At 74.9% G+C, this 56,773-nt stretch carries 47 protein-coding genes (2 of these 47 only partly in view); 19 read left to right on the top strand and 28 right to left on the bottom strand.

Annotated elements, in window-relative coordinates:
- The 5 genes in view from QBL21_RS14275 to QBL21_RS14255 are tightly spaced (at most 42 nt apart) and all read right to left on the bottom strand, a layout consistent with a single transcriptional unit that may run on beyond the window.
- Positions 1 to 302: the 5' portion of a GNAT family N-acetyltransferase gene (locus QBL21_RS14275; RefSeq protein ID WP_407562548.1), read on the bottom strand. Its footprint begins 241 nt before the window's first position; 302 of the gene's 543 nt are visible here — the first part of the coding sequence; it begins with the start codon at positions 300 to 302; its stop codon lies off the left edge, out of view.
- The gene (locus QBL21_RS14270) at positions 265 to 1,548 is read right to left on the bottom strand and encodes a type III PLP-dependent enzyme (RefSeq protein ID WP_407562547.1); all 1,284 of its coding nucleotides are present in this window, start codon (positions 1,546 to 1,548) and stop codon (positions 265 to 267) included. Before QBL21_RS14270 ends, QBL21_RS14275 begins: the two co-directional genes overlap by 38 nt.
- Positions 1,491 to 2,804 carry a DUF6271 family protein gene (locus tag QBL21_RS14265; RefSeq protein ID WP_407562546.1) on the bottom strand — a complete coding sequence of 438 codons (1,314 nt, stop codon included), beginning with the start codon at positions 2,802 to 2,804 and terminating at the stop codon, positions 1,491 to 1,493. Before QBL21_RS14265 ends, QBL21_RS14270 begins: the two co-directional genes overlap by 58 nt.
- On the bottom strand, positions 2,786 to 3,928 hold the full coding sequence (locus QBL21_RS14260; RefSeq protein ID WP_407562545.1) for a phytanoyl-CoA dioxygenase family protein: 1,143 nt from the start codon (positions 3,926 to 3,928) through the stop codon (positions 2,786 to 2,788). The genes QBL21_RS14265 and QBL21_RS14260 overlap by 19 nt, the downstream gene beginning before the upstream one ends.
- A gap of 42 nt (positions 3,929 to 3,970) precedes the next feature.
- A complete protein-coding gene (locus QBL21_RS14255) occupies positions 3,971 to 5,512 on the bottom strand; it encodes a glycoside hydrolase family 3 protein (RefSeq protein ID WP_407562544.1) in 1,542 nt (513 codons plus the stop codon).
- 391 nt (positions 5,513 to 5,903) lie between these two features.
- On the opposite strand from QBL21_RS14255, the gene QBL21_RS14250 reads away from it, so the two are divergent.
- The 3 genes from QBL21_RS14250 (at position 5,904) to QBL21_RS14240 (ending at position 7,856) form a co-directional block, all read left to right on the top strand.
- Positions 5,904 to 6,554 (top strand): DUF427 domain-containing protein, encoded by a 651-nt coding sequence (locus QBL21_RS14250; RefSeq protein WP_407562543.1) that lies wholly within the window; start codon positions 5,904 to 5,906, stop codon positions 6,552 to 6,554.
- Between the two features lie 178 nt (positions 6,555 to 6,732).
- Positions 6,733 to 7,047, top strand: coding sequence for a nuclear transport factor 2 family protein (locus QBL21_RS14245; RefSeq protein ID WP_407562542.1), 315 nt, complete (start codon positions 6,733 to 6,735; stop codon positions 7,045 to 7,047).
- An 86-nt stretch (positions 7,048 to 7,133) separates the two neighbouring features.
- Positions 7,134 to 7,856 (top strand): TetR/AcrR family transcriptional regulator, encoded by a 723-nt coding sequence (locus QBL21_RS14240; protein ID WP_407562541.1) that lies wholly within the window; start codon positions 7,134 to 7,136, stop codon positions 7,854 to 7,856.
- Here QBL21_RS14240 and QBL21_RS14235 read toward each other — a convergent pair.
- A complete protein-coding gene (locus tag QBL21_RS14235) occupies positions 7,853 to 8,977 on the bottom strand; it encodes a M24 family metallopeptidase (RefSeq protein WP_407562540.1) in 1,125 nt (374 codons plus the stop codon). The two genes, QBL21_RS14240 and QBL21_RS14235, sit on opposite strands and share 4 nt — an antisense overlap.
- Positions 8,978 to 9,140: 163 nt before the next feature.
- On the opposite strand from QBL21_RS14235, the gene QBL21_RS14230 reads away from it, so the two are divergent.
- Complete coding sequence (locus QBL21_RS14230) at positions 9,141 to 9,272, top strand: hypothetical protein (protein ID WP_407562539.1); 132 nt, start codon at positions 9,141 to 9,143, stop codon at positions 9,270 to 9,272.
- 19 nt (positions 9,273 to 9,291) lie between these two features.
- Positions 9,292 to 9,882: a TetR/AcrR family transcriptional regulator gene (locus QBL21_RS14225; protein ID WP_407562538.1), complete on the top strand. Its 591-nt coding sequence runs from the start codon at positions 9,292 to 9,294 to the stop codon at positions 9,880 to 9,882.
- 383 nt (positions 9,883 to 10,265) lie between these two features.
- Here the strand turns inward: QBL21_RS14225 and QBL21_RS14220 are convergent, their stop codons facing one another.
- Complete coding sequence (locus QBL21_RS14220; RefSeq protein ID WP_407562537.1) at positions 10,266 to 10,691, bottom strand: hypothetical protein; 426 nt, start codon at positions 10,689 to 10,691, stop codon at positions 10,266 to 10,268.
- A gap of 155 nt (positions 10,692 to 10,846) precedes the next feature.
- A complete protein-coding gene (locus QBL21_RS14215) occupies positions 10,847 to 12,112 on the bottom strand; it encodes a hypothetical protein (protein ID WP_407562536.1) in 1,266 nt (421 codons plus the stop codon).
- 307 nt (positions 12,113 to 12,419) lie between these two features.
- On the opposite strand from QBL21_RS14215, the gene QBL21_RS14210 reads away from it, so the two are divergent.
- Positions 12,420 to 15,596, top strand: coding sequence for a BTAD domain-containing putative transcriptional regulator (locus tag QBL21_RS14210; RefSeq protein ID WP_407562535.1), 3,177 nt, complete (start codon positions 12,420 to 12,422; stop codon positions 15,594 to 15,596).
- Positions 15,597 to 15,899: 303 nt separating this feature from the next.
- Here the strand turns inward: QBL21_RS14210 and QBL21_RS14205 are convergent, their stop codons facing one another.
- The 8 genes from QBL21_RS14205 to QBL21_RS14170 form a co-directional block, all read right to left on the bottom strand.
- A complete protein-coding gene (locus QBL21_RS14205; RefSeq protein ID WP_407562534.1) occupies positions 15,900 to 16,796 on the bottom strand; it encodes a universal stress protein in 897 nt (298 codons plus the stop codon).
- A 166-nt stretch (positions 16,797 to 16,962) separates the two neighbouring features.
- Positions 16,963 to 17,676, bottom strand: a complete 714-nt coding sequence (locus QBL21_RS14200; RefSeq protein WP_407562533.1) for an ABC transporter ATP-binding protein — start codon at positions 17,674 to 17,676, stop codon at positions 16,963 to 16,965.
- Positions 17,677 to 17,684: 8 nt separating this feature from the next.
- The gene (locus QBL21_RS14195) at positions 17,685 to 18,560 is read right to left on the bottom strand and encodes an ABC transporter ATP-binding protein (RefSeq protein ID WP_407562532.1); all 876 of its coding nucleotides are present in this window, start codon (positions 18,558 to 18,560) and stop codon (positions 17,685 to 17,687) included.
- A gap of 130 nt (positions 18,561 to 18,690) precedes the next feature.
- Positions 18,691 to 20,820 (bottom strand): ABC transporter permease, encoded by a 2,130-nt coding sequence (locus tag QBL21_RS14190; RefSeq protein ID WP_407562531.1) that lies wholly within the window; start codon positions 20,818 to 20,820, stop codon positions 18,691 to 18,693.
- Between the two features lies 1 nt (position 20,821).
- Entirely contained in the window at positions 20,822 to 22,033 is a 1,212-nt protein-coding gene (locus QBL21_RS14185; RefSeq protein WP_407562530.1) for an ABC transporter substrate-binding protein, read from the bottom strand.
- 205 nt (positions 22,034 to 22,238) lie between these two features.
- On the bottom strand, positions 22,239 to 22,643 hold the full coding sequence (locus QBL21_RS14180) for a roadblock/LC7 domain-containing protein (RefSeq protein WP_407562529.1): 405 nt from the start codon (positions 22,641 to 22,643) through the stop codon (positions 22,239 to 22,241).
- Positions 22,643 to 25,150 carry a nitrate- and nitrite sensing domain-containing protein gene (locus QBL21_RS14175; RefSeq protein WP_407562528.1) on the bottom strand — a complete coding sequence of 836 codons (2,508 nt, stop codon included), beginning with the start codon at positions 25,148 to 25,150 and terminating at the stop codon, positions 22,643 to 22,645. The genes QBL21_RS14180 and QBL21_RS14175 overlap by 1 nt, the downstream gene beginning before the upstream one ends.
- A 304-nt stretch (positions 25,151 to 25,454) precedes the next feature.
- Entirely contained in the window at positions 25,455 to 26,675 is a 1,221-nt protein-coding gene (locus QBL21_RS14170) for an FAD-dependent monooxygenase (RefSeq protein ID WP_407562527.1), read from the bottom strand.
- Between the two features lie 256 nt (positions 26,676 to 26,931).
- Here QBL21_RS14170 and QBL21_RS14165 point away from each other — a divergent pair, with 256 nt between their 5' ends.
- A complete protein-coding gene (locus QBL21_RS14165; protein ID WP_407562526.1) occupies positions 26,932 to 28,743 on the top strand; it encodes an ABC transporter ATP-binding protein in 1,812 nt (603 codons plus the stop codon).
- Positions 28,740 to 30,665, top strand: coding sequence for an ABC transporter ATP-binding protein (locus QBL21_RS14160; RefSeq protein WP_407562525.1), 1,926 nt, complete (start codon positions 28,740 to 28,742; stop codon positions 30,663 to 30,665). Before QBL21_RS14165 ends, QBL21_RS14160 begins: the two co-directional genes overlap by 4 nt.
- Positions 30,666 to 30,727: 62 nt before the next feature.
- Here QBL21_RS14160 and QBL21_RS14155 read toward each other — a convergent pair whose 3' ends face one another.
- Positions 30,728 to 31,351: a flavodoxin family protein gene (locus QBL21_RS14155; protein ID WP_407566419.1), complete on the bottom strand. Its 624-nt coding sequence runs from the start codon at positions 31,349 to 31,351 to the stop codon at positions 30,728 to 30,730.
- A gap of 190 nt (positions 31,352 to 31,541) precedes the next feature.
- On the opposite strand from QBL21_RS14155, the gene sigJ reads away from it, so the two are divergent.
- Positions 31,542 to 32,483, top strand: a complete 942-nt coding sequence (sigJ, locus tag QBL21_RS14150) for an RNA polymerase sigma factor SigJ (RefSeq protein WP_407562524.1) — start codon at positions 31,542 to 31,544, stop codon at positions 32,481 to 32,483.
- A gap of 32 nt (positions 32,484 to 32,515) precedes the next feature.
- Here sigJ and QBL21_RS14145 read toward each other — a convergent pair whose 3' ends face one another.
- The 6 genes from QBL21_RS14145 to QBL21_RS14120 all read right to left on the bottom strand — a co-directional run bounded on the left by QBL21_RS14145 (position 32,516) and on the right by QBL21_RS14120 (position 36,907).
- Entirely contained in the window at positions 32,516 to 33,355 is an 840-nt protein-coding gene (locus tag QBL21_RS14145) for an ABC transporter permease (RefSeq protein WP_407562523.1), read from the bottom strand.
- Positions 33,352 to 34,326, bottom strand: coding sequence for an ABC transporter ATP-binding protein (locus tag QBL21_RS14140; RefSeq protein WP_407562522.1), 975 nt, complete (start codon positions 34,324 to 34,326; stop codon positions 33,352 to 33,354). Before QBL21_RS14140 ends, QBL21_RS14145 begins: the two co-directional genes overlap by 4 nt.
- Positions 34,323 to 34,781, bottom strand: coding sequence for a Clp protease N-terminal domain-containing protein (locus QBL21_RS14135; RefSeq protein WP_407562521.1), 459 nt, complete (start codon positions 34,779 to 34,781; stop codon positions 34,323 to 34,325). Before QBL21_RS14135 ends, QBL21_RS14140 begins: the two co-directional genes overlap by 4 nt.
- Positions 34,778 to 34,993, bottom strand: a complete 216-nt coding sequence (locus tag QBL21_RS14130; protein ID WP_347577372.1) for a hypothetical protein — start codon at positions 34,991 to 34,993, stop codon at positions 34,778 to 34,780. The genes QBL21_RS14135 and QBL21_RS14130 overlap by 4 nt, the downstream gene beginning before the upstream one ends.
- Positions 34,994 to 35,042: 49 nt before the next feature.
- Positions 35,043 to 35,669 carry a DUF305 domain-containing protein gene (locus QBL21_RS14125; protein WP_407562520.1) on the bottom strand — a complete coding sequence of 209 codons (627 nt, stop codon included), beginning with the start codon at positions 35,667 to 35,669 and terminating at the stop codon, positions 35,043 to 35,045.
- A gap of 77 nt (positions 35,670 to 35,746) precedes the next feature.
- The gene (locus QBL21_RS14120) at positions 35,747 to 36,907 is read right to left on the bottom strand and encodes a DUF1996 domain-containing protein (RefSeq protein WP_407562519.1); all 1,161 of its coding nucleotides are present in this window, start codon (positions 36,905 to 36,907) and stop codon (positions 35,747 to 35,749) included.
- Between the two features lie 464 nt (positions 36,908 to 37,371).
- Between QBL21_RS14120 and QBL21_RS14115 the strand changes: the two genes are divergently transcribed.
- Entirely contained in the window at positions 37,372 to 39,177 is a 1,806-nt protein-coding gene (locus QBL21_RS14115) for a coagulation factor 5/8 type domain-containing protein (RefSeq protein ID WP_407562518.1), read from the top strand.
- Between the two features lie 81 nt (positions 39,178 to 39,258).
- Here the strand turns inward: QBL21_RS14115 and QBL21_RS14110 are convergent, their stop codons facing one another.
- On the bottom strand, positions 39,259 to 40,311 hold the full coding sequence (locus tag QBL21_RS14110; RefSeq protein ID WP_407562517.1) for a LacI family DNA-binding transcriptional regulator: 1,053 nt from the start codon (positions 40,309 to 40,311) through the stop codon (positions 39,259 to 39,261).
- Positions 40,312 to 40,499: 188 nt separating this feature from the next.
- Between QBL21_RS14110 and QBL21_RS14105 the strand changes: the two genes are divergently transcribed.
- A complete protein-coding gene (locus QBL21_RS14105) occupies positions 40,500 to 42,404 on the top strand; it encodes a discoidin domain-containing protein (RefSeq protein WP_407562516.1) in 1,905 nt (634 codons plus the stop codon).
- A gap of 209 nt (positions 42,405 to 42,613) precedes the next feature.
- The gene (locus tag QBL21_RS14100) at positions 42,614 to 43,639 is read left to right on the top strand and encodes a hypothetical protein (RefSeq protein ID WP_407562515.1); all 1,026 of its coding nucleotides are present in this window, start codon (positions 42,614 to 42,616) and stop codon (positions 43,637 to 43,639) included.
- Positions 43,640 to 43,729: 90 nt separating this feature from the next.
- Here the strand turns inward: QBL21_RS14100 and QBL21_RS14095 are convergent, their stop codons facing one another.
- Positions 43,730 to 44,167, bottom strand: a complete 438-nt coding sequence (locus QBL21_RS14095) for a cupin domain-containing protein (RefSeq protein ID WP_407562514.1) — start codon at positions 44,165 to 44,167, stop codon at positions 43,730 to 43,732.
- 61 nt (positions 44,168 to 44,228) lie between these two features.
- On the bottom strand, positions 44,229 to 45,890 hold the full coding sequence (locus QBL21_RS14090; RefSeq protein WP_407562513.1) for an FAD-binding oxidoreductase: 1,662 nt from the start codon (positions 45,888 to 45,890) through the stop codon (positions 44,229 to 44,231).
- A 233-nt stretch (positions 45,891 to 46,123) separates the two neighbouring features.
- On the opposite strand from QBL21_RS14090, the gene QBL21_RS14085 reads away from it, so the two are divergent.
- From QBL21_RS14085 to QBL21_RS14055, 7 genes are all read left to right on the top strand, one after another.
- Entirely contained in the window at positions 46,124 to 47,368 is a 1,245-nt protein-coding gene (locus QBL21_RS14085; protein ID WP_407562512.1) for a hypothetical protein, read from the top strand.
- A 241-nt stretch (positions 47,369 to 47,609) separates the two neighbouring features.
- On the top strand, positions 47,610 to 48,632 hold the full coding sequence (locus QBL21_RS14080) for a LacI family DNA-binding transcriptional regulator (RefSeq protein WP_407562511.1): 1,023 nt from the start codon (positions 47,610 to 47,612) through the stop codon (positions 48,630 to 48,632).
- Between the two features lie 67 nt (positions 48,633 to 48,699).
- Positions 48,700 to 50,298 (top strand): FAD-dependent oxidoreductase, encoded by a 1,599-nt coding sequence (locus QBL21_RS14075; RefSeq protein WP_407562510.1) that lies wholly within the window; start codon positions 48,700 to 48,702, stop codon positions 50,296 to 50,298.
- Between the two features lie 43 nt (positions 50,299 to 50,341).
- Positions 50,342 to 51,637 (top strand): ABC transporter substrate-binding protein, encoded by a 1,296-nt coding sequence (locus QBL21_RS14070; protein ID WP_407562509.1) that lies wholly within the window; start codon positions 50,342 to 50,344, stop codon positions 51,635 to 51,637.
- A 10-nt stretch (positions 51,638 to 51,647) separates the two neighbouring features.
- Positions 51,648 to 52,601, top strand: coding sequence for a carbohydrate ABC transporter permease (locus tag QBL21_RS14065; protein WP_407562508.1), 954 nt, complete (start codon positions 51,648 to 51,650; stop codon positions 52,599 to 52,601).
- Positions 52,591 to 53,430 carry a carbohydrate ABC transporter permease gene (locus QBL21_RS14060; protein WP_407562507.1) on the top strand — a complete coding sequence of 280 codons (840 nt, stop codon included), beginning with the start codon at positions 52,591 to 52,593 and terminating at the stop codon, positions 53,428 to 53,430. Before QBL21_RS14065 ends, QBL21_RS14060 begins: the two co-directional genes overlap by 11 nt.
- Positions 53,431 to 53,558: 128 nt before the next feature.
- Positions 53,559 to 55,994 carry a hypothetical protein gene (locus tag QBL21_RS14055; protein ID WP_407562506.1) on the top strand — a complete coding sequence of 812 codons (2,436 nt, stop codon included), beginning with the start codon at positions 53,559 to 53,561 and terminating at the stop codon, positions 55,992 to 55,994.
- Here QBL21_RS14055 and QBL21_RS14050 read toward each other — a convergent pair.
- On the bottom strand, positions 55,960 to 56,733 hold the full coding sequence (locus QBL21_RS14050; protein WP_407562505.1) for a hypothetical protein: 774 nt from the start codon (positions 56,731 to 56,733) through the stop codon (positions 55,960 to 55,962). The two genes, QBL21_RS14055 and QBL21_RS14050, sit on opposite strands and share 35 nt — an antisense overlap.
- A protein-coding gene (locus tag QBL21_RS14045; RefSeq protein WP_407562504.1) for a carbohydrate ABC transporter permease crosses the window boundary here: on the bottom strand, positions 56,730 to 56,773 show its end. The gene runs 802 nt beyond the window's last position; the window shows 44 of its 846 coding nt (coding positions 803-846); its start codon lies off the right edge, out of view — the gene reads right to left on this strand; its stop codon occupies positions 56,730 to 56,732. Before QBL21_RS14045 ends, QBL21_RS14050 begins: the two co-directional genes overlap by 4 nt.

Below are 56,773 nucleotides of genomic sequence, written 5' to 3'. Positions count from 1 at the left end.
TCGTGCAGGTGCAGGTTGTCCGACGAGTGGCCGGCCTCCTCCGCCCCGCGCAGCTCCGGGCAGCGGAACCGCGGGTACGGCAGCGCGAGCAGGTAGCCCTCCGGCCCGCCGCCGGCGTCCAGGACGAAGCAGGTGCCGGGCGAGGCCCGGCCGCGGGCCTGGAGCGCCGCCCGCCCCTCGGCGAGCGCCCGGTCGGCGTACGCGCGGTCCTCCAGCGCGGCGATGGCGCCCCAGTCGTGTGCGGCGATGTGCCGGATGCGCACGTCAGCCGGCGCGCAGGCAGGTGTGCGGTAGCGGGCCATAACCGTTGAACCCCCGGGTCATGTAACTGACGGCGTACGCGCCGCTGGACAGGATCCACACCGGATCCCCCGACGCGGCCGCCCTGGGCACCTGCACCGGTACGCGGCCCTCGGCCACCACGTCGTCGCTGTCGCAGGTGGGGCCGGCGACGATTGCGGGCACCAGTTCCGCGGCGGCGCCGTGGGAGGGGAACACCAGCGGGTACTGCAACTGGTCCACCTCGTACAGGCCGTTGAACTTGCCGCAGCTCAGGTAGAGCCAGTAGCCCCGCCCGCCGTCCCGCTGCCGCCGCGAGGACAGCCGCGCGACGTGCGCCCGGATGGCGCCGTGGTCGGCGACCAGGTGCCGCCCCGGCTCGACGACGAAGCGCAGCGGGCCGCGGGCCGCGGCGCGCAGCCGCGCCATGCCCGCGCGGATGGCCGCGAACGTCTCGTCCAGCTCGGGCACCAGCGGCCGGCCGCGCAGGTCGCGGTAGCCGAGCGCGGGCAGGCCGCCGCCGAGGTTGACGTGGTCCAGGTGGATGCCGCGCCGGGCGAGGGCCGCCATCACCTCCGCGAACGCGTCGAAGGCGCGGCGCCACGCCGCGGCCGTCATCTGCTGCGACCCGACGTGCACGGAGAGCCCGGCAGGGGTGAGCCCCGCGGCCCGCGCCCCGGCGAGCACCCGCACCGCCTCCTCGGGCGTGCAGCCGAACTTCCGGCTGAGCCCCCACAGCGCGCCCTCGCCGGTGGTGGCCAGCCGGCAGAACACCCGCGCGCCGGGGGCGAGGGCCGCGACGGCCAGCACGTCCTCGGGGCTGTCGGTGGCGAAGTCCCGGACGCCGAGGCGGTGCGCGGCGAGGATGCTGCGGTCGGACTTGACGGTGTTGCCGTAGTGGATACGGGCCGGGGGCGCGCCGGCGCGGAGCGCCTGCCCGACCTCGCCGGGGCTGGCGGCGTCGAACCCGGCGCCCTTCTGCGCCAGCCGGGCCAGCACCTCGTCCACGGGGCACGCCTTCATCGCGAAGCTCACGTCCACGCCGGGCAGCCGGCGCAGCAGTTCGTCGTAGCGCTCCTCGATGCCGGGCAGGTCGTAGATGATGCGGTCGTCCTCGGCGGCGGCGAGGGCGGCGCGCAGCCGCGCGGTCACGGCGGCCGTCGTCGCGGGGGGCGCCGGCGGGGCCGGCCGCGGGGGCCGTACCGCCGCGGTCACCGGGCGGCCCCCGGCACGTCCGTCGCCGCGCCGGCCCGTACCAGCGGCTCCCACGCGGCGATGAGGAGCGCGAAGTCGGCCATGTCGCGGCGGGCCTCGTCCAGCAGGCCGGGACCGCGGGCGGCCAGCACGCCGGCGAACTCGGCGTATCCGCCGCCGAGTTTGCGGTACGCGATCTCCAGCGCGGTCAGCCGCATGACGTTCTCGTCGCGGTCCAGCCGGGTGCTGCGGGCGACCAGTTCGCCGACCGCGGCGGCGCGCGGGCGGTGCCGCTCGTCCAGGAGCGCGGGCCCGGCGGCGGCCAGTTCGTCGTAGAGGAAGTTGAAGTACCGCATCGACAGCAGGAACTTGGCGAACCGCAGTTGGTAGGCGGTGAAGCCGGCGCCGGTCTTCCGCTCGTCGGTGTGGTAGTTGACGATGTGCCGGTTGTGCAGGACGCCGGGCAGGGTGGCGTCGTGGACGAGGTGGAGGAGGAAGTAGTCGCTGCCGATCGTGTCGGTGGCGGGCGGCAGCGGGACGGCCTCGTACACGCCGCGGTCGAAGGCGACGTTGCACATGTCGATGCGCATGGGGTCGACGGCGCCGAGGACCGCGTGGTCGCCGCCGAACGGCTCGGTGCCCGCGCCCTTGAAGGACTCCTCGACCAGCGCCCGCTTGCGCTCCTCCGGCCAGTGCACCGGCGCCCAGAGGCTGACGACGTCCTGGTAGACGGCCGGGTCCAGGCGGTGGATCTCGGCGATGTCGACGGACATCTCGCCGACGAAGGAGGCGCCGACGAGCGAGACGGGCTTGTGCGCGTGCAGCGGGTTCAGCGCGTCGGCGTCCACCCGCCGGGCCGCCTCGGCGGCGGGCCGGCCGAGGGTGGCGAGTTCGTGGTGGACGGGGAAGACGGGCCGCCCCGCGGCCGTCTGGTAGCGGCTGTCGGAGTCCCTGCGGTGCACCGAGCGGCAGCCGAGGGCGGCGGCGAGCAGGAACGCGCGGTCGGTGCAGGCGCCGTACGAGACGGCGTCGGGCAGCAGCAGGCGCAGCAGCTTCGCGGCGCCGGCGACCCGGGCGCGGCGGAGCACGGCGGCGAGGAACGTACGCTGCTCGGCCTCGTCGAGGTGGTGCACGACGACGCCGGGCACGCGCGGCAGCCCGGCGACGGCGGCGGCGTGGCCGGCGCGGTCGCGCTCGCCGGCGGAGTCGAGGATCAGGAAGTGGACCTCGGCGCCGAAGTGGGCGGCGGCGTGGACGGCTTCCTCGTGGACGGCGGCGATGGTGGCCGCGCAGGCGCGGTTGGTGGGCAGCGTCAGGCAGATGCGTGCCACGCCGGCTCCCCGCTCCGCTGCCCCGTCTCCCCCGCGGGGGTCTCCCCTTCGGCCGTCTCCCCCGCGGCCGTCCCCGCGGTGCCGGCGTCCGGCGCCGGGTCCGGCGCGGGCGGGCGCCAGGAGTCGAGCCCGAGGAGCTTGCGGCCGAGGCCGGTCAGCGCGGCCGGCCCGTACCGCTCGGACTCGTGCCGCCGGGCGTCGCCGAGGAGGGTGGCGTTCCAGTCGGGGGTGCTCAGCGTGCGCCAGGACTCGACGCGCGAGCGCCGCAGCCGCTCGTGCTCCTCCAGGGCGGGCATCATCGCGAGGTACTGCACGGCGCGTACGCCGTCCTCGGAGGCGTTCGCGGCGACGCCGTGGGCCAGCAGCCCGTTCCAGATGAGCAGGTCGCCGGCGGCCAGTTCGGGGCGTACGACGGGGAACTCGGCGCGGTCGGTGTTCGGCCGGATCGGGTCGCGGCCGGCGGGCTGGTCGAGCTTCCACTTCTCGAAGTCGCGGAACAGGTCGGGCGCGCACTGGAAGCCGCCGTGGCCGGGGCGGGTGTCGTTGAGGGCGATGATGCCCTGGACGCGCTGCGGGAGGACGGCGAGCGTGGTGTCGACGTCCCAGTGCAGCTCGATGTCGAAGCCGGTGTCGGTGGGCTCGACCAGGGTGCGGCTGCGGTTGCCGACGTTGGGCGGGTTGAGGTTCAACCGGTCCAGGGTCACCCACAGCTCGTCGCAGTCCCAGACGTCCGCGAAGGCGTCGTAGACGCGGCGGGTCTGGCGGCTGTCCCAGAGGAGCTGGTGCTGGTACGCCTCGACGAAGCCGTAGACGTGCAGGTCGCGGTCGAGGTCGGAGCGGAACTCGCGGTCCGCGTACCAGGTCTCGGGGCGGTCGGGGTCCAGGCCCTGGAAGTCCCAGGCGAAGTCGAGCAGTTGCGCGGCGGCCTGTGCGGGTATCGCTTCCCTGACCACGACGTAGCCGTAGGTCTGCCAGAAGGCGTAGTCGTCCTGGGACAGCACGCGCAGCGGCCGGGACTTGCGGATGTCGCGTAACGGGGTCCGGGCGAGGTAGGACTCGCCGTCGGCGCTGAAGTACGGGGTGTCGGAAGCGGCGCGGTACAGGTACGGGCCGGAGTCGGGCATGGAACGTCCTCCAGAGGTGGAACTTGCTGCGTGCTGCCGCCGTCACACCGCGCCGGTGAGGACCTCGGCCGCGGCGATGCCGGAGACGCGCGTCGCACCGTGGGTCGACAGGTGCACGGCGCCGAGCCGGTCCTCGGCGGGCAGGCCCATCTCGACCACGAGCGCGTCGGGCCGCCGCCGTACCAGGTCGGCCAGCGCCTGCCACATCCACGGGTGGCGGGCGGCGTCGCGGACGACGACGACCAGCTCCCGGCCGTCGGCCGGGCGCAGCGCCCGCCCGTCGAGCACGTCCTCGGCGCCGCCGGCGGCGCCGGTCAGCTCGGACTCGGCGAGCCGCACCGACGTGGTGCCGGGGCGCAGGGCGCGCAGCGGGTCGGCGACGCCCCAGGGCGTACGGCCGTCGATGGCCAGGCTGGTGACGGGCGAGAACTCGACGACGTGCGGATCGCCGACGAGCGGGAAACGGGCCGGGCCGGCCGGGTCGTGGTGGACCCGGACGGCGCGGCGGGCGGCGACGAGGCCGATCTGGTGGTCGGACCCGTCGCCACCGCGGGGGTCGCCGGCCGGGACGCTGCGGGTCAGCGCGGCGGACCAGTCGGCGAACTCGCGTACCCGGGCGGCGGCTTCGGCGAGCCGCTCCTCGGGCAGGCTGCCGTCGCGCACGGCGGCGACGATGGCGTCGGTCAGGTCGGTGGTGACGGACTCCTCGGCGCTCTCGCCGCCGACGCACACGGCGTCGACGCCGCCGGCGAGCGCGCGGACGGTGGCGCCGTCGATGCCGTACAGGCCGGAGACGGCGCCCATCTCGATGCCGTCGGTGACGACGAGGCCGGTGAAGCCGAGTTCGTCGCGGAGCAGGTCGCGGATGATGCGCGGGCTGAGCGTGGCGGGGAGGTGGCCGTCGTAGGCGGGGATGAGCATGTGCGCCGTCATGACGGTGCGTACGCCGGCGTCCATGGCGGCGATGAACGGCGGCAGCGCGGTGCGGGCGATCTCGCGGGCGTCGGCGGCGACGTGCGGCAGGCCGTGGTGGGAGTCGACGGCGGTGTCGCCGTGGCCGGGGAAGTGCTTGGCACAGGCGGCGACGCCGGCGGACTGGAGGCCGCTGATCCAGGCGGCGGTGTGCCGGCAGACGAGGTCGGTGCGGGCGCCGAAGGAGCGGACGCCGATGACGGGGTTCTTGGGGTTGGAGTTGACGTCGGCGGAGGGGGCGTAGTTCAGCGAGACGCCCATGGCGTGCAACTGGCGGCCGATGTCGTACGCGACCTGCTCGGTCAGCTCGACGTCGTCCACGGCGCCGAGGGCGAGGTTACCGGGGCGGGTGGCACCGGTGCCGGCCTCGATCCGGGTGACGTCGCCGGCCTCCTCGTCGATGGCGATGATGAGGTCGGGGTTCTCGGCGCGCAGGGCCGCGGTGAGGGCGGCCACCTGCTCGGGATCGACGATGTTGCGGCCGAACAGCACCACCGAGGCCAGGCCGTCGCCGATCCTGCGGCGCAGCCAGTCGGGCGCGGTCGTGCCCACGAACCCGGGCTGGAGAACAGAGTTGGCCAGCCGGGCGAGTTCGGGGTGGTTGGCTGCCATGGAGACCTCCGCGGGAGCAGGGGCGGGACGGCGGCCGCGGCGGACTGCGGGGCCGGGCGCGCGACGGGTGCGAGTGGGGTGGAAAGAGTGTCGGAACGGGCTGACGTGGCACGGAAAGACTTGGTACAGACCAATGCCGGATACTGGCCTATACCAATCGGGGGTGTCAAGGAAGTCCGCGCGGCGAGCCGAGACGGAATGCCCTGCTCCGCAACGGTGGGGTGGCCGGGGGCCGACCTGCGGGTGGCCCGCGGGCGGCCTGCGGACGGCGGGCGGAGGGCGGGCGGACCGGGCCGCCCGGGGGCGCGCTCCCGGGCGGGAAGTCCCGGCCCGCCGCGGGTGTTGTGCCTGACAGGCTTTGACAGATTTTGACCGCCGGGAGGTAGGAACGATGCTGACCTTCGACACCAGGACCTGGGAGCGCAGCGAACGGCGGGTGCGCGGCAGGCTCGGCGACGACCTCGTCGTGGACAGCGGAAGCCCGCTGCTGGTGCGGGAGGCGGGCAGCCCGTACGTGACGTACGCCTTCCCGCGGCGCGACGTACGCACCGACCTCGTACCGGACGCGATCCGGACGTACGACGGGGACGACGGGCTCGCGGACCACGTGTCGGTGCGGTGGTCGGCGCTGGACCGCTGGTTCGAGGAGGACGAGGAACTGCCGGTGGGCCCGCGGGATCCGTACCACCGGGTGGACGCGGTGCGCAGCGCGCGGCACGTGCGGGTCGAGATCGACGGGCAGGTGGTCGCGGAGTCGCACCGGCCGCTGGCGGTCTTCGAGACCGGGCTGCCGGCGCAGTTCTACCTGCCGCCGCAGGACGTGCGGCTGGACCTCTTCGCGCGCACGGACACGCGGACGGGGTGCCCGTACAAGGGCTTCGCGTCGTACCGGACGTACCGCGGGCAGGGGACGCCGGAGCGCGCGGACGTGGCGTGGTCGTACGAGGACCCGGTCCACGAGGTGGCGCCGCTGGCGGGGTACGTGGCGTTCTACGACTCGGTGGCGGACGTGGTGGTGGACGGGGTGAAGCGGGGCGGGTGAACGCGGAGGGCGACGCGACCGGGCCGCGGCGGGGCGAGCGGCGGCGGAACCGGGCTCCGGTGCGGCCGGGCATGCGGCGGGGGCGGGCCGGCGGGACAATGGCGCCGTGGGTGGCGCACGCGGCCCGCACTCCCCCGCGGCGCGTGCGCGTACGGCAGCGAACCTCCGGAGGTGCCCCATGGCCGCCCAGCTCACCGACCCCGTCGTGGCCGCCTTCGTCGCGGCGCTCAACGCCGGCGACAAGGACGCGTTCTTCTCCCTGCTGACCGACGACGCGACCATGACCGACGACGGCACCGAGCGGGACCTCGCCGCGTGGACCGACAAGGAGATCTTCTCCTCGGCCGGCCACATGGACGTCGAGTCCGCCGCCGACGACGGCCTTTCGCTCGTGGCGACGTACTCGAACTCCACCTGGGGCGGCATGCGCACCCGCTGGTCCTTCACGGTCACCGGCGACCGCATCAGCCACTTCGACACCGGGCAGGCGTGAGCCCGCGCGCCGAACACTTCTCCCGGCGCAAAACTGCACCCGGTTAAGAATTCCTCCCGGGATACCTGTTTGCTACCGTGAGCGCCGTGGACGGCAAACCAGGGCTGCGGGAGCGCAAGAAGCAGCGGACCCGGGCGGCGCTCTCCGAGGCGGCCGTCACCCTGTTCCTCCGGCACGGCTTCGCCGGGGTCTCGGTGGCCCAGGTCGCCGAGGCCGCGGAGGTCTCCAAGCGCACCCTCTTCGCGTACTTCCCGAGCAAGGAAGACCTCGTCGCGCACCGACTCGCCGACCACGAGACCGACGCCGCCCGTGCGGTACGGGCGCGCCCGCCGGGCACCGCCCCGCTGGCCGCGCTGCGCGAGCACTTCCTGCGCGGGCTGCGGGAGCGGGCCCCGGTCACCGGGCTCGACGACCGGCCCGACGTACGCGCGCTGCACCGGATGATCCTCGAAACGCCCTCGCTGGTGGCCCGGATGGAGCGGTTCCGGGCCGGCGCGGAGCGCGCGCTCGCCGACGCGCTGCGGGAGAGCGCGGACACCCCCGAGCCCACCGCGCGGCTCGCCGCCGCCCAGATCGTCGCGGTGCAGTGGGCGCTGGCCCGCGACAACGCCGAGCGGCTGGCGTACGGCGAGTCCGCCGGCGAGCGGTACGCGGGCGCCGTGGCGGACGCCGAGCACGCGTTCGCGCTGCTGGAGAACGGGCTGCGGAGGCTGCCGCGGGCGCCCCGGCGGGGCGGGCGGCGCACCGGCCGTGCCACCCGTACCGCCGACACCGCCGGCACCGGCAGCACCGGCAGCACCGGCGTCTAGGAGACGATCGCCAGTTCGCGGGCGGTGTCGTTGAGCCGCCGGCCGCCGGTCCCGGTGACGGTGACGATGTCCTCGATGCGTACGCCGAAGCGGCCGGGCAGGTAGATGCCGGGCTCGACGGAGAAGCACATGCCGGGGACGAGCGGCTGCTCCTCGCCCTCGATCATGTACGGCGGCTCGTGGGTGGTGGTGCCGATGCCGTGCCCGGTGCGGTGGATGAAGTACGCGCCGTAGCCGGCGTCCTCGATGACCCGGCGCGCCGCCCGGTCGACCTCCTGGCAGGCGACGCCCGGCCGCACGGCCCGGAAGCCGGCCTCCTGGGCCTCGCGCACCACGTCGTGGACCTCCCGCTCCTCGGCGGTGGGTTCGCCGACGTGCACGGTGCGGGTGGTGTCGGAGCCGTAGCCGTGGACGAGGCCGCCGAAGTCGAGGACGACCATGTCGCCGTCGCGGATGACGCGGTCGCCGGCCTCGTGGTGCGGGTCGGCGCCGTTGGGTCCGGAGCCGACGACGGTGAAGTCGACCTGGGAGTGCCCGAACCGGCGCAGCAGCGCGGCGAGGTCGGCGGCGACGTCCGACTCCCTGCGCCCGGCGAAGCGCGCCTTGCGGATCTCCTCGTACGCGGCGTCCGCGGCGGCGCCGGCCGCGGCCAGCCGCTCCAGTTCCGCGTCGTCCTTGACGGCGCGCAGCATCGGCAGCCCGTCGGAGACGGAGACGTACGAGGTCTGCGGCAGTTCGCGCTGGAGCCCGAGCAGGTGCAGGGCCCAGGCGTCGTCGCTGACGCCGAACCGGCCGCCGGCGTCGAGCAGCGGGGCGGTCACGGCGTAGGGGCTCGTGCCGTCGGTCCAGTCGCGCAGGGTGAGGGCCGGCCCGCCGGCCGCCTTCGCGGCGTCCCCGGCCTCCAGCTTCGGCACCACCAGCACCGGATCCGCCCCGGCGGCGAGCACGAGCAGGGTGAGCCGCTCGGTGGCGGCGGGCGGGGCGTAGCCGGTGAGCCAGACGAGGTCGGGCCCGGGGGCGACGAGCAGCCCGGCGAGCCCGGCGTCGGCGGCGGCACGGGCGGCGTGCCGCATGCGGGCACGGTAGTCGTCGGCGGTGAACGGGGCGAAGTCGCCGGTCATACGGGGCTCCCTGGTGCTCGTCGGCGGGGTGGGCCGGGCCTGGGACGAACGTACCCTCCGCACCGCCCGGGCCGCATGTAACGCAAGTCAACTTGCATTAGAGGGCGGGACGGTCGTACCTTAAAGCAAGAATCACTGCGTTAACTGGCAGGAGGCACCACCGATGGTTCTCACCCCGGACTTCTGGACCCTGTTCACCGTGTTCGCCGCCGGCGGCATGGGGCTCACCGCCGTGGCCGCGGCGCTCGTCGCCGCCCTCCCCCGCGCCCCCGCCGAACGGCCGACGCCGCACTGACCTGCGCTACGTTGGCGGGATGCCGGAAAGCAGCCGCCAGCCCGCCACCCGCAGAACGGGCGGCCGCAGCGCCCGCGTACGCGCCGCCGTGCTCCAGGCGACGGTCGACGTCGTCCTGGAACACGGCGCCGACGCGCTGTCGGTCGCCGAGGTCGCCCAGCGCGCCGGCGTCCACGAGACGTCGATCTACCGCCGCTGGGGCACCAAGTCCGCCCTCGCCCTCGACGCGGTCCTCGACCGCACCCGCACCGACCTCCCCACCCCCGACACCGGCACCCTCCGCGGCGACCTCCTCGCCCTCCTCCACGGCACCGCGGCCTTCGTCCGCACCCCCCTGGGCGGCCTGCTGCTGCGGATGGCGGTTCAGGAGGACCTCGCGGAGTACGAAGCGGCCCGCGAGCAGTTCTGGACCACCCGCTTCGCGGTCGGCGCGACGGTCCTGGACCGCGCCGAGTCCCGCGGCGAACTCCGCCCCGGCGTCGACCGCCGCCTGGCCTTCGAGTCCCTGATGGGCCCGCTCCACACCCGCCTGCTGCTGACCCGCGAACCGCTGGACGACGCCTTCCTGGAGGGCACGGTGGACCTGCTGCTGACGGGCATCGGCACCTGACGGACCGCGCACCGCCCACGACGGGGTGACAGAGGCGACCGGCACGAAGAAGGGCCCGCCGCCCGGCCGTTGCCGTGCCGACCCGCAGCGACGCGGGTACCTGAGCCCAGGGGTCCGGCACTTCCGAACTCCCGCGCGGGGTTGGCGGATCCCTCAGGTCATGCATACTCCCCGTAAGCACTCCGCGGCGCCGCCGACTTCGAGACCGCCCGCGCGGTGGACGGTATGGCGGTTCTCGCCGAGTGCCGGGGCGAGCGGGGGCCTGCCGCCGAGCGCTGCCGGGAGGCGCCGGACCTCTGCGCCGCCGCGGGCCGCTCCGACTCCCCTGGCGGAGGCGGTTCGGGAGCGGCTGCGGCGGCTGGAGGAGGGCTGAGCGCGCCGGGTCAGCCCGGGGGTGCGGCGGTCAGCGGGGCGGTCCTTCCGGTGGGCGGGCGGGCGGTCCGCAGCCGTACGGGCCCGGTCAGCGGGTCCGTGAGCAGCCCGGCCGCGAGCCAGGCGTGGACCGCGGAGGCCACGGTGCGCCAGCGCCAACCGGGCCCGGGGCCGGGCCCCTCGGCCTCGTGGACCTCGACCCGCAGGGCGAGGGTCCGGCTGCCGTACCGCAGCCAGCACCGGCCGCCCCGGTACGCCGCCACGACCAGCGCGCCGGGGTGGCGCGCCGCCGCCGTGCGCACGTCCGCGGGGCCGCCGCCCGGCGCCAGCAGCACGTCGGCCACCCGGGCCCACGGCGCCGGCGCGTGCAGCCCCGCGCGCACGTGCTCGTCGACGTCCGGCAGCCCGGCGCCGCCCCATGCGACCTCGACCCGCACGCGGTGCACCGGACCCGGTAACGACCGCGCGGGCGGCCGCCCGTACCGCCGCAACCGCGGGGCCGCCGGGGTGTCGTCCGCGTGGACCGGTACGTCCGACACCGCGGCCGTGAGCCCCGCCGGCGTCACGACGCACACCGGACCCGCCGCGGCCCTCACGGCACCACCAGGCCGCTCGGCTCGGCGTGCCCCGGCACCAGCCGCGGCAGCGCCGCGCGTTCGGTGACCGGCGCGCCGGGCAGGCCGCAGGGGGCCCGCAGCCGCAGCTTGCGGTAGAGCAGCCCCCGCATCAGCCGCGCGAACCGCCCGGGCTCCGAGGTGATGCGGCCGGCGACGTGGTCGTATCGCGGCCGGACCGACGGCCGGGCGTCGCGGGTGAGCTGCCGCGCCAGCGGCCGGCCGGTGCGCAACCGCGGGGCGAAGGAGAGGAGCTCGGCCATCGGCGAGGTGGGGTCCAGGTCGGCGCCGGGGAGGTCGGCGAGCAGCACCGGCGCGCCCGTGGCCGTGCCGTACAGGGTCGTCGAGCCGTGGTCACCGACGATCACGTCCGCGGCGACCAGCGGGCCGACCCAGTCCGCGTGCTGGCTGACCACGGCGAGCCCGGCGCGGCCGAGTTCGGCAAGCCAGCTTCGTATCTGCCACTCGCTGTGGCCGTTCCACACGTTCGGGTGCAGCAGCGCGGCCACCCGGAAGTCCTCCCGCGGCAGCTCCCGCACCAGTTGGTGCAGCACGTCCCAGCCGTGCCGGAAGAGCGAGCCCGCCCCCCAGGTCGAGCACACCACGACGAGCCGCTGCCGGGCACCGGCGCGCAGTGCCTCGCGGTACAGCGCGCGGGACGGCCGGCTGGCCTGGATGCGGTCGTAGCAGGGGTCTCCGACGACCGCGGTGACGGGCAGCGCCTCGGGGCACTCGCGGCCCAGGCGGGCCAGATCCTCCTCGTGCGCCAGCACGATCGCCGACGGCACCACGGCCCCGTCGCGGATCAGCATCTGGCGGGCGAACCCGTACGTGCCGCGCGCGGCGGCGAGGCGCCCGCGGCGGCGTTCGGGCACCATCTTGTTGTGCCCGGCGCCGTGCGGCAGCACCAGCACGGGCGAGTGCAGCTCGTACAGGCTGCCGTAGCCCGCCGCCAGGGCGAGGTCGAACCTGGTCTGCACCGCCTGGTCCCAGGGCAGCACGAGGCCGCCGAGGCGCTCCAGGAACTCCGTCACTCCGTTGCTGAACACGTCGGGCGCCGCGGTGAAGCAGACCTGCACCCGCGGGTCCCCCTCCAGCAGCCGCACCGCTTCGAGCACCCGCTGCCCGGCCGTCACCGTGTGCACCACCACCAGCACCCGCCTGCTGGTACGCCTCGTCGCCCACCGCTCCACGTCGAGCCGCACCGGCACGTGCCAGCGCCCTTCCCGTATCGCCATGCTCATCCCTGTCGTTCCCCGTCCCTCTGCCCCGGCCGGTCGCCCGGGCCGGGGAGGCCGCGTGGCTTCGCGGCCACAGAAGCGGGCTGCCCCGGGAATCTGTGACGAGGCTTGCAGGAATCCTGCACTCCGCCTGCGGCCGGGCCCCTGCGCGCCCGGCGCACGCATCCGTGCGCCCCGCCCCGCTCCCCTGGCACGGCCGTACCGGCGTGGCCATGGTGTGGTGTCCCCGGCGTGCGGGCGGGGCGCCGCCACCACGGGAGGGGAGCTGACCGCGGGGCGACGGTCCCGCGGGGCGATGGTGGAGCGACGGGTGGAACTACGGGCTCTGGGACCGCTGGAACTCTGGCAGGGCGAGCAGCGCCGCGACCTCGGTTCGGTCAAGGAGCGCTGCGTGCTCGCCGTACTGGTGCACGCGCGCGGGCGGCCGGTCACCGCCGAGGCGCTGACCGAGCGCGTCTGGGACGGCTCCCCGCCGCCGAGCGCGCAGGGCACGCTGCACGGCCTGCTCTCGCGGCTGCGCCGCAAGCTGGAGCCGTACCGGGACACCGTCGCGCTGGAGCGGCCCTCACCGGGGATGTACCGGCTGCGCGTCGCGCCCGGCAGCGTCGACCTGCTGCGCTTCGAGGAGTTGCGGACCCGGGCCGCGACGGCGGTCGCGCACGGCGAGCGCAGGCGGGCCGTCGGCCTGCTGCGCGCCGCGGAGTCGCTGTGGCGGGGCGAGCCGCTGGCCGAGTTCCCCGGCACCTGGGCGGCCTCCGCCCGCGCCCGGCTGACGGAGGACCTGCGCCGGGTGCGGGAGCAGCGCATCAGGCTGGAGCTGGAGGCGGGCCGGCACTCGGATCTGATCGGTGAGTTACACGAACTGGTGGCCCAGAACCCGCTCGCGCAGCGGCTCGTGGCCTCCCTCATGCTGGCGCTGTACCGCTGCGGCCGGCACGCCGAGGCACTGGACCTCTACCGCTCCACGCACCGCCGGCTCGACGAGGAGCAGGGGCTGCACCCCTCGGCGGAGCTACGGGACCTGCACCAGCGCATCCTGGAGCAGGACGGCGAACTGCTCGCCGCCCCCACCCCCGCCGCCGGCACCCCGGTGGACGCGGCGGTGACACCCGCACCCCGTACCAACCTGCCGCGCGACACCCACGACTTCACCGGCCGGACGAGCGAGCTGAGCCTGCTCCTCGCCGACCCCGGCGCAGGGACCGGACAACCGGACGGCGAGCGGGAGAAGCGGGCGCTGCCGCTCACCGTGATCCAGGGGATGCCGGGCGTCGGCAAGACGAGCCTGGCCGTCCACGTCGCGTACGCGCTCGGCCGGGCCTACCCCGACGGGCAGCTCTTCCTCGACCTGCGCGGCTTCAGCGGGCAGCAGCCGTACGACCCGGCCGAGGCGCTGGCCGTGCTGCTCCAGACGTGCGGGGCGCCGAAGCTGCCGGACACGCTGGACGAGCGGGCGGGCGCGTGGCGGGAGTGGACGGCGCGCCGCCGGCTGCTCCTGGTCCTCGACGACGCCCGCGACGCGGCGCAGGTCGAGCCGCTGCTGCCCGGTTCGCCGAACTGCCGGGCGATCGTCACCAGCCGCAACCGCCTGCGGCTGGGCGGCGCCGAGCCGCTGCAACTGGAGGTGCTGTCGACGGCGGAGGCGGCGGAGCTGTTCACCCGTATCGTCGGCGCGGCCCGGCTGCCCGCGGACGGCGCGGCGCTGGGCGACGTCGTCGCCGCCTGCGGCTGCCACCCGCTCGCGCTCCAACTCCTCGCCGGCCGCTTCCGGCACCGCGACTCCTGGGACCTCCCGCACCTCCTCGACCGGCTCGGCCAGGCCGCCGACCCCCTGGACGAGCTGGACACCGCGGTGACGGCCGCCTTCCGGCTGTCGTACGAGGAACTCAGCGCCCCGGCCCGGGACATGCTCTGCGCCCTGGCCCTGGCCCCCGGCCCCGACCTCACGCCGACCGCGGTGCTTGCGCTCGTGGGCGCCGCGCCGGACGCGCCGCCGGCGGGGCCGCGGCGGAGCATCGACGAACTCCAGGACTGCAACCTGCTCGACGAGCCCGTACTCGACCGCTACCGGCTCCACGGCCTCACCCGCCTCTTCGGCCTCCGGGCCGGCCTGCGCACCGGCCGGCCCGCCGCGCGGCAGGCGGCGTTCGACCGCCTCGCCGCCCACTACCTGACCGGGGCCCACCGCGCGACCCGCCTCGCCCACCCGCACCACCGCACCCTGCCCCTGCCGCCGGACCTCGTCTCCCCGTACGCACCGGAGTTCGCGGACGCCGACGAGGCGTCGGTGTGGCTGTCGGTGGAACGGGCCAACCTGCTGGCCACCGCCGCCCGCGCCACCACCGAGTCCCCGGCGGCGGCGGCGCTCTTCCCCCACGTACTGGCGCCGTCCCTGGAACGCTGGGGCGCCCGCACACCCGCGGCCCTCCTCTACGACGCCGCCCTCGCCCTCCTGCACGCCCGCGGCGACACCGCCGCCCTGGCCCGCACCCTGGTCGACCGCGCGGCCCAACTCGCCAAGGAGAGCCCGGAGGACGCCCTGCGCTGCGCCCGAGCGGCGCTGGCGGAGTTCCGGCGCGCCGGAGACGGACCGGGCTGCGCGGACGCGCAGTTGCAGGTGGCCCGGGCCCATGTCACGGCCGGGGACAGCGAGGCGACCCTGCGGGCGCTGCACGAGGCGCTGAGCCTGTACGCGGAGGGCGGGGACCGCCACGGCGAGGCACAGTGCCTGAACGTCCGGGGTCTCGCGCTCAAGTACGCGGGGCGGCACCGCGAGGCGGTGGAGACCGCACAGGCGACGCTGGCCCTGCGCCGCGAGATCGGGGATGTGTACGGGGAAGCGTGGGCCTTGAACAACCTGGGGGAGCTTCGGCGCGACGAGGGCGACTACGCCGCGGCCCGTGCGTGCTACGAGCAGTCGCTGGTCCTGATGCGGCGCTGCGGCGAACGCGGGGACCTGGCCATCCTCTCCACGAACCTCGGCATCGTGCACCACGCCACCGGCGACACCTCCGAGGCGCTGGCCTCCTTCCACCAGGCGCTCCGGAGCCACCGCGCGGCCGGCGACGCCCTGGGCGAGGTCCACGCGCTGACGAGCCTGGGCAACACGTACGCGGACGGGGGGCGGCGCAGCGAGGCGGTCCTGCACTTCGGCATGGCCGCCCGGCTGGCCGCGACGATCGGGAACGCTTACGAACGGCAGCGGGCGCTGGTCGGGATGGCCGAGGTGCACCGCCGGTCGGGCAAGCTGACGGCCGCGCGTGAGACGTACGAACTCGGCCACCGGATCGCGGACGAGGCCGGCATCCCCCTCGGGAGCGCGCACGCGCTGGAGGGGCTGGCCTACGTGGCCATGGCGGCGGGTGACGGCAACGAGATGCGGCGGTGTGCGGAACAGGCGATGGGGCTCTACCGTGCGCAGGAGTCCGACTCGGACGCGGACAGGGTGGCGCGGCTGCTCCGGGAGCACGGGATGACCGGCTCCTGAACGAGGCGGAGACCGGTCATCGTGCGTGCTGACGCGGGCGCTACGAGGTGGCGGCGTGGACGCTGCCGCGGGTCCCGGAGTCGGCGGGGGCCGAGTACATCCACTGGTGGGCACCTACAGAGAACGCAAAGGCAAGGGCCAGAGCAGTGCATGCGGTCGTGACTACGGTACGCAAGTCGAGTCCTTCATCCGAAAGTCGGAGCAGTTGACGTACTGAGAGATTTGTACACCAAGTCCCCCTGGCGTGCCCAGAGTTCACAGGATGCGCGTACGGCCCCCGCCTCCAGGCGCCCCCGCGGCCCCTCAGCCCCTGCCGGCCTCCGACCGCACCACCGCCACCGGGCAGTCCGCGTGATGCAGCAGCGCCTGGCTCACCGAGCCCAGCAGCATGCCCATGAAGCCCCCGCGGCCCCGTGCGCCCACGACCGCCAGTGCCGCCTCCCGGCTCGCCTCGATCAGCGTCTCCCGGGGGCCGCCGCGCAGCACGCGGCGTTCCACGGGGACGCCCGGGTAGCGTTCCTGACGGCCCGCCAGTGCCTCGGCGAGCAGGCGTTCCTCGTTCGCGGCCAGCTCGCCGGGCGCGCTCGCGTACGGCACGGCGGGGTCCTGCGGTGGCGGGACCTCGGCCGTCCACGGCGACCAGGCGTGTACGGCGATGATGCCCGCGCCCCGCATCGCGGCCTCCGCGAAGGCGAACTCGATCGCCGCGTCGCCCGCCGGCGAGCCGTCCACGCCCGCCAGGACCGGCCCCTCGCGCGCCGGGTCGCCCCCGCCGCGTACGACGAGCACCGGGCAGTGGCCGTGTGCCGCCAGGTGCACGGCCGTCGAGCCCAGCAGCAGGCCGGTGAACGCGCCGAGCCCGCGGCTGCCGACGACGGCCAGCGCCGCGCCGCGCGACTCCTCCGCCATCACCGGCAGCGTGTCGCCGGTGACGACGGCGCCCTCGGCCTCGATGTCCGGCTCGGCCTCGCGCGCGTGCCGTACCGCCTCGGCGACCACCTGTTCCGCCTGGTTGCGCAGCCCGCCCTCGGGCGGGCCGATCGACGACGGCTCCAGCGGCACCCGCATCATCGGCCAGAAGAAGGCGTGCACGACGCGCAGCCCGGTGCGGCGCATCCGTGCCTCGCGCGCCGCGACGACGACCGCTCCCAGGCCCTCGGGCGACCCGTCGACGCCCACCAGCACCGGTGCACTCACCATGGGGCCTCCGTCTTCGCGCGCGGCGCGCCGGGCGCCGCTGGGTCCACGTACCGCTCCCCAGGCTTGCCCACCGCCGCCGGCCCCGCCAGCCGGCGGCGGGTGAGCGGGTGAGCCGGTGGGTGGGCGAGGGGGTGAGCGGCGTCTTACGGACCCGGTCGGCCCCGTGTCAGTGGGCCGTCAGCGCCAGCGCCTCGTGCAGGTCCCCCGGGTCCTTCCGCACCGCGGGCCCGTCCAGCCGGGCCGTCACCCGGCCCGACGTCAGCACCGTCACGGTGTCGGCGCACTGCGCGGCCGACGCCGGGCTCGGCGAGACCAGCAGCACCGCCAGGCCCTCGGCCGCCAGCGTGCCGACCAGGTCGAGGATCTGGCCCACCAGCACCGGCGCCAGGCCCTCCGTCGGCTCGTCCAGCAGCAGCACCCGCGGCGAGCCCAGCAGGGCCCGGGCCAGCGCGAGCATCTGCTGCTCGCCGCCGGACAGGTCGGTGCCGCGGTGGGTGCTGCGCTCGCCGAGCCGGGGCAGCAGGTCGAGGACCCGCTCCGGCGTCCAGGGCCGGCCGCCGCCGCCGCGGGGCGGGCGGTGGGCGAGGCGGATGTGCTCGGCGACGGTCAGCCGGGCGAAGACCCGGCGGCCCTGCGGGACGAGGCCGACGCCGGCGCGGGCGATGCGGTGCGCCGGGCGGCCGGTGACGTCGCGGCCGGCGATCTCGACCGCGCCGGTGGCCGGGCGCAGCAGCCCGGCGACGGTGTGGACGAGGGTGGTCTTGCCGGCGCCGTTGTGGCCGACGACGGCGTGCACGGTGCCCTCGGGGACGTCGAGGTCGAGGTCGTGGAGGACGGTGCCGCCGTGGTAGCCGGCGGAGAGTCCGGAGATGCGGAGCATGGGGCGGGTCACCTCTTCGCGCCGGTGTCGTGGGCCCCGGCGGCGCCCCGGGCGGCCCCGGCGGCGCCCGGGGTGGCGGCGGCCGGGGCGTCCGCCGTGGTGGCGGCGTCGAGGTACGCGCTGCGCACCTCGGGCAGGTCGAAGACCTCCCGTACCGGCCCGGAGGCCAGCACCCGTCCGGTCACCAGCACGGTGACCGTACGGGCCAGCCGCGCGACCACCTCGGTGTTGTGCTCGACCAGCAGGACGGCGATGTCGTCGTCCAGGGCGCCGAGCACGTCGAGCAGCCGGACCACGTCGCGGTCGGTGAGCCCGGCGGCGGGCTCGTCCAGCAGCAGCACCCGCGGCCGTGCGACGAGCGCGGCGGCGAGGTCGAGCAGCCGGCGCTGGCCGTGCGACAGCGAGCCCGCCGGCCGGTCCGCCACCCCGGCGAGGCCCACGTCCGCGAGCCGTTCCGCCGCGGCGGCGGCCAGCCGCCCCCGGCTCGCGGTCCGCCGCCAGGCGCCGCGGCGCTCGGGGTGGTGCCGCCAGGAGGCGAGCAGCACGTTGTCCAGGACGGTCAGGTCCGGGATGGCGGTGGGCTGCTGGAAGCTGCGGGCGACGCCGAGGCGGCTGCGCCGCGCGGGCGCGGTGCGGGTGACGTCGCGGCCGAGGAAGGTGATGGCTCCCCGGTCGGGGCGCTCGGTGCCGGCGATGAGGTTGAGCAGGGTGGTCTTGCCGGCGCCGTTGGGCCCGATGAGGGCGTGCCGGGCGCCGACGGGCAGGTCGAGGGAGACGTCGTCGACGGCGGTGAGGCTGCCGAAGCGACGGGTGAGGCCCGCGAGTTCGAGGGCGGGGACGGCCGCGGACGCGGAGGACGCGGGGGTTGCGGCGGATGCGGTCACGGGGTGCCCTTCCGTACGCGGGCGGAGGGGCCGGATGCGGTCACGCTGCTGCCTTCCGTACGGGGAGCGGGGCCGGGCGGTGCCGGCACCCGGCCCGTACGAGGAACCGGGAAGCCCTCGGTGGAAACGGTCACGTGGCCCCCTTCCGTACCCCGGCCGGTGTGCCCGCGTCCGCCGGTTCCGCGTCGCCCGGGCGGCGCGGCGCGGGCAGCCGTCCGGCGCCGCCCGCCCCCTTGGCCGGGCCGCCCGCGTCGTCCCCGCCGTCGGCGGGGGGCGTGCGGGGTGCTCCGGAGACCAGTCCGGCGAGGCCGCGCGGCAGCAGGTAGACGGCCGCGACGAACAGCACGCCGAGCAGCAGCGGCCCGTGGCCGGGCCAGGAGCCGGCGAGCCAGTCGCGGGTGTAGACGATGAGCCCGGCGCCCAGCAGCGCGCCGATCACCGAGGTGATGCCGCCGATGACGGCGGCGAGCAGTGCGAGCGCGGCGATCTCGAAGCCGACGTCCGCCGGGGAGACGTAGCTCTGCACGGCGATGAGCAGCGACCCGCCGGCGCCCGCGAGGGCGCCCGCGCCGACGTACGCCACCAGCAGGTACCGCGTCACCGGGTGGCCCGAGGCGCGCATCCGCTCCTCCGCCTCCCGCGAGCCGGTCAGCAGCTTGCCGGCCGGCGAGCGCAGCAGCACCAGCGCCACGGCGACGACGCAGACGACGACCACCGCGGCGTACTGGTAGATCGCCAGTTCCTCGAAGAGCGGTTCGCCGCCCCAGAACGCCTGCGTGGAGGGGAAGCCGGCGAGGCCGTCGGTGCCGCCGGTGACGGACTTCCACTGGCCGATGGCGATGGCGGTCAGCTCGCCGACCGCCACGGTGATCATGAGCACGGTGGTGCCGCGGGCGCGGATCACCGCCGGGCCCGTCACCACGCAGAACGCGGCGGCGGCGACGGCGGAGATCAGCACCTGCACGGGGCCGACCGTCCAGTCGTTCTCGGCGAGTTTGGCGGTGGTGTACGCGCCGACGGCGAACGGCGCGGTCTGCCCCAGCGTGGGCAGGCCCGCGTAGCCGGTGACCACGGTGACGCTGACCGCGAGCAGGCCGAGCGCCAGGGCGTAGCCGGCGAGGGAGAGGGCGTAGGCGTCGAGCATCATCGGCAGGATCGCGAGCACGACGACCAGGACGAGCAGCGGTCCGGCCGCGCGGACCGCCGCGGCGATCCGCGCGGCGCCGGTCGGCGCGGCGCCGGTCCGGGCGGCGGCATCGGCCGCAGCCGTACGCTCCGCCGCCCTGGTACGGCGCGCGGCGAGCGCCCCGCGCCACGGCCACGGCACCCGCGCCAGCCGGCGGCGCAGCCGCTCCGCGGGGTCGGGCGGCGCCTCGCCGCCGTGTTCGGGGCCGTGCGGTTCGGCCAGCCCGCGCCCGGAGCGCAGGATCAGCACCACGGCCATCGCGGCGAACAGCAGGTACGGCGCCCAGTCCGGGGCGACCGACACCCCCAGCGTCTGCACCTCGCCGACGCCGATGGCCGCGAGCAGCGTCGCCCACAGGGAGCGGAGTCCGCCGAGGACGACGACCACGAGGGAGAGCATCAGCACGGTGTCGCCGGTGCTCGGCCCGGGGCCGATGATCGGCGCGCCGAGCACGCCGGCGGCGCCGGCCAGCGCGCCGGCCGCGGCGAGGACGCCGGTGTGCACGACCCGGGGGCTGAGCCCCGTGGTGGCCAGCATCTGGGGGTCGTCGGCGGCGGCGCGCACCGCGGCGCCCGCGCGGGTGCGGGTGAGCACCCAGGTGCCGACGGCGGCGAGGACCAGGGCCATCACGATGAACCCGAGCCGGTAGGCGGGGTAGCGGTGGCCGAGGAGGTCGACGGAGGTGTCCAGCGCTTCCGGGATGCGTACCGGCATCTCGTCCGCGCCGAACCCCTCGACGAGCAGGTTGCCGCCGATCAGCGCGAGTCCGAACGTCAGCAGTGCCTGGTCGAGGTGGCCTCTTCGGGCGAGTGGCGCGGTCGCCGCCGACAGCAGCGCGCCCGCCGCGCAGGCGGCCGCGGTGCCGGCGACGAGACCGAGGACGAGGCCGCCCCAGGTCCCGTCGCTCAGCTCGGCGCCGGTGTAGGCGCCGACCGCGTACAGCGTGCCGTGTGCCAGGTTGAGCACCCCGGCGGTGCCGAACGCCAGGCTCAGGCCGGCGGCGACGACGAACAGCAGCAGCCCGTAGGCGACGCCGTCGACCGCCGGCACGAGCTGGGCATCGAGTGCCCCCATGTCAGTCGCCGAGCGTGGCCAGGTCCTGGACCGTGACGTTGGAGAGTTGCTCCCCGTCCTTGCGGACCTCGCGCAGGTACCACTTCTGCACCGGCGCGTGCGACTTCTTGCCGAAGGCCCAGGTGCCGCGCGGGCTTTCGATCTGGCCGAGGCCGCCGAGGGCCTCGTTGATGGTGTCCGAGTTCACCTCGCCCTTCTCGGCGGCGGCGGCGATGGCCATGTCGAGCACGGCGGCGGCGTCGTACGAGGCCATGGCGTACCCGGTGGGCGGGGTGTCGTGCTTGGCGGTCCAGTCGGAGACGAACTTCCGGTTGGCGTCGTTGTCCAGGTCGGCCACGTAGTTGGAGACGGACTGGATGCCCTCGGCCGACTCGCCCTGCGCCTGGAGGATGCTGCCCTCGGTCAGCGAGCCGGAGGAGTACAGCGGCAGGTCGGCGACGTCGGACTGGGCGTACTGCTTGACGAAGTCGATCGCGGCCTTGCCCGCGTAGAAGGTGTACACCGCCTTGGCGTTGGACTGGGCGATGTCGGCGAAGTACGGGGTGAAGTTGGTCGTGTCGGGGAACGGCGTCCAGGTGGTCTCGCCGTCCGGGTTGGCCAGTTCGCCGCCGACCTCGTCGAAGGTGTCGGTGAAGCCGCCGAGCTGGTCGTAGCCGCCCTGGTAGTCGGGGCCGATCGCGTAGACCGGGCCGTCGACCTCGTCCTTGACGTACTCGGCGATGGCGGTGCCGTAGTCCTTCGACAGGAAGCTGGTGTGCCAGACGCGCGAGACGTCCTTGAGGTCCGGGCGGCCGTTGGAGCTGACCAGCGGGATCTTGTTCTGCTCCAGCATCGGCAGCACCGCCTGGTAGGAGCCGTTGGCGACGATGCCGGTCATCACGTCGACCTTGTCCTTCTTCACCAGCTTGGTGGCGGCGGGCACCGCGGTGGGCGGGCCGTCCCCCTCGTCGCCCACCGACAGCTCGACCTTCCGCCCGCCCAGCTTGCCTTCGTGCGTGTCCAGGTAGAGCTGGAAGCCGTTGCGCAGGTCGGTGCCCACGGCCTCGTACGTACCCGAGAGGGCGGCCAGCAGACCCACCTTCACCGTCTCGTCGCCGGAGCCGCTGTCGCTGCCGCCGCACCCGGCGACGGCAAGCGAGACGGCTACTGCTGCTGCGGCGGCGGCCCGGGCTCTGCTGCGGCCGGGGCGGCGTATGGATGCGTTGACGAACACGAAGGCTCCCGAGGGAAAAAATGAGGATGGGCTGGGGGTTGGTCCGGGGGGTCTGGGGGTGCGGAGGGTGGGTGGTGGAGCGACGACGGCACGGTGGCGGCGGACGACGGGCAGCCGGGGCCGGGAGGAGCGGCGGGACGGACGACGGCGTCACCGCGGCCGGGGCGCGCGGGCGGGGTGAGGGGGCCCGCCCGCGCAGCGGCCGTCAGGAGGCCGGCTGGGAGTCGCGCAGTTGCGGGCTGAGCGCGTCGCCGACCTGGTTGATCAGCTCCGACATCATGTAGCTGACCTCGCCGATGTCGGCGTCCCGCGTGGTGGTGACCAGCAGGGACGCCCCGCTGGAGACCGCCATGGAGAACATGTAGCCGCCCTCCATCGCGGTCAGGCTGTGCTCGACGGGGTCGCTCTCGATCAACTGCGCGGCGCCGGAGAGCAGGTTGACGATGCCGGAGGCGATGGCGGCCAGCCGGTCCGCGTCGTCCTGGTCCACTCCCGTGAAGGCCAGGGCGAGGCCGTCCACGGACACGGCGATGACCTGGGTGACCTCGGGAATTCTTCGGGCGAAGTCACTCAGCAGCCAGCTCAGGTCCGCGGTGGATGGGGTAGTCATCACGTGCTCCGTTGCGAGTCGTCGTCTTTTGCGGGCCGGGTACGGCCGCTGTTTCCGGCGGTACGGGCACGGCCTCCGTCGTCGTCACGGGGGCGGCCGCCGTTGCCGCCGCTGCCGCCCGAACCTGGAGGGCGGCCACGGTCGGCGGCCCCTCCGGCTCCCTCACGGCGGCCGGTGCTCCTGTTGATGCCCTGCGTGTACGCGGCCAGCACGTCGGAGATCTGCCGGGAGTCACGGCGCTTGGCGGGCGCCGGCTTCCGCTCGCTCCTGCCGGGCTTGGCGGCCCCGTCGCGCTTGGGGAACCGCGGCCACTGGTCCGCCGGCTGGCGCGCGCGCACCGGCAGCCCCGAGGCGCTGACGCCGGCGACGCGGTCGGCCGGGTCGTACTCCGGGCCGAACGGGGGCACGCGCCGGGTGTCGCTGCCGTTGCGGGTCCCGGCCTCCCGCGTGTCCGGTGCGGCGGGGCCGCTCGCGGCGGCCCGGCCGCGCGGGGGCGCGGCGGCCGCGACGGGCTGCTCGTCCATCGGCTTGCGCGGGGACGGCACGCCGCGGGGCGGGGCGGCGAAGACGCTCGCCTCCCCTTCCACCAGGGGCCGTTCACCCTCCACCATGGTCTCCTCCTCGACGGCCACGAGGACCGACGGCGGGAGGGTGACCTCGGCGATGGTGCCGGGGCCGGCGGAGGAGCGCAGTTCGACGACGATGCCGTGGCGGCCGGCGAGCCGGGACACCACGTGCAGACCCATGGACCGCACGGCGCCGACGCCGGTCTGCGGGTTGGCCAGCCGGGCGTTCAGCTCGTCGCGCCGCTCGGCGGTCATGCCGACGCCCTCGTCGACGATCTGCACCACCGCGCGGTCCCACAGCCGCCAGACCGCCACGCCCACGTGCTTGTCGGGCGGCGAGAAGCGGGTGGCGTTGTCGAGCAGTTCGGCGAGGATGTGCGCGAGGTCGTGCACCGCGCGGGCCGCGATGCCGATGCCCTGCTCCACGATGCCCATGGCGACGCGCTCGAACCGCTCGATCTGCTGGGCGGCGGCGACGACCACGGTGGCGCAGGGCGCGTCGGCCTCGCGTACCCGGGCGTGGCCGTAACCGCCCATCACGAGCAGGTTGTTGGTGTTGCGCTCCATGCGGATGGCGAGGTGGTCGAGCGCGAAGAGGATCTTCATCCGCTCCGGGTCGGCCTCGTCGCGCTGGACCGCGTCCAGTTCGGACACCATGACGGAGGTGAGCTGCGCGCCACGGCGGGCGACGCCGACCAGCGTCTCCGCGAACTGCTCGTGCGCGTGCGCCTGCTGGGCCGCGAGCCGTACCGCCTCGTGGTGCACGGAGTTGAACGCTTCGCCGACCTCGCCGATCTCGTCGTCGCCGGTGGTCTCCACCGGGCTGCCCGAGCTGTCGGCGACCTGCTGTGGCGTGGCGCCGCCGAGCGCACCGGGCTGGGAGAGGTCGGTGACGATCTGCGGCAGCCGTTCCGTGGCCACCGTGTGCGCCGCGTTGCGCAGGTCGCGCAGCCGGCGGATGATCACGCGGCCGAGCCGGAACGCGAAGAGCAGCGCGCCGACCAGCGTCAGCAGCACGACGGTGATCTCGATGACCGCCCACCAGATGAGCGTGGACCGCTCCTCGGTGACGTCCTCGTGCACCGACTGGTTGACGCGGCGTTCCACCGAGCGCAGCTCCGACAGCCGGTTGGCCGTGGCCTCCTGCCACTCGGCGGCGGAGATCTCGATCTCCTCTCCGATCGGCGTGCGGCCGACCTGGTCCTGCATCCGCTGCGCGGGCAGCGTACGCGGAGCGGAGAGCGCGTGCTCCAGCCAGGCGCGCCACTCCGGCGAGCCCATGGCGACGAAGGAGCCGAGGGTCTCGAAGATGCCGATCTCGGTGGCGTCGAACGTGCGCCGGGAGGCCGAGGTGAAGCCGCCGCCGGACAACGCCCGGAGCACCACGACCTGTTGCTGCGCCGAGTGCTCCGCCCCGCGCGAGAACGAGGCGGCGGCCCGGATGCGGTCGGCGATGTCGGCGTCGACACCGTCGGCCTGCGCGATGGCGTCGCGGTAGTCGACGAGGTCGGCGATCGTGATCCGGTACCCGAAGGCGAGCGCGGACAGGGTGCCGCCGCCCGAGCGCGCCTGGGCACGCAGCGACGGCAGTTCGGCCAGTGAGCGGTCAATCCGCTGCAACGCGAGATCGGCGCTGTGGGGCAGGGAGTCGAGCTTCCTGCGCTTCTCGGTGTAGTCCGAGATACCTGCGTCCGTGGCGTCGGTGGCCTTGCGGAAGGTGGTGGCATCGCCCTGGGAGGCGACCAGCGCGGTTGCGGCGGCACGTTCGTCCTGCAACCGGGCGGTCAGCTCCGCGGCGGACTCGGCGGCATCGACCATCTGCGCCAGCCTGTTGGCCTGGAACGCCTGAGTGGTCGCGGGCGCGAGTGCACGCACGGAAAAGGCGATGGCCACCGCAAGGGGCACGGCGACCAGGAGGACGAGTCGACGGTTGATCTTCACTACGCAACCCCTACGTCGGGGTCATGACACAGTAAAGCTGACACGGGATTACCTTGCGATGGGGAGGGTGTGACATGTGGGGGTCGGTGCATCCATCGCTCCTGCTGAGGGTGGGCTGAGCGATGTGTCTGATGCTAAGTCGGAAGTATAAGTTACGGGCGAGTACAACATCAAAATATGTAAGAGGGAGATGCAATCTCAACCCTGACCAATCCGTTTCGATCAGGTTCCGTCTGAAATTTCAGAGATGGGCGGGCGCGGAGACCGGCGGCCCCGGCCCCCGCCACCGGCAACCCGCCGCGCGTCAGCCGCGCTTGAGCGCGTGCCCGCCGAAGCCGCTGCTGCGGTCCGGGCCCTGGTTCTGCTCCTGCCACCAGACGTCGAACTCCGCCTGCCCCATCTTCTGCCAGTCCGGGGTCCGTTCGACCTGGGCGAGGCCCAGCCGGCGGCCGAGGGCGACCATGGCGGCGCCGACGGCGGTGCGGTCCGCGTCGTAAGCGGAGGCGATCTGCGGCCAGTTGCCGCCGGCGCGGCAGGCGGCCTCCAGCGCCGTGGCGTCCTGGAGCGCCTTGACGCTGCCGCCGCCGGTGTGCGGCCGTACGACGGTGGCGGCGTCGCCCGCGAGCAGCAGCCGGCCCACGGCGAGCCGCGGCACCTGGAGGTCGTAGATCGGCTGGATGAAGGAGTCCTCCGCCGCGGTACGCAGCACGCAGCGTCCCCAGTACGGCGGGAAGTGCTCGGCGACCAGCTCGCGCAGGTACGCCGTGAGCTTCGCGGCGACGCGGCCCGGGGGCAGCGAGGTCGGGGTGCGCAGGTCGAGCAGCAGCTCGGGGTCGTCCGGCGGGACGGCGTAGAGCACCCAGTTCATCCGGAAGCCGCCGCCGGCGGCGGGGATGAGGTACATCATGCAGTGGCCGCCGGGGAAGACGATCACGCGCGCCTCGGCGCCGTCCGTCTCGGGGTCGCCCGCCACCGGCGCGGAGGTGCCGCGCCAGCCGAGGTAGCCGGCGTAGTCGGGGGTGAGCCCGGGGAACATCGCCTCCCGGACCACCGAGCGGTAGCCGTCCGCGCCGATCACCGCGTCGAAGCGCTCCAGGCGGCCGTCGGCGAGCTTGAGGGTGGCGCCGTCCGCGTCCTGCTCGACGGCGGTCACCGCCGCGCCCGTGTGGTACGTGACCGACTCGGGCACCCGGCTGCGCAGCTCGTGCCAGAGCGAGCCCCAGTTGTAGGAGCGGAACGGGAAGTGCTGCTCGGCGAAGCCGTGGCCCAGCTCCGCGTCCCCGTCCCGTATCGTCCAGACCCGGCGGCTCAGGCCGGACCACGGCATCGCCGAGTCCACGTACCCCGCGGCCTCCAGCTCGGCGAACCGGGCGTCGTGCAGGCCGATGCCCACACCCCGGTCGCGCAGCTCGCCGCCGGCCCGCTCGAAGACGGTGACCCGTCCGGCACCCGCCCGCGCCACCGCCTGCGCCGTGGCACACCCCGCGATGCTCCCGCCCACCACGGCGACGGAGTCCTCGTCCACCACGGTCTCCCCTCTGTTCCTCGGGCCGGGTCCGCGGTGCGCCGCGTCCGGCCGGCTCTCCGGCATCTTCCGGAGCACAACCTTCCCCAACGCGATCACCGCGTCAAGGGATCGACGGGACGCCAACCACCCCTGTGTACAGCCAAGTCGGCGCCGGCGGCCGGCCCGCGCACCCCCGGATCTTGACCAAGGAGCAACGGCTTAGGCTAGCCTTACCTACCTGATCAGGGCGGGTGGACAAGGGGTGGGGTGGCGGGTGGCTGCGCAGGGACCGTCGGGACGGGACGTCCTGAAGGGTGCGATCGCGGGACAGCGGCGCGGGGTCGCGATCGGAGCGACGCTGGCGGTCGGGCACCAGCTCGGTGAGGCGCTGGTTCCGGTGCTCATCGGCATGGTCATCGACGACGCCGTCGCCGGGGACGACGCGGGCGCCCTGGTGCGCTGGCTCCTCGTGCTCGTCGCGGTGTACGTCGTGCTCGCGCTGAGCTTCCGCCTCGGGGTCAAGGCCGCCGAGCGGGCCGCCGAACTCGCCGCGCACCAGGTGCGCCTGGAGCTGGTGGGGCGCGTGCTCGACCCGCGCGGCGGCGCCGAGCGCGGCCGGCTGCCGGGCGCGGTGGCGAACATCGCCACCGACGACGCCAAGCGGGTCGGCTACATCGTCATGGTGGTGACCGTCGGCGTCTCGGGGCTGGCCGGCGCGGCGGTCAGCGCGGTGGCGCTGCTGCTCATCTCCGTACCGCTGGGACTGCTCGTGCTGGTCGGCACCCCCGTGCTGCTGTGGCTGGGGCATCTGCTGAGCAAGCCGCTGGAGCACCGCAGCGCGGCCGAGCAGGAGCAGGCCGCCAACGCCTCCGGCGTCGCCGCCGACCTGGTCGCCGGGCTGCGGGTGCTCAAGGGGATCGGCGCGCGGGACGCGGCCGTCGACCGCTACCGGGCCACCAGCCGCGACTCACTGGCCGCCACGCTGCGCGCCGCCCGCGCCGAGGGCTGGCAGAACGGTGTCGTGCTCGCGCTGACCGGCGGGTTCATCGCGCTGGTGGCGCTGGTCGGCGGCCGGCTCGCGCTCAGCGGCGACATCACGCTGGGACAGCTCGTCGCCGCCGTCGGGCTCGCCCAGTTCCTGCTCACGCCGCTCCAGGTGTTCGCCTACGTCAACGCCGAGTTCGCCCAGGCGCGGGCGTCGGCGGCGCGGGTGGCCGAGGTGCTGGCCGCGGAGCCGGCCGTCGTCCCCGGCAACCTGCGGCTCGCGGAGCCGGTCCGCGGCGAGCTGCGGCTGCGCGGGGTCGGGCTCGGGGCGCTCACCGAGGTGGACATGACGGTCGCCGCCGGGGAGCTGGTCGGGGTCGCGACGACGGAACCGGCCGCCGCGGAGGCGCTGCTGCGGTGCCTGGGCCGGGTCGAGGATCCCCGGGCGGGGGTCGTGGAGCTGGACGGGGTGCCGCTGACCGGGCTCGATCCGGCGGAGCTGCGGACGGCGGTGCTGGTGGCGGCGCACGACGCGGACCTGTTCGCGGGGACGGTGGGCGAGAACGTCGCGCCCGCGGGCCCCGTACCGGCGGATGCGGCGGGCCGCCTACCCGCGCCGAGGGGTGCCGCGGGTACGGCAGAAGCCGCGGCATCCGAACCGGACACCGGCGCCGGCGCCGCCCGTTCCGGGCCGGAGCCGCCCGGCCGTGATCCCGGCCCCGCGATGGCCGCCGCCGCGGCCGACGAGGTCGCCCGCACGCTGCCCCGCGGCACCGGGACCGAGGTCGGCGAGGCCGGCCGCGCCCTGTCCGGCGGCCAGCGCCAGCGCGTCGCCCTGGCGCGCGCGCTGCACGCCGGCCGGCCCGTGCTCGTCGTCCACGACCCGACCACCGCCGTGGACGTGGTCACCGAGGCCCGGATAGCCGAGGGGCTGCGCGCCTACCGCGCGGGGATGACCACCGTGCTGGTCACCAACAGCCCGGCCCTGCTCGCCGTCGCCGACCGGGTCGTGTTCGTCGACGCCGGCCGGGTCGCCGCCCAGGGGCCGCACGCCGATCTCGTACGCGACGAGGCGGCCTACCGGACGGCGGTGCTCGCATGACCGCGGCGTCCGGCGCGTACGACGACGCGCACGACGAGACGTACGACGAGACGTACGGGGGCGCCGACGACGCCCGCGAGCTGCTGCCCACCGCCACCCCGGCCCGCACCCGCGCCGCCGTGCGCGAGCTGCTGCGCCCGCGGCGGGCGCTGGCCTGGACCGCGTTCGCGATGATGGCCGCGGCCACCGCCGTGGGGCTGATCACCCAGCCGCTGCTGGGCCACATCGTCGACCTGGTCACCGAGGAACGCGAGGCCGGGGCGCTCACGCTGCCCGTGGTGCTGCTGGTGGCCGTGGCCGTCGGCCAGGGCGTGCTGACCGCGATCGGCCGGACGATGGTCTCCCGGCTCGGCGAGACGGTGCTCGCCGAGCTGCGCGAGAGGTTCGTCGAGCGGGCGCTGCGGCTGCCGCTGGACCGGCTGGAGAAGGCCGGCTCCGGCGACCTGACGGCCCGCGTCACCCGGGACGTCTCCCGGGTCGCCGAGGCGGTGCGCGGCGCGCTGCCCCAGTTGGCGTCCTCCGTGCTGGCCATCGTGCTGACGCTCGGTGCGCTGGCGGTCCTGGACTGGCGCTTCCTGCTCGCCGCGCTGCTCGCGGTGCCCGTCCAGGCGTACACGGCCCGCTGGTACGTGCGGCGCGCGGTGCCGCTGTACGCGCGCGAGCGCATCGCCACCGGGGCGCAGCAGCAGCAGCTCCTCGACACCGTCAGCGGCGCGGCCACCGTACGCGCGCACCGGCTGGAGGCGTCGCACGCCGGGCGCGTGGACGCGCGCTCGCGCGCCGCGGTGGCCCTGCGGCTGCGCGGGGTGCGGCTGCTGATGGGCTTCTACAACCGGCTGCACGTGGCCGAGTACCTGGGGCTGTCCGCGGTGCTGGTGGCGGGCTACGTGCTGGTGCGCGACGGCTCCGCGTCGATCGGCACGGCGACGGCCGCGGCGCTGTACTTCCACTCGCTGTTCGGTCCGGTGAACGTGGCGCTGGTGCTGCTCGACGACGCCCAGGCGGCGACGGCGGGGCTGGCGCGGCTGGTCGGCGTCGTGGACGCGCGCGAGCAGGGTGGCTCCGGCGAGTCGTCCGGCCGGCCGGGCGGGCGGCCCGCGGTCGGGGTGTCCGTCAGCGGGGTGTCCCACGCGTACGAACCGGGCCGGCCGGTGCTGCACGACGTGGACCTGGAGCTGCGGCCGAAGGAGAAGGTGGCGCTGGTCGGCGCGAGCGGGGCGGGCAAGAGCACGCTCGCCAAGCTGCTGGCCGGCATCCACACGCCGGCCGCCGGGCGCATCGACGTGGGCGGCGCGGCGCCGGACGAGTCGGGCCGTACGGTCGCGCTGGTCACCCAGGAGGTGCACGTGTTCGCCGGCCGGCTCGCCGACGACCTGCGGCTGGCCCGCCCCGGCGCCGCCGACGAGGAGCTGCGCGAGGCGCTGGCCCGGGTGGGCGCGCTGGGCTGGGCCGAGGCGCTGCCGCAGGGGCTGGACACGGTGGTGGGCGAGGGCGGTCACCGGCTGACGGCGGACCGGGCCCAGCAGCTCGCGCTGGCCCGGCTGGTGCTGGCCGACCCGCCGGTCGCGGTGCTCGACGAGGCCACCGCGGAGGCGGGCAGCCTGGGCGCCCGGCGGCTGGAGGAGGCGGCCGAGCGCGCGCTGGAGGGGCGCACGGCGCTGGTCGTCGCCCACCGGCTCAGCCAGGCCGCGGCGGCCGACCGGGTCGTGGTGATGGAGGAGGGCCGGGTGGCCGAGAGCGGCACGCACGACGAACTGCGGGCCGCGGACGGCCCGTACGCGGCGCTGTGGCGGGCGTGGTCGGCGGGTCGCACGGCGGACGCGGAGCGGGCCGACGCGGAGCAGGACGGCACCGGGCGCGACGACGCCGAACGGGATGACGCCGAACGGGATACGGAGGGTGCCGGGCGGCCGGGGGCGTAGCGGTCACGTCCCGCCCTCGGTACGGGTACGGGCCGGCCCTGCGGCCCGTACCGCCGGGGCCGTCAGACGGGCTGCCCGCGGCCGGAGTTGAGGGCGGCGGCGGTGGTGACGGCACGCCACGCCTGGTAGCGGGCGGCCTCCAGGTCGACGTCGCCGGGCGGGCCCTGACCCGGACCGGGGGCGGGGCCGAACGGGTTGGCGGAGCCGTGCGGGGCGGGGTCGGTGCAGCCGGGCGGCACGATGATGCCGCCCCAGTGGTAGAAGACGTTGCCCAGCGTCAGCAGGGTGGAGCCCGGCCCGCCGTGGGCGGTGTCGGCGGCGGTGAAGGCCGAGTACACCTTGTCGGCGAGCCCGCCGGCGAACACCAGCGGGCCGGTGGTGTCGATGAACGCCTTCAACTGGGCGGAGACGTGCCCGAACCGGGTCGGGGTGCCGAACAGCACCACGTCGGCCCAGTCCAGGTCGCCGACCACGGCCTCGGGCACGTCGGCGGTGGCGCCGCGGTGCCGTGCCCAGTCGGGTCTCGCCTCTATCGCCGCCTCCGGCGCCGTCTCGGGCACTTGCCTCAGCCGCACCTGCGCCCCCGCCTTCTCCGCGCCCTCGACGGCGGCGAGGGCGAGGCTGTGCACGGTGCCGGTGGCGCTGTAGTAGATGACGGCCGCCTTGACGGGGGCCGCGGATTCCATGGTGGGCATCTCACTCCGCGGTCTGGCTCGGGAAGGTTCACGACGGGGCGCGCGCGTTCCTGCGCGCGCCCTGCCACTAAGACGAGTCGGCCGCCGCAAACGTGATACGCCGCGGTCGGACCTCACATTCCGGCGCCCCGTTTCGTCGTACGGGGGAGAGCTGTCACGCGACCGAGGGAGCACCGGCACCATGACCACACCGTCCGCGCCGCAGCCCGCCCGCCTCGACCCGGGGCCCGCCGGGATCGCGAGCGAGCGGCGCCGGCTGACGAACCTCGCCTACCGGCTGCTCGGGTCCCTGGCCGACGCCGAGGACGTGGTGCAGGAGACGTACGCCCGCTGGTACGCGATGTCCGCGGAGCGGCGCGCGGCCGTCGTCTCCCCGGCCGGCTGGCTGACGAAGGTCGCCGGCCGGGTCTGCCTGGACCTGCTCGGCTCGGCGCGGGCGCGGCGGGAGCGGTACGTGGGCGAGTGGCTGCCGGAGCCGCTGCCGGACCGCGGGGAGCTGTTCGGCGGCCGGGCGGGCGCGGCGGTGGACGACGCGGCGGATCCGGCGGACCGGGTGACGCTGGACGAGTCGGTGCACATGGCGTTCCTCGTGGTGCTGGAGTCGATGACCCCGGCGGAGCGGGTGGCGTTCGTCCTGCACGACGTGTTCCGCTATCCGTTCCCGGAGGTGTCCGAGATCGTCGGCAGGTCGCCGGCGGCGTGCCGGCAGCTCGCGTCGTCGGCCCGCCGCCGGGTCCGCACCGCGCGCACTCCGGCGTCGGCGGAGCACCACGCCGGGCTGGTACGGGAGTTCCGCCGGGCCTGGGCGGCGAAGGACATCGGTGCCCTGGTGGGGCTGCTGGACCCGGGCGCGACGTCCACCCCGGACAGCGGCGGGGTCGTGCCGGCGGCGCTGCGGCCGATCGTCGGCGGCGAGGAGATCGCGCGGGCGTTCGCCGGAGTGGTGGGGCGCGCCCCCGGGCTGGAGCTGCTGGAGCGTACGGTCAACGGGCAACTCGGCGTGGTGGCGCGGGTGGACGGGGTCACGGTGACGGTGCTCGCGTTCGACGTGGAGGACGAGAGGATCACGCACATCTGGGCGATGCGCAACCCGGAGAAGCTCCGCGCCTGGACGGCGGCCTGAGCGGCGCCGCGGCCGGCGGCCCGTACATCCGCTCACACCACCCGCTTCAGGGCGCGTTCGCGGCGGGCCGCCACCTTCGAGCCGGACTCGCGGCGGGCCGTCCGGCGCAGCACCAGCGGCGCCAGCGCCAGGCCCAGCACGGCCCACGCGCCGAGCACGCCGGCCGTCTCGGCGTGCCGCCAGGAGTCGCCGATCTCCACGGCCACCGCGGCGTCGGGCAGCATCGCGGCCCGCATGCCGAGCCCGAGCCAGTAGAGGGGGAAGACCTGCGCGGTCCACTGGAGCCACTCCGGCAGCGCGGTGATCGGGTAGAAGATGCCGGAGATCCCGATCAGCGCCAGCACCGGGAGCTGGATGAGACCCTGGGCGCGGGCGTCGCCGAACGCCGAGCCCAGCACCGCCCCGACGGGCAGGGTCGCCACCATCCCGAGCGCCGCGATCCACAGCAGATGGACCCAGGCGCCGGCGTCGAGGTGCAGGCCGTCGACGAGGAGGAGCGCGGGGACGAGGAAGAGCGCGAGGTCGGCGAGGAGGCCGCCGGCGACGGTGACGACCTTGCCGACGAGGTAGCCGCCCATGCCGTTCGGGGTGGCCTTGGCGCGCAGCAGGGTGCCGTCCTCCCGTTCGGCGGTGAGCAGTTGGCTCATGGTGACCATGCCGAAGGACACGTTCATGCCGAGGATGCCGGGGAGGGTCAGCGCGCCGAGCATGAAGCCGGTGGAGTCGAACTCCCGCCCGCGCAGGAACCACAGGACGGCGAGCATGAGCAGCGGCCAGAACAGGTGGCTGAACAGTTCGGCACCGTTGGTGAACGACTGCCGCAGCTCGATCGCGCCGCGCCGCAGCCCGGCACGCAGGACGCAGACGTTCACCGGACGGCACCTTCGGCCGGACCGCCGGACCGGGTCGCCGGACCGCCCGTACCGCCCGGACCGCCCGGACCGCCCCGACCGCCCGGGCCGGACGCCGGACCGCCCGCCGCGACTTCCGCCGCGTGGACGAGTGCGAGGTAGGTCTGCTCCAGCGACGCGCGGTGGACCTCCAGTTCGGCGATCTCCGCGCCGTGGCGGGCGAAGAGATCGCGGACGAAGGCGGTGGAGTCGTCGGTGGCGTGGACGCGGGGCCGGCCGCGGTGGCGCCAGCGGACGCGGTCGGCGCCCGCGATGCGCCGGGCCAGCTCCGCGGGGGTGCCGTCGGCGATGACGCGGCCGGCGTCGAGGATGACGATGCGGTCGGCGAGCCGCTCGGCCTCGTGCAGGTCGTGGGTGGTGACCAGGACGGTGGTGCCGGCGGTGCGCAGGCCGTCGACGAGGTCGTGGAAGCCGCGCCGGGCCTGCGGGTCGAAGCCGGTCGTCGGCTCGTCGAGGAAGAGCAGGTCGGGGCGGCCGACGATGCCGATGGCGACGTCGAGGCGGCGGCGCTGGCCGCCGGAGAGGGTACGGATCTTCTGCCCGCCCTGCCCCCCGAGCCCGACGGCGTCGGTGAGTTCGCCGGCGTCCCAGGGGGTGCGGCCGAGGCAGGCGTAGTACGAGCCGAGGTGGGCGAGCAGTTCGCGGACCCGCCACTTGCCGTGGTCGCGCCAGGACTGGAGCACGACGCCGACGCGGGCGCGCCACCGCTCGTCGCCGTGCGCGGGGTCGGTGCCCAGGACGGTGACGTCGCCGGCGGAGCGGGTGCGGAAGCCTTCGAGTATCTCGATCGCGGTGGTCTTGCCGGCGCCGTTGGGGCCGAGGAGTGCCACCGTCTCGCCGTGCCCGACGCGCAGGTCCACGCGGTGGAGTACGTCGGCGGTGCCGTAGCGCATGCGCAGGCCCGCGACCGACACGGCCGCGTCGCCGCTCACAGCTCCTCCCGTACCCGCGCGGCGAGGGCGGCCCGGTCGACGCCCGCGAGGTCCAGCGCGCGGGGCACGGTGCCGACCTCGGCCTGGAGGAGCGCGTGGAGCAGGTGGAAGGGCGTGAGGTCCTTCTTGCGGTGGGCGCCGGCCATCCGATCGAGGGCGAGCTTGAGCGAGGCGCCGAACTGCGGGCGGCGGCCGGGGTCGGGGGTGGCGCGCAGGGCGAAGGCGGGTGTGACGCCGGCGGCGCCGAGGCTGTGCGCGAACTCCCGGTCGAGGGCGGCCTTCAGCTCCGCGCGGCCGAGGCCGGCGGCGGCCAGCACGCGCTGCGGCCCGGTGCCGTCCTGGGCGGCCACCGCGAGCAGCGCGTGCCGCGCCTCCATGGCCGCGGAGCCGTCGTCGCGGGCCTCGTCCTGTGCGGCGAGGAGCACCGCCTGGAGGTACGTGTCGAACGCGCTCATCCCCGCCTCCTCAGCGTCACGCCGGCGGCGATGAGCCGCTTGGCGTGCTTCTTGTGCACCGCCTGGCGGGTGACGCCGAGCGCCTCGGCGACCTGCGGCCAGCTCCAGCCGGTGCGCATCGCCTCTTCCACGGCGGCGTCCTCCAGCCGGTCGGCGAGGCGGCGCAGGGCCGCGACCGCCGCCAGGGCGTCTGCCGGATCGTCGTCTGCCATGGAAGCAACCTAGGTTGACTAACGGGGAATAGTCAACCGTAGTTGCCTATCAGGAGGCGAGGGCGGGGGCCGTGCGCAGCGAGTCCGCGCGGTCGGCGGCGAGGTCGGCGGCCAGGTCGCGGGCCGCCGCGCCCTTGCCGTTGCGCTGCTCGGACTCGCTGATCTTCTCGGAGTGCTTCAGGTGGTCGCGTACCAGACGCAGCAGCAGCCGGTCGAAGGCGGCGCCCTCGGCCTTCTTCGCCTGCGCCATGTGCTCGGCCGTGACCATGCCGGGCATGGCGTGGCCCTCGTGCACGTTGGTCTCCGGCAGGCCCATGCGGTCGCGCAGCCGGCGCAGTTCGGTGACGTCGGCGCGGTGGCCGGCCGCCACGCCCGCGGCCCAGGCGGCGAGCTTCGGGTCGGCCCCGCGGGACGGGGCGAGTTCGAGGAGCGGCAGCGCCTGTTCGGTCATCGGCAGCGCGAGCTGCACCCAGCCGGAGTCGACGGGGCTGAACCCGGCCGGGCCGGCCGTGGAGCCGGCCGGCGTACGAGCGGCGGACGCGGCCGGCTTCCGGGCGGAGGACGGGGACCCGGAGTCGGCGCAGCCGGCCAGGGGGACGAGGACGGCGGCGGTGAGCAGGAGGGCGGTGAGCAGGAGGGCGGTGAGCGGGGAGGCGGCCCGCGGGCGCGCTTTCATCAGGGCGTCCTTCGGGGAGAGGCCCCCGGGGGCGGCTCGGCGAGCCGGCCGCCCCCGGGGGGTGGGGGGATCGTTGCTCAGGGAGTGCCGTCGGCACCGCACTTGATGATGGGGTTGATGCAGTCGCGTACCCGCTGGGCCAGCTCGTCCTCGGGCCACACGTTGAAGAAGTCACCGTGCATCGTGTAGCCGCGGCCGGAGGCCAGCGAGAGTTGCGCGGGCGGGCTGTTCGTCGGGTACCTCAGCACCTGGCGGAGCTTCGGTACGGGCACCGGGTGGGTGGAGGGGCACTGGCCGCCGACCGGGAAGGCCATGTGGCTCTTGTGGTCGGCCGAGTCCAGGTCGACGCCGTTCCAGCACTGCGGGAAGTCGAGGTACGACTCCAGCATCGAGCCGTCGGGACAGTCGACGAACTCCTTGCCCGGCGGCACCTCGCCGTGGTGCAGGCAGGACCAGCGGGCGCTGGAGTTGTCGTCGGGACCGGTCGCCTTGGAGTAGCCCGCGATGATGCGCAGGCCCCGCGGGAAGGGCTGGATGTTGGCGATGACGTCGTCGCGCACGCCCTCGCCGAGGTAGTAGAACGTGGTGCCGGTGGGCTCGACCTCACGGGTGCCGTCGTACAGCGTCGGCACCCAGTACGAGGACAGGTCGGAGACCGGGTCGCACGTCGTCCGGCCGCCTTCGAGGCTCCCCAGGTCGGAGTGGGCGTCGGTGGAGTCGTTGCCGAAGAAGCTGTGCATGTGGGAGGCGCCCGGCATGCCGGGCAGCACGATCGGGTCGTCGGGCTTGCGGTGGCTGTACGGGCACTCGGCGAGGAACTCCGCGACGCGGACGACGTCCGCGGCCGCGGCCGGCGCGGCCCGGTCGGCGGCGCGGCCGAAGACGTCGAGGCCGGCCAGGTCGAGGTCCTGCTGCCGGGCCCGGTCGGTCGCCAGGACGCGCAGATGGCGGCCGATGCCGGACACGTCGTAGGCCTGCTCGCCGCCGGTGGCACCGGTGACCCGGCGGATCGTGACCCACCGCTCACCGTCGGCGGAGGTCTGGAACTGGAAGTCGTCGACCGGGTCGCCGCTCCAGTCGAGGGCGACCCGGTCGACCTCGGTGAGGCCGCCGAGGTCGGCGCGGGTGGAGTCCTGCGCACTCGCCAGCGGCTGCGGGCCCGCCGGCTCCGCGCCCTGGGCGCGGTCGAAGGTCAGCGTGGCGAACAGCACCAGGACCGCGAAGACGGCTAAAACCAAGGGCCGTCGTCTGGGCCGGGCGGCGTACGCCTGGCTGTGGGGGGATGAGGACACGACTCTCCTTCAAGAGGTGATCGGATTCCGACACGGCTGAGAGAGCGCTCCAACCGGGAAAGTAGAAGCGGGGTCGGGATGCTGTCAAGGCTCGCCGCACACCCGGTCGTCTTCACACCCCTTGAACTCATCGCGTACGTGCCAACTTCCGCGCCCCGCACCGTCGTTCCCGCCGCGCCACCCCCAACCAAGCGCACCAAAACGGGACTTACGGCCCCGTCGCCGTCACTGGTGCGTGCGCACCCCCTTGACGGCGCGTTCCCATGGGCGTAAACCAACTCAGGCGTGAGAGAGCGCTCTCTTTCACTCAATCATTCATTCCTTGAAGCCTGATCGAAGAGCCGACCAGCGCACCATCCGCCCCACCGGGTGCCACCCGCACCAGAGCCGACGACTCAGGAGTGTCAACGATGCGCACACCCCCCACCGGAGACTCGCCCGCGCGGCCCACCAGCTCCGGTCCGTCGCGCCGCAGCCTGCTGGCCGCCGCGGCGGCGGCAGCCGCGGTGCCGGCCACCGGACTGGCGGTCTCGCAGGCGACCGCGGCCCCGCAGCGGTCCGCGGCCCGGCCGCTGGCCGACCCGGACCTCGGCCCCAACGTGATCTTCTTCGACCCGTCCTCCCCCGACATCCAGGGCCGGCTGGACCAGATCTTCCGCCAGCAGGAGTCGGCGCAGTTCGGCAGCGGCCGCTACGCGCTGCTCTTCAAGCCCGGCACGTACAACGGCCTCAACGCCCAGCTCGGCTTCTACACCTCCATCATCGGCCTCGGCCTGTCCCCCGACGACACGCACATCAACGGGGACGTGACCGTGGACGCCGGCTGGTTCCAGGGCAACGCCACCCAGAACTTCTGGCGCTCCGCCGAGAACCTGTCGCTCAGCCCGGTCAACGGCACCAACCGTTTCGCCGTCTCCCAGGCGGCGCCGTTCCGCCGCATGCACGTGCGCGGCAACCTCAACCTCGCCCCCGACGGCTACGGCTGGGCCAGCGGCGGCTACATCGCCGACAGCCGCATCGACGGCACCGTGCAGCCGTACTCGCAGCAGCAGTGGTACACCCGCGACAGCAGCATCGGCGGCTGGCTCAACGGCGTGTGGAACATGGTCTTCTCCGGCGTCGAGGGTGCCCCCGGGCAGTCCTTCCCCGACCCGCCCTACACCACCCTGGACACCACGCCGATCTCCCGCGAGAAGCCGTTCCTCTACGTCGCCGGCGCCGAGTACCGGGTCTTCCTGCCCGCGCTGCGCCGCAACGCGCGCGGCACCACCTGGGGCGGCGGCAACCCGCAGGGCCAGTCGCTGCCGCTGTCCGACTTCCACATCGTCAAGCAGGGCGCCACCGCCGCGAGCATCAACGCCGCCCTCCGGCAGGGCAAGCACCTGCTGCTCACCCCCGGGATCTACCACGTCGACGCACCGATCGTGATCGACCGGGCGAACACCGTGGTCCTGGGCATCGGCTACCCCACGATCATCCCGGACGGCGGCGTCAGCGCCATGACCGTCGCCGACGTCGACGGGGTGCGGCTCGCCGGCTTCCTGCTGGACGCCGGGCCGCAGAACTCCGACGTGCTGCTGGAGGTGGGCCCGGACGGCTCCTCCGCGGACCACGCGGCCAACCCGACCACGCTCCAGGACGTGTTCATCCGCATCGGCGGCGCGGGCCCCGGCAAGGCGACCACCAGCATGGTGATCAACAGCCGGCACGTGGTCGTCGACCACACCTGGATCTGGCGCGCGGACCACGGCGACGGCGTCGGCTGGGACACCAACCGGTGCGACTACGGCGTGGTCGTCAACGGCGACGACGTGCTGACGACCGGGTTCTTCGTGGAGCACTTCAACAAGTACGACGTGCAGTGGAACGGCGAGCGCGGACGCACGATCTTCTTCCAGAACGAGAAGGCGTACGACGCACCGAACCAGGCGGCCATCCAGAACGGCAGCCTGCGCGGCTACGCCGCGTACAAGGTCGCCGACAGCGTCAGCCAGCACGAGGGCTGGGGCATGGGCAGCTACTGCTACTACAACGTCGCCCCGAGCATCGTGCAGGAGCACGGCTTCGCCACACCGACCGGCTCCGGGATCAAGTTCCACAACATCATGGTGGTCTCGCTCGGCGGCCAGGGGCAGTACGCCCACGTCATCAACAACCACGGCGCTCCGACCTCGGGTACGTCGACGATCCCCTCCAAGGTCGTCTCGTACCCCTGAGCCGCACCGGCGGGTGCGCAAGCCCCGCCCCCGGTCAAGCGGACGCCGGGGGCGGGGCGGGGGGTCCTTCGGACCCGGGGCTCAGGCCGAATCGCGTACGACCAGGGTGGGGCGGAAGACCACCGAGGGCGGCACGGCGCCGGGCTCCCTGATCTGCCGCAGCAGCAGCCGCGCCATCTCGGAGGCCATGTCCTCCACCGGCTGCCGCACGGTGGTCAGGGCCGGCTCGGACGCCTCGGCGGCCTCGCTGTCGTCGAACCCGACGACGCCCACGTCCTCAGGCACCCGGCGGCCCGCGCGCAGCAGCACCGGCACGGCGCCGAGCGCCATCAGGTCGGAGGCGACGAACACGCCGTCCAGGCCGGGGTGTTCGGCCAGCAGCCGGCGCATCGCCTCAGCGCCGCCGGTCCGGGTGAAGTCGCCCTCCGCCCACGGCAGCCCGGCCACGCCGAGGGCGGCGAGCGCGGCACGGAACGACTCCAGCCGCTCCTGCGCGGCCGGCATGTCCTGCGGGCCCGCCACCGTGCAGATCAGCCGGCGGCCCTGGGCCACCAGGCGCTCGGCGGCCAACTGGGCGCCGGCGCGCTGGTCGACCTCGACGTACGGCAGCGCCGCGGCGGGGCCGGGCCGGCCGGCCAGCACGGTGGGCAGCGCGGTCTCGGAGAGCATCCGGGGCAGCGGGTCGTTCGGGTGGGAGGAGATGAGGACGACGCCGTCGACGTGTCCCTGGCGCAGGTACGTGAGCACCTGCCGGCGCGACGCCTCGTCGTCGGCGACCATGAGCACGGTCTGCATGCCGGCCGGGCGCAGCACCTGGAGCAGCCCGCTGACGACGCGGCCGAAGTGCGGGTCGGTGAACATCCGGCCGATGAACGGGGCGGCGACGTGGCGCTGCTCGCGCTCGGAGACCACCAGGGCCACGGAGTCGGTGCGCCGGGTCACCAGGGAGCGGGCGGCCCGGTTCGGCGCGTAGCTGGTGGCGGTGATCGCCTCCTCCACCTTGCGGCGCAGCGCGGCGTCGACGGTGGGCGAGCCGTTGATGACCCGGGAGGCCGTGGCCCGGGACACCCCCGCGACCCGGGCCACGTCCTCCAGGGTGGCGGGGCGGCCGGGCCGCGCAGCTTCTGTTGCCATGCAGCCTTTATACCGCCCCGCCGAAGGAGGCGAGAGAGCGCTCCCCCACTCGACCATCGCACGCAGAAAGACCTCTTGACGGACCGCTGACCGCCCGTCACCCTCACCGGTGAGAGAGCGCTCTCTGCGGCTCGCGAACCACGCAGCACCATGCCACGCAACGCAGCCCCCACCTGAGGAGAGCCACGATGCACTCCCCCACCCGCAGACGCACCCCGCTCGCCCTGCTGGCGCCGGCCGTCGCCCTCGCGCTGCTGAGCGGCTTCGCCGGCCCCGCCGGCGCCGGCCACGCCGCCGTGCCGGACGAGCCGCGCACCGCCGCCGCGGCGGCGGCCTGGAACGACGACCGCGCCGCCGCGGCGTACGCGGCGAACCCCGCCGCCGTCACCGCCTCCGGCACCACCGGCGGCAGCCCCGGCGCCGCCTTCGACGGCAACGCCGGCACCGGCTGGACCAGCAACGCGGCCGACGGCGCCTGGATCGCCGTCGACCTCGGCGCCACGATCCGCGTGCACCGCGCCGTACTCGACTGGGACGACACCGCGTTCGGCAAGCGGTACGCCGTGGAGGTCTCCGCCGACGGCACGAACTGGAAGCCGTTCTACACCGAGACCGCCGGCGCCGCCGGCGCCGTCACCGCGCACACCTACCCGCAGGACGTCACCGGCCGCCACATCCGCGTCCGCGGCATCGAGCGCGCCGCCGGCGCCTACCGGCTCGACAGCCTCCAGATATTCGGCGGCGAGCCCGCCCCCGCATCCACCCAGCGCACCAACCTCGCGCTCAACCACCCCGTCTACGCCAACCGCTACCAGCACGCCGGCAACGCCCCGTCCTTCGCCACCGACGGCGGCTGGCCCGCGGACCTGCGCGGCGACAGCAGCCGCTGGGCCAGCGACTGGCACCAGAACCGCTGGCTCGCCGTCGACCTCGGCGCCACCTCCACCATCCAGAGCCTCGACCTGTACTGGGAGGCCGCCTACGCCGTCGACTACGAGGTCCAGGTCTCCGACGACAACCGGAACTGGCGCACCGTCCACCGGCCCTCCGCCCAGGAGATCGGGCAGCGCCGCGCGAACGTCAAGCCCCCGGGCGAGGCCGCCGGCATCCGCGACACGATCACCCTCGGCTCCCCCGCCACCGGCCGCTACGTCCGCATCCTGGGCAAGGAGCGCCGCTCCTTCCACAACCCGGCCCCGCACACCGCGCAGTTCGGCTACTCGCTCTACGAGGTGCAGGTCTGGGGCACCGGCGGCAGCGCCCAGGCCGCCTACCCGGCGCTGCCGGGCGAGCAGGGCGGCGCGTACCAGACGACGTTCTTCGACGACTTCACCGGCGCGGGGCTGGACCGCTCGAAGTGGCGGGTGGTGCGCACCGGACAGGAGATGGGTTCGGTCAACGGCGAGGCGCAGGCGTACGTCGACAGCCCGAACAACATCCGCACCGAGAACGGCGTCCTGGAGCTGGAGGCCAGGTACTGCAAGGGCTGCACGCAGGCCGGCGGCGGCACGTACGACTTCACCTCCGGGCGTATCGACACCTACACCAAGCACGACTTCACCTACGGCAAGGTGAGCGCCCGGATCCGGGTGCCCGACGGCGAGGGCTTCTGGCCCGCGTTCTGGCTGCTCGGCAGCGATGTCGACAACCCGGACGTCTCCTGGCCCAACTCCGGCGAAACCGACATCCTGGAGAACATCGGCTACCCGACCTGGACCAGCTCCGCCCTGCACGGCCCCGGCTACTCGGGCGCCGGCAACATCGGCGCCAGCCAGACGTTCCCCAACGGCGGCCGGGCCGACCAGTGGCACAACTACGCGGTGGAGTGGACGCCGACCACGATGCGGTTCTACGTCGACGACCGGCTGGTGCAGGAGACGACCCGCAACAAGCTGGAGTCCACCCGCGGCCAGTGGGTCTTCGACCACAACCAGTACGTCATCCTCAACCTGGCCCTCGGCGGCGCCTACCCGGCGGGCTGGAACAAGGTGACCCAGCCCTACTGGGGGCTGCCGCAGTCCAGCGTCGACAGGATCGCGCGCGGCGGCGTGCAGGCCGAGATCGACTGGGTACGGGTCGAACAGAAGCGCTGACCTGCCCGCGGGGGGACCGTGGCGGCCCCGGGTGCCCGACGGCGCCCGGGGCCGTCACCACGTCGCTCTGCCACGGGACTTGCGCGAGCGCGCCCGCGACGCCACGCTACCCGCCTGCGGACCCGGGGGACCGCCCGCCGCCTCCGGGCGGCGGATGCAGCATCATGGGGTGAAGTGGGCAGCCGAGACGACAGGGCACGATGGGCGAGATGATGCAACCCGGCGATTTCATGATGGCCACCAGGAGCCGCGGCTACGCGCCGCAGCAGGTCGACCGCGTCGTCGGCGACCTGCTCGCGGAACGGGAGGCCGCCCTGCGCCACGCCAGAGAGCTGGAAGCGCAGGTGGAGGCGAGCGGGCGGCATCTGGCCGGGCTGCTCGAACAGGCCGCGGCGCTGGGCACGCAGACGTACGAGTCGCTCGGCGAGACCGCGCGCAAGCTCTACCTGGACGCCAGGGCCGAGGCGGACCGTATCCTCGCCCGGGCCGCCGAGGAGTCCCGGGAGCTGAAGGAGGCCGCCCGTGCCGCCGCCACCGAGCGCGGCAAGGAGTCGGAGCGGCACGCCGAGCGCATACGGGCCGACGCCGAGCAGCGGGCGCGGCAGCGGATCAAGCAGGCGCACGAGACGGCGGGGCAGCTCCTCGCCGAGTCGCAGCGGCAGGCGGACGCCACCCGCGAGGACGCCCGCCAGCGCGCGCAGCAGGTGACGCTGGAGGCCGCCGCGCACATCGGCGCACAGCAGGCGGCGCAGGCCGAGCGCGAGGGGAAGGTCTCCGGCGAGGCGGGGTCGCGGCTGAAGGAGCTGGAGGACGCGCTGGGCGCGGCGGAGCGGCAGGCCGAGGCCGTGCGCTCGGAGTACCTGCGGCGACGCGACGGCAACGCGAAGTACGCGACCGGGCTGCTGCGGGAGGCGGAGCTGAAGGCGGCGGACCTGCGCGACCGGGCCTGGCAGGCGGCGGAGCGGATCGAGATCCGGGCGGCGGTGGAGCAGGAACGCTACGCCAGGCGCGTCGAGGAGGCGCGTTCGCGGCTGGCGGAGGCGCAGCAGGCGGTGGTCGCGATCGCGGACCCGGCCCGGCGGCGCCAAGGTCTGCCTCAGCAGGCCCAACAGGCCCAGGAGCCCAAGCAGCCCCAGCAGCCGCAGCAGTCCGTGCCGCAGCAGCCGCAGCACCGCCCGCAGCCCGTGCCGCCGCCTCCGTCGCAGCAGCCCGGGCACCGGCAGCCGGGGCAGTAGGCGGACCGCTTCGGGACCGGCGTGGGGGCGGCCTCCCGCCTGACGACGTGGGGACGGGGCCGCCCCTCCGCACGCCGGTGAACCGGTCGGCTAGGAGAAGTCGCAGCCGGGGTTGGGCGCGTCCTGCGACAGGGGTGCGCCGTGCGGCAGGACGTACAGCACGTCCAGAACGACGGGTGTGGTGCCGAGATTGCGCCCGGTGTGCACGTACTGGGGGCCGGCAGGTTCGGACAGCGAACCTCCCGCCCGGTGGACACCGTCGGCCTTGCACGTCGAGTCGTAGTGGCTGAGCGTTCCCTTCTCGACGAACCCGTACAGGGTGCCGTCGTGGAAGTGCCAACCCGTGCTCTGGCCGGCGGGGATGGTGACCTGGCGCAGGATGTAGTCCCTGCCGCCCACCGTCGCCTGCCAAATGATCTTGCCTGTCACGCCGGGGCCGCCGGGTGTCGCCTCGGCCGAGACGGCGCCCGCCAGTGTCGCCGCCGCCGCCACGGCCGCGACCATTCCGACTCGCATGCGCTTGTTCATGCCGATTCCCCTCTTTCCGGGCGTTCAGGGCATCTTCGCAGAGTCGAACTCCGGTGGTGACTCACCGCTCGGGCACGAGCACCCCGGGGTTGAGGATCCCGGCCGGGTCGAGCGCGGACTTCGCGGCGGTGAGCGCGGCGGCGAACGGGTCCGGGCGCTGCCGGTCGTACCACGGCCGGTGGTCGCGGCCGACGGCGTGGTGGTGCGTGATCGTGCCGCCGTGCGCCGCGATCGCCTCCGAGACCGCCGCCTTGATGTCGTCCCACTGCGCGACGGTGCTGCCCCAGCGGCCGGGCGCGACGACGCCGAAGTACGGCGCCGGGCCGTCCGGGTAGACGTGCGTGAAGCGGCAGGTGACGACGCCCGCTCCCCCGGTGGCCGCGCGGACGGCGCGGTGGGCGGCGTCGGTGACGGCGTGGTGGAGCGCGCCGAAGGCGTCCCAGGTGCAGGCGGTCTCGAAGGTCTCGACGATCATGCCGTGGCGGGCGAGGGCGTCGCGCTGGTACGGCATCCGCAGGAACGCCGACCGCCAGGCCGCTCCGGCGCCGCCGTCCCGCGCCGACTCCGCCGACTCCCCCGGCTCCCCGGCGCCGCGCCCGCCGCCCGTCTCCGTAGCGCCGCCGGATTCCTCCCGTGCGCCCGGCTCCGCCGGTCCGTCCGGCCGGCCGCCGTGGTCGCGGCACAGCTCCAGTGCCCGCGCGAGCCGGTCGGCCACCGGGTGGTCCGCGGACTCGAAGCCCAGCACGAGCACGCCGCCGCCGACGCTCACCCCCGCGTTGACCAGGGCCTCGGCCGGGTCGAGCAGCCGGCAGTTCGCCGGGTGCAGCCCGCTCTGCGCGACCGCGCGGGCCGCCGCCACCGCCGCGGCGAAGTCCGCGAAGCGCACCGACGCCCGGGCGCGCCACCGGGGCCGCTCCTGGAGCCGCAGCCACGCCTCGGTGATCACCCCGAGCACGCCCTCGCTGCCGAGGAACAGCCGGTCGGGCGACGGGCCCGCGCCGGAGCCCGGCAGCCGCCGGGACTCGCCGGTGCCGGCCGGGGAGACCACCCGCAGCGCCTGGACGAGGTCGTCGATGTGCGTGTGGAGGGTGGCGTAGTGGCCGCCGGCGCGGGTGGCCAGCCAGCCGCCGAGCGTGGAGAACTCGAAGGACTGCGGGAAGTGCCGCAGCGTCAGGCCGTGCGGGCGCAGTTGCTCCTCCAGCCGCGGCCCGTACACGCCCGCCTGGATACGGGCCGCGCGGCTCGTCGCGTCGACCTCCAGCACCGCGTCCAGCCGCCCGAGGTCGAGGGTGACCGCCGCGCGCCCGTCCGCGAGGCGCGGCTCGATGCCGCCGACCACCGAACTGCCGCCGCCGTAGGGGATCACGGCGATGCCCGCGCGGGTGCACCAGTCGAGCAGGTCGGCGACGTCGCGCTCGTGGCGCGGCCGGGCGACGAGGTCCGGAGGGTGGCGCAGGTCGCCGTGCAGGTTGCGTACGACGTCGCGGAACGCCTTGCCGTGCGTGTGCGCGGCGCGGTCGGCCGGGTCGGCGGAGCACAGGCCGGCCAGTGCGGCCGGCGGCTCGACACGGGGCGGGCGCAGCGCGAGGGAGGCGACGGGCGGCGGCGCGTGGTCGGCCGGCTCGGCGGTCGACAGCAGCCGCACCCGGTCGAGCAGCGCGTCGAGTTCGGCGCCGCGCACGGCGTCCTCGGCATTTCCCCAGCCCCACCAGGACCGCGTCATACGCGCCCTCCTTTCCCGCTTCCCCTGCCCGCCGCGTGCGGGGCCGAATCCGACCCCATCTTGGCCGGAAATCCCCCTACACGATCACCCCTTCAGGCGTCTCCGCGGTCTTGACAGCGGTCGGCTCACGGCGGGCCGCATAGCCTCAAACGACGATCGACGGCCGGGGGGCGGGGCGTTGACAGTGTGGGGCATGGTGCAGTGACAGCACCGTGCCATCTGAGAGGGATGACGTGACGCACTTCCGACACGACAGCGACTCCGCGTTCACGGATTCGCTGCTGTACGGCATGATGGCCGTCGACACGTGGTCCGGTCCCCACTCGGTCGCTGCGCCCGCCACCGGGCCGGCGGCCTCTGATCCGGAGGCCACGATGCCGCAATCCGATGCCCTGACGCAGGCGCGCGCGCTCTTCACCGGACCGGACGGATCGGTGCGGTTACTGGGGGCGGCCAGCGGCGGCCCCTGGCACGGACCGGACGTCGTCGCGCCCGCCGGAAGCTGCCGGCCCGGCACCCCGATCGGAGTGGCCCACCGGGCGTCCGCCGACCGGCTGGACGCGGCGTACGCGGGCGCGGATGGTTCGATTCAGGTCATGTGGTCCCGGCGGGGCGGGGGCTGGCAGGCGCCCGCGGCGCTCACGCCGCCGGGGACCTGCACGCCCGGCGCCGCGGTCACGCTCGCGCACCAGCGGACGCGGGACCAGTCGGACGTGCTGTTCACCGGAGCCGACGGCTCGGTGCAGGTGATGTGGGCGGGCGGCAGCGGCCCGTGGACCGGGCCCGCGGTCCTCGCCCCGCCCGGCATCTGCGCACCGGGCACGCCGGTCGGGCTCGGCCGCCGGGGGGCGGCCGAGCGGCTGGAGGCGGTGTACGCGGGCGCGGACGGCTCCGTACAGGCGCTGTGGGCGGACGTCGACCACCCGTGGCAGGGGCCCGCCGTCCTCGCCCCGCCCGGCACCTGCGCACCGGGCACGGCGGTGACGCTCGCGCACCGCGACGACGCCGACCGGCTGAGCGCGCTGTTCACCGGCGCGGACGGCTCGGTGCTGGTCATGCGGGCCGACGCGGGCGGCCCGTGGACCGGGCCGGAGGTCGTCGCGCCCGCGGGCAACTGCGCGCCGGGCGCGCCGCTGACGCTCGCGTACGACACGCCCGCGCACCGGCTCGACGCGGTGGTCGCCGGGGTCGACGGCTCGGTGCTGGTGCTCTCGGTGGCCGGCGAGGCGGGCTGGCGCGGGCCGGTGACCGCCGCGCCGCCGGGCACGTGTGCGCCGGAGACGGCGATCGGCCTCGTCCACCGGGCGGCGCCGCACCGGCTCGACGCGGTGTTCTGCGGCGCGGACGGCACGGTGTACGCGATGTGGGAGCTGCGGGGCGGAGGCTGGCGCGAGCCGCTGGAGGTCGCGGCGCCGGAGTCGGCGGCGCCCGGGTCGGCCGTCGCGCTGACCCGCCGGAGGCCGGCGCCCGGCACGTAGGGCCCGGCCGCCGGCGCCACCGGCCCGCCGGCGGCCGGACGCCCCCGGCGGCTTCGCCAGGCACATTGCACCGCGTACACCATGAACTCCCGCATACGGGGCACCAAGCCTCCTCGGTAATCTGCTAATTCGCATTACCACTGCCGCAACACCCTTGACGGCCTTCCGCGAGCGGTTCTAGGTTCCTCGCACAGCAGTCAGGCAATACGCATTAGCTACCCACTGTGAAGGCCCAACTTCCATGCCAGAAGCCCCCGGCAGGCTCACCCAGCGCGACATAGCCCGGCTCGCCGGCGTCAGTCAGACCACGGTCTCCCTCGTGCTCAACGACCGCCCCGACGCCGCCCGGATCGCCCCCGAGACCCGCGAGCGCGTGCTGCGGGTGATCCGCGAGACCGGCTACGCCGCCGACCCCGTGGCCCGCCGGCTGACCAAGCAGCTCAACCAGATCCTCGGGGTCTTCACCTACGAGCCCGTCTTCCCCAGCACCAGCGCCGACTTCTACCACCCCTTCCTGCGCGGCATCGAGGAGAGCGCCGAGCGCAGCGGCTGCGACCTGCTGCTGTTCACCTCCGCGCCGGTGACCGGCGGCCGGCGGCGCATCTTCCACGAGAACAACCGGCTGCGGGTGGCCGACGGCTGCGTGCTGCTCGGCCGCGAGATCCCGCACGAGGAGCTGAGCCGGCTGGTCGCCGAGGACTACCCGTTCGTCTGCGTGGGCCGCCGCGACGACGCCGACGGCGGGCCCGTGCCGTACATCGGCGCCGACTACGTCACCGCCACCGCCCGGCTGGTGGAGCGGGTGCGGGCGCTGGGGCACCGGCGGCTGGCGTTCGCCGGGCCGGGCGCGGGGGCGGAGTCCTCCACCGACCGGCTCACCGGCTTCCGGCAGGTGGCCGGCCCCGACGCGCCGCATCTGGCGGTGCCGGGGCGGCCGGCCGCGGAGGTGCTGGAGCGGCTGCTCGACGACGGGGTGACGGCGGTGTTCGTGGAGTTCCTCCACGACGCCGTCGAGCTGTACGAGGCGGCGGCGGCCCGCGGTCTGGACGTACCGCGGGACCTGTCGATGCTGGCGCTGGGCGACCCCACCGCCCCGGTGGACCCGCCGGTGGACTTCACCGGCTTCCGGCTGCGCCGCACCGAGATGGGCCGGCAGGCCGTCGACCTGCTCACCGGCATGCTGCACGGCCGGGCCGAGCACACCCGCCGGCTGCTGGACTGCCACCTCGTCGAGGGCGTCACGCTCGCCGCCCCCGCCCGCTGACCGGGCCGCCCGCGTCCCGTACGCCCCACCACGCCCCACCTGCGAACCAGCACCCCCAAGGAGACCCATGCACGCGGACGTCCTCGTCGTCGGCGGCGGCACCGGAGGCGTCGCCGCGGCGCTCGGCGCGCTGCGCGCCGGCCGCTCGGTGATCCTCACCGAGGAGTACGACTGGCTGGGCGGCCAGCTCACCAGCCAGGCCGTGCCCCCCGACGAGCACACCTGGATCGAGCAGTTCGGCGCCACCGCCTCGTACCGGGCGCTGCGCGACGGCATCCGCGACTACTACCGCCGCCACTACCCCCTCACGGCCGCCGCCCGCGCCAAGCCGGACCTCAACCCCGGCGCCGGGCACGTCAGCCGGCTCTGCCACGAGCCGCGGGTGGCCGTCGCGGTGATCGACGGGCTGCTGGCCCCGTACCGCGGCGCCGGCCGGCTGACCGTGCTCCAGCCCTACCGCCCGGTGGCGGCGGAGACCGACGGCGACCGCGTCACCGCCGTGACCGTCGAGCGCCCCGGCGGCGGCGAGCCGCTGGTGCTCACCGCGCCGTACGTGCTGGACGCCACCGAGACCGGCGAGCTGCTCCCGCTGACCGGCACCGAGTACGTCACCGGCTTCGAGTCCGGCGCGGAGACCGGCGAGCCCAGCGCCCCCGACGAGGCCCAGCCGCTGAACATGCAGGCCGTGTCGTACTGCTTCGCGGTCGACCACGTCGACGGCGACCACACCATCGACCGCCCCGACTCCTACGGCTTCTGGCGCGACTACGAGCCGGAGTTCTGGGGCGCCCCGCTGCTGTCCTGGCGGGCCCCGCACCCGCGGACGCTGGAGCTGGTCGAGCGCGAGTTCACCCCGAACCCGGGCGACGACCCGCTCGCCGTCGTCGCCGACCAGCGGCGCAGCGGCGGGGACCGGAACCTGTGGACGTTCCGCCGGATCGCCGCCCGCGACCAGTTCGCGCCCGGCGCGTACGCCAGCGACGTCACGCTCGTCAACTGGCCGATGATCGACTACTTCGAAGCCCCGGTCGTCGACGTGCCCGACGCCGCGGCGCGGCTGGCGGAGGCCCGGGGGCTGTCGCTGTCGCTGCTGTACTGGATGCAGACCGAGGCCCCGCGCCCCGACGGCGGCACCGGCTTCCCCGGGCTGCGGCTGCGCGGCGACGTCACCGGCGGCGGCGCGGACGGGCTGGCGATGGCCCCGTACATCCGCGAGTCGCGGCGCATCCGGGCCGAGTACACCGTCGTGGAGCAGGACCTGTCGCTCGACGCGCGCGGCGGCAAGGGCGCGGTGAGCTACGCCGACTCCGCCGGCATCGGCATGTACCGCATCGACCTGCACCCCTCCACCGGCCGCGACACCTACATCGACGTGCCGTCCAGCCCGTTCGAGATCCCCCTCGGCGCGCTGCTCCCGCGGCGGACGGAGAACCTGCTGCCCGCCGGCAAGAACATCGGCACCACCCACATCACCAACGGCTGCTACCGGCTGCATCCCGTCGAGTGGAACATCGGCGAGGCCGCCGGGCTGCTCGCGGCCCACTGCGTCGAGCACGGCCTCACCCCCCGTGCCGTACGCAACACCCCCCGCCTGCTCCAGGACTTCCAGCGCACCCTGACCGCCCACGGCGTCGAGCTGCGCTGGCCCGACATCAGCGGTTACTGACCGCCGAGGCCACGACCGACCCGACATCCGAGGAGGCGCCCGTATGTCTTCGCCAGCACGTTCCAGCACCCGGCCCCGCAGAGGAACACCCGTCCGCGGAAAGCCCGTCGCGCTCGCCGCCGCCGGCCTGCTCGCGCTCACCGCGTGCGGCGGCTCCGACGGCGGCTCCGGCTCCGACGGCGGTCCGGTCACGCTGCGCATGACCATCTGGACCGGCAACGAGGAGCATCTGAAGCTGCTGAACGGCATCGCCGCCGACTACCGCAAGCAGCACCCGGACGTGAAGGAGATCAAGTTCGACACCCTGCCGGTGGAGAGCTACACCACCGCGCTGACCACCCAGATAGCCGGCGGCAAGGCCCCGGACCTGGCCTGGATCTTCGAGAACTCGGCCCCCGACTTCGTCGCCTCCGGCGCGCTCGCCGAGATCGAGGACGACAAGGACGTGCTGCCGGCGGCGAAGAAGCTGTGGCAGCACGAGGGCAAGCTCTACGCCTACCCCTTCTCCACCTCCCCGTTCGGCGTCTTCGTCAACACCGACATGATCGAGGAGGCGGGGCAGCCCACGCCGGCCGAGCTGATCGAGCAGGGCAGGTGGACCTGGGAGGAGGTCGCCGAGGTCGGCGGCGCGGTGCGGGACGAGACCGGCGAGGCCGGCATGGTCATCCGCGACTTCGACTACAAGATGTGGGACAACCTGGCCACCGTCTGGGACGGCTGGGGCGCCGAGCCCTGGAGCGCGGACGGCAGGACCTGCGCGTTCGACGCGCCGGAGATGACCGGGGCGATGACGTTCCTGCACGACGCGGTCTTCGCCGACGAGGCGATGCCCGCGCCCGGCACCACCGCCGACTTCTTCGCCGGCGAGGCCGCGATGACCGTCACGCAGATCAGCCGGGCCTCGCTGCTGGACGACAGCTTCGGCTGGGACTTCGTGCCGCTGCCCAAGGGGCCCGCGGGCTCGTACGACGTGATCGGGCAGGCCGGCCTCGGGGTGCTCGGCAACGGCGACCACGTCGACGAGGCCGTCGACTTCCTCGCGTTCATGACCAACGAGAAGAACTCCGCCGCCCTCGGCCGCTACTTCCCGCAGGCCCGCAGCTCCCAGCTCGACGCCGACACCCTCGCCAAGAGCAACCCGCAGCTCAAGCCCGCGCAGCTCGAAGAGGTCGTCATCGGCGGCATCGAGAACGGGAAGGTCAAGCCCACCCACACCAACCAGGCCGAGCTGTTCGACGCCGTACGCGCCGCGCTCGACCCGCTGTGGAAGCCGGACGCCGACGTGGCCAAGACCCTCGAAGACGTCTGCTCGGCGATCCAGCCGCAACTGGAGAAGTGACGGCGCTCCCATGGCGACCCTGGAACGCGCCCGGGCCAAAGCCGCTGCCCCGCGCCCGCGCGGGGACGGCTCCCGGCGGCCCTTCTGGACCGCCCGCCGCCGGGACCGACTGGCCGGCTACCTGTTCATCGCCCCGCAGTTGGCGGGCACCGTCCTGTTCGTCCTGATCCCGCTCGGCCTGGTCTTCTGGTACAGCTTCCACGAGTGGAACGTGCTGGCCGGCAGCTTCCACGGGGTGGGCGCGGACAACTACCGGGCGCTGGCCGACGACCCCAAGCTGCCGGGCGTGCTGCGCGCCACCGCCTTCTTCTCCGTCGGCCTGGTGGTGCTGAACCTGAGCCTGGCGCTGGCGCTGGCGGTGCTGCTGAACCAGAAGCTGCGCGGCAGCATCGTCTTCCGCACCCTGTTCTTCTCGCCCGTGGTGGTCTCGCTGGTCGCCTGGACGATCGTGTGGGGGTTCCTGCTCCAGAAGAACGGCGGCATCAACGCCGGGCTCGACCTCGTCGGCGTCGAGGGACCCAACTGGCTGCGCGGCGAGACCTCGTCGATGATCTCGGTGATCGTGGTCCAGGTCTTCAAGAACGTGGGCCTGAACATGGTCCTGTTCCTGGCCGCGCTCCAGGGCGTGCCGCGGGAGCTGTACGAGGCCGCCACGGTGGACGGCGCCGGACGCGGGCGGCAGTTCCTGCGGATCACGGTGCCGCTGATCAGCCCGACGATCCTGCTGACCTCGATCATCACGGTCGTCGGCTCGCTCCAGGTGTTCGCCCAGATCGCGGTGCTCACCCAGGGCGGCCCCGGCAACTCCACCACCGTCCTCGTCTACTACCTCTACCAGCAGGCGTTCGAGTTCCACCACTTCGGCTACGGCGCGACGCTCTCCGTGCTGCTCTTCCTCATCGTGCTCGTGCTGACCGTCGTGCAGTGGCAGATGCGCAAGAAGTGGGTCTTCCATGAGTCATAAGCTGCCCCGGCGCGCCCGGCTCGTGCTCTACGGGGTGCTGCTGGTGCTCCTCGTCCCCTTCGTCTTCCCGACGTGGTGGATGGCGACCTCGTCGCTGAAGCCGGCGAGCGAGATCTTCGCCTTCCCGCCGTCGCTGCTGCCGGGCGACCCGGGGTTCGGCGCGTACGAGCGGGTCTTCGACCTCCAGCCGTTCGCGCAGCAGTACTGGAACAGCATGTACATCGCGGTGGTGGTGACCGCCGGCACCCTGGCGGTGTCGTCGATGGCCGGCTACGCCTTCGCGCGCATCCGCTTCCCCGGCCAGAACGCGCTGTTCCTGGTGGTGCTCACCGGCCTGCTGATCCCCAGCGAGGTCACCATCGTGCCGCTGTTCCAGATGTTCAACGACTGGGGGATGACGGACACGCACTGGCCGCTGGTCCTGGTGCCGGTCCTGGGCGCGCCGAGCGTGCTGGCGACGTTCATCATGCGGCAGTTCTTCATCACGCTGCCGGCCGAGCTGGAGGAGGCGGCGCGGGTGGACGGCCTGGGCCGCTTCGCGATCTACTGGCGCATCGCGCTGCCGCTGGCGCGGCCGGCGCTGGCGGCGGTGGGCATCTTCACGTTCCTGCATAGCTGGAACCTGTATCTGGAGCCGATCGTGTACCTCTCCACGCCGGAGAAGTTCACGCTGCCGCAGGCGCTGACCCAGTTCACCGACTCCTACGGCGGCCCCATGTGGGACGTGCAGCTCGCCGCCGCGTCGCTGACCGCGCTGCCGGTGCTGGCCGTCTTCGTCTTCGCGCAGCGCCAGTTCGTGGAGGGCCTCGCGCACACGGGTCTGAAGTGACCGCCTTCCCTGCCGCTGGGCCCCCGGCGAGGCGTCCCGCCCCGGCCCCGGGCAGGCCCGGGCCGCGGGCCGGGGCGTTTCCCGCGCGCAGCCCGTAGGCTCGAAGGCGACAGCAGGCAGGAACGTGTATGACCCCGTTCGACAAGCTCAGGGCCCGGCTCGCACGCATCGTGCGGCGGGTCGGCGAGGCCGCGCCGCCGCGGGACGCCGCCGTCCTGCGGTGGCTCGCCTTCGTGGTCGCGGTGCTCGCCACGGCGGTGCTCGTCATCGCCGGCACGGCCCGCTCCACCGTCGCCGACGCGTCCTTCTACCGCTCCGCGCTCGACCGGGAGCACGCCTACGACCGGCTCTACGACGAGGTGCTGGTCGACCCCGAGGCGTCGGGCGTCACCCGCGACCTGCTCGCCCGGCTGCCCGTACCCGAGGCCGTCGTCACCTCCAACCTCAAGACGGTCCTGCCGCCGACCACCGCCCGGGCCATGGCCGAGGGCGTCATCGGGGACGCGGTGGCGTATCTGCGCGGCGACAGGGACGAGCTGACGCTGGAGATAGACCTGCGGCCGGTGCTCGACAACCTGGGCGCCGTCGGCAACGTCCACTTCGCCGACGTCGTCGCGAACCTCCAGGACAAGCCCGCGCCCGACTACGGCGCCTTCCAGTCCGACCTGGGCGACGCCGTGAACCGGATCGCGGACGGCGAGCGCCCCGAGGGGCTGCCGAGGCTCGACCTCACCGAGGCGCAGGCGCGGGCCGCCACCGACACGGTGCTACGGGCCGTGCCCGCCGGCGAGCGGGCGGACCTGCGCCCGCGGCTGCTCGCCGCGCTCGGCAGCGGCGACCTGGCCACGGCGCTCGCGGAGGTCGGGCCCGCGCTCTTCCCCGGGCGCGAGGAGAACGCGGCGTCGGCGCTGCGGAACACCGCGGACGGGGTGTCCTGGGACCTGGCCTCCGAGTTCGACACCACCGGCGACGAGCTGAGCCCGGTGCGCGAGGCCCGCTCCTTCACCAGGCTGGGCCTCGGCTGGGTGCAGACCGGCGCCGTCCTGCTGGGGCTCGCCTCGCTGGCCGTGCTCTGGCGCTACGGGCCGCGCGCCCCGGGCCGGCGGCTGCTGCGCATCGGCGCGGCGCTGGCGTGCGGGGGCGCGCTGACGTTCGTGGTGGCGCTCCTGGTACGCGGCAGGATCGGCGGCAGCGTCGCCGCCGCGCCGGGGAACTGGCCGGACTCCGCGGCCCGACTGCTGGACGACGTGCAGCGCACGGCGCTGGACCGGCTCTACACCGTGGCGCTGGCGACGGCCGCGGTGCCGCTGACGGCGGGCGTGCTGCTGGCGGCGGGCGGCTGGCTGTGGCACCGCAGGGCGACCGCGATCGCCGCTGCGCGGGCCCGGGCGGGGGCGACCGCGGACGGTGCCGCGGAGTCCGGCGGACAGCGGACCGTACAGGGGCCCGAGGCCGGGGAGACCGCGACCGGGGAGACCGCGGCCACCGGGACCGGGTCCGCGGGGCCGGCGGCACCGGAAGCCGGCGAGCCGGCGGCCGGGGAACCCGGCGCGGCCGGACCCGCGCCGCCCATGCCGCCGCGCTACCGCTGGGGCGCGGTCGGCATGGTCGCCGCCGCGCTGGCCGGCGCCGTCTTCGTACCGAACGCCTTCGGCGGCGAGTCCGACCGCCGCTGCAACGGCCGCGAGGAGCTGTGCGAGCTGCGCTACGACGAGGTGGCCCAGCTCGCCTCGCACAACGCGATGGCCACCTCCCAGGACCGGTTCATCGCCCCGCTCCAGGACCCGTCGATCACCGGGCAGCTCAACGACGGCGTCCGCGCCCTGCTCGTCGACACCCACCGCTGGGAGACGCCGCCGGAGATCACCGAGCGGCTGGCGGAGTCGGACTTCACCCCGACCATGCAGCGGCAGATCCGCTCCGTGCTCAACACCGTCGACCCGCCCCGCAAGGGGACCTGGCTGTGCCACGCCGTCTGCCGGGGCGGTGCGCTGCCGCTGGTGGCGGAGCTGGAGAAGATCGGCGACTGGCTGGAGCAGAACCCGTCCGAGGTGGTCACGCTCGTGGTCCAGGACGGCATCAGCGGCGCCGGCACGCGCACCGCGATGAAACGCGCCGGGCTGGAGGACCTGCTGTTCACGCCGGACGACGACCCGGGCAAGCCGTGGCCGACGCTCGGCGAGATGATCGACGCGGACCGGCGACTGGTGGTGTTCGCGGAGCAGGCGGACGGCCCGGCGCCCTGGTACCGCAACTTCTACCGCTACGGCATGGAGACCCCGTTCGCGTTCCGCACGCCGGAGGACATGACGTGCGCGCCGAACCGCGGCGGCGAGGACGGGGCCCTCTTCCTCATGAACCACTTCATCACCAACAGCGGCGGCAGCCGCCTGGACGCCGGCCGGATCAACGCCCGCGGCTTCGTCCTCGACCGGGCCCGCGCATGCGAACGGGAGCGGGGCGCGCCGGTGAACCTGGTGGCCGTCGACTACGCCACGATCGGCGACGCGCTCGGCGCCGTGGACGTACTCAACGACGAGCGCGTCGCGCGCCACGAGGACTGAGCCCCGGCTCCCCTCCCCCGCCGCCGGCCACGGCGTGGTGGACCAGGGCCGTCGCCGTCGCGGCGGAGGCGACGAGCGCCACCAGCGGCGGGACGAGGAGCAGCAGCGAGGCCGTCCAGCGCAGCGACGCCCACAGGCCCAGCAGCGCCAGCGACGGGGCGGCGAGGAACCGCGTGGGCCAGCGGGCGACCAGGTGCGCCGCGCAGATCCACAGCAGCCGGCCGCGCAGCGCCGGGCGGGCGGCGCCGAGCGACAGCGCGGCCGGCAGGGCGAGCAGCCCGGCCACGGCGCAGGCACCGCCGGCGGCCAGCGACGGCAGCAGCCACGGGCTCTGCGTCTGCTGCCACAGCGCCAGCGCGGCGAGGAACGCCGCCGCGGGCACCGCGGGCACCAGTGCCTGCGCGGGACCGAACCGCCACAGCGCGCGCAGCCCGCGCCACCAGTCCCGTATCCCGGCCTCGCCGTCCGCGGCGATCCGGTCGGCCGCGGCGCCGAGCGCGGCCAGCAGGGGGCCGGTGAGCACGGCGGCGACCAGGACGGAGACGGGGGTGACGCCGGGTGCCAGGAGTACGGCGAGGGTGCCGGCGGCGCAGACGGCCGCGCCCGCGACGGTCAGCGCCGGCAGGCTCGGCCAGGCGCCGCGCAGCAGCCGCCGCAGCACCTCGTTCTCGGCGACGGCCGGCCGGCCGCCCGGTGCGGTGGCCCCGCCCGGGCCGGCCGTCGTGGTCCGCCCGCTCATCCGCGCAGCCCCGCTTGCGCGATGCTCGCCACGAACGAGC

Source organism: Streptomyces sp. 184 (assembly GCF_045781775.1).
Lineage (GTDB): Bacteria > Actinomycetota > Actinomycetes > Streptomycetales > Streptomycetaceae > Streptomyces.
The sequence above is the reverse complement of the archived record's forward strand: the minus strand, read 5'-3'. Positions and strand labels throughout refer to the sequence as shown.

What these genes read in the sequence shown, in the direction of transcription:
- QBL21_RS14260 (WP_407562545.1), bottom strand. Translation starts at nt 3,928, where the DNA reads ATGCCCGACTCCGGCCCGTACCTGTACCGCGCCGCTTCCGACACCCCG.
- QBL21_RS14255 (WP_407562544.1), bottom strand. Translation starts at nt 5,512, where the DNA reads ATGGCAGCCAACCACCCCGAACTCGCCCGGCTGGCCAACTCTGTTCTC.
- QBL21_RS14250 (WP_407562543.1), top strand. Translation starts at nt 5,904, where the DNA reads ATGCTGACCTTCGACACCAGGACCTGGGAGCGCAGCGAACGGCGGGTG.
- QBL21_RS14245 (WP_407562542.1), top strand. Translation starts at nt 6,733, where the DNA reads ATGGCCGCCCAGCTCACCGACCCCGTCGTGGCCGCCTTCGTCGCGGCG.
- QBL21_RS14235 (WP_407562540.1), bottom strand. Translation starts at nt 8,977, where the DNA reads ATGACCGGCGACTTCGCCCCGTTCACCGCCGACGACTACCGTGCCCGC.
- QBL21_RS14230 (WP_407562539.1), top strand. Translation starts at nt 9,141, where the DNA reads ATGGTTCTCACCCCGGACTTCTGGACCCTGTTCACCGTGTTCGCCGCC.
- QBL21_RS14225 (WP_407562538.1), top strand. Translation starts at nt 9,292, where the DNA reads ATGCCGGAAAGCAGCCGCCAGCCCGCCACCCGCAGAACGGGCGGCCGC.
- QBL21_RS14215 (WP_407562536.1), bottom strand. Translation starts at nt 12,112, where the DNA reads ATGAGCATGGCGATACGGGAAGGGCGCTGGCACGTGCCGGTGCGGCTC.
- QBL21_RS14205 (WP_407562534.1), bottom strand. Translation starts at nt 16,796, where the DNA reads ATGGTGAGTGCACCGGTGCTGGTGGGCGTCGACGGGTCGCCCGAGGGC.
- QBL21_RS14200 (WP_407562533.1), bottom strand. Translation starts at nt 17,676, where the DNA reads ATGCTCCGCATCTCCGGACTCTCCGCCGGCTACCACGGCGGCACCGTC.
- QBL21_RS14190 (WP_407562531.1), bottom strand. Translation starts at nt 20,820, where the DNA reads ATGGGGGCACTCGATGCCCAGCTCGTGCCGGCGGTCGACGGCGTCGCC.
- QBL21_RS14180 (WP_407562529.1), bottom strand. Translation starts at nt 22,643, where the DNA reads ATGACTACCCCATCCACCGCGGACCTGAGCTGGCTGCTGAGTGACTTC.
- QBL21_RS14160 (WP_407562525.1), top strand. Translation starts at nt 28,740, where the DNA reads ATGACCGCGGCGTCCGGCGCGTACGACGACGCGCACGACGAGACGTAC.
- QBL21_RS14155 (WP_407566419.1), bottom strand. Translation starts at nt 31,351, where the DNA reads ATGGAATCCGCGGCCCCCGTCAAGGCGGCCGTCATCTACTACAGCGCC.
- sigJ (WP_407562524.1), top strand. Translation starts at nt 31,542, where the DNA reads ATGACCACACCGTCCGCGCCGCAGCCCGCCCGCCTCGACCCGGGGCCC.
- QBL21_RS14135 (WP_407562521.1), bottom strand. Translation starts at nt 34,781, where the DNA reads ATGAGCGCGTTCGACACGTACCTCCAGGCGGTGCTCCTCGCCGCACAG.
- QBL21_RS14130 (WP_347577372.1), bottom strand. Translation starts at nt 34,993, where the DNA reads ATGGCAGACGACGATCCGGCAGACGCCCTGGCGGCGGTCGCGGCCCTG.
- QBL21_RS14125 (WP_407562520.1), bottom strand. Translation starts at nt 35,669, where the DNA reads ATGAAAGCGCGCCCGCGGGCCGCCTCCCCGCTCACCGCCCTCCTGCTC.
- QBL21_RS14115 (WP_407562518.1), top strand. Translation starts at nt 37,372, where the DNA reads ATGCGCACACCCCCCACCGGAGACTCGCCCGCGCGGCCCACCAGCTCC.
- QBL21_RS14110 (WP_407562517.1), bottom strand. Translation starts at nt 40,311, where the DNA reads ATGGCAACAGAAGCTGCGCGGCCCGGCCGCCCCGCCACCCTGGAGGAC.
- QBL21_RS14105 (WP_407562516.1), top strand. Translation starts at nt 40,500, where the DNA reads ATGCACTCCCCCACCCGCAGACGCACCCCGCTCGCCCTGCTGGCGCCG.
- QBL21_RS14100 (WP_407562515.1), top strand. Translation starts at nt 42,614, where the DNA reads ATGATGCAACCCGGCGATTTCATGATGGCCACCAGGAGCCGCGGCTAC.
- QBL21_RS14095 (WP_407562514.1), bottom strand. Translation starts at nt 44,167, where the DNA reads ATGAACAAGCGCATGCGAGTCGGAATGGTCGCGGCCGTGGCGGCGGCG.
- QBL21_RS14090 (WP_407562513.1), bottom strand. Translation starts at nt 45,890, where the DNA reads ATGACGCGGTCCTGGTGGGGCTGGGGAAATGCCGAGGACGCCGTGCGC.
- QBL21_RS14080 (WP_407562511.1), top strand. Translation starts at nt 47,610, where the DNA reads ATGCCAGAAGCCCCCGGCAGGCTCACCCAGCGCGACATAGCCCGGCTC.
- QBL21_RS14075 (WP_407562510.1), top strand. Translation starts at nt 48,700, where the DNA reads ATGCACGCGGACGTCCTCGTCGTCGGCGGCGGCACCGGAGGCGTCGCC.
- QBL21_RS14070 (WP_407562509.1), top strand. Translation starts at nt 50,342, where the DNA reads ATGTCTTCGCCAGCACGTTCCAGCACCCGGCCCCGCAGAGGAACACCC.
- QBL21_RS14065 (WP_407562508.1), top strand. Translation starts at nt 51,648, where the DNA reads ATGGCGACCCTGGAACGCGCCCGGGCCAAAGCCGCTGCCCCGCGCCCG.
- QBL21_RS14060 (WP_407562507.1), top strand. Translation starts at nt 52,591, where the DNA reads ATGAGTCATAAGCTGCCCCGGCGCGCCCGGCTCGTGCTCTACGGGGTG.
- QBL21_RS14055 (WP_407562506.1), top strand. Translation starts at nt 53,559, where the DNA reads ATGACCCCGTTCGACAAGCTCAGGGCCCGGCTCGCACGCATCGTGCGG.
- QBL21_RS14050 (WP_407562505.1), bottom strand. Translation starts at nt 56,733, where the DNA reads ATGAGCGGGCGGACCACGACGGCCGGCCCGGGCGGGGCCACCGCACCG.